Origin of the sequence: Paenibacillus pini JCM 16418 (assembly GCF_000576305.1) — a bacterium.
Lineage (GTDB): Bacteria > Bacillota > Bacilli > Paenibacillales > Paenibacillaceae > Paenibacillus_AQ > Paenibacillus_AQ pini.
On record NZ_BAVZ01000024.1, the window covers coordinates 1 to 44,167 of the forward strand.

Below are 44,167 nucleotides of genomic sequence, written 5' to 3' on the forward strand. Positions count from 1 at the left end.
AAAGAACCACTGTTGATGCACATCGACGGTGGTTTTTTTGTGTTGATAGGATATTTTCTAATGAAATGTGGTACTTTTATGTAAATAAATATGCTATATTCTGTAGGATTTATTGTTCTCGATTAAGGTAGATATCGTTCTCGATTATTTACATGGGGTTATATTCAAATATTAAAGCGTGACAATGTACAGATATGTAAGGTTAGCTTTATGGTGCTAATAAAGTAAAGAAAATTTGGAAACAGTAACAGATAATACGTATAATTCTAAACTTAAATCAAATGGCATCCTTATAGGATAGCCTTTTTTTTATCTGCTGTCCTCTCAGGGTGGACATAGTTATGTAAGAGTGAGACATGAAGGGTGGTTAGTTGTTTTACCAATCTGATTTTCTTGACAGTGGGAAGTCGCCTTTGCTAAGATGGCAATAATATATTTTCAGAAAATGATTTTCAGCCCTTATTCTATAAGGGTTTCGATGATAAGTAAGATAAAAATAAGGGGGAATTTTTCAGGTGTGGGAAGATAAGTTTACTAAAGAAGGATTTACTTTTGACGACGTATTGCTGGTACCGCGCAAATCTGAAGTACTACCGAAGGAAGTGGACGTGTCCACAAGATTAAGCAAACATGTTAAGCTCAACATTCCATTGATTAGTGCCGGGATGGATACGGTAACGGAAGCCGCGCTCGCAATTGCTATTGCAAGAGAAGGTGGCATTGGTATTATTCATAAGAATATGTCCGTAGAACAGCAAGCAGAGGAAGTGGATCGTGTTAAACGCTCTGAGAGTGGAGTTATCACCAATCCTTTCTCCCTTACCCCTGATCATTTAGTATCTGATGCTGAAGCAGTCATGGCAAAATACCGCATTTCTGGTGTTCCCATTGTAGATGGACAGAATAAACTAGTAGGTATTTTGACTAATCGTGACTTGCGTTTTGTTCATGATTATAACATTTTAATTAGCAGTGTGATGACTCGTGAAAATTTGGTGACGGCACCGGTCGGCACAACACTGCAAGAAGCTGAAGTATTGCTTCAGCAACATAAAATTGAGAAACTTCCATTGGTGGATAACAATAACGTTCTCAAAGGATTAATTACAATTAAAGATATTGAGAAGGCAATTCAGTTCCCTAATGCAGCTAAGGATGCCCAAGGTCGTCTACTTGTAGGTGCTGCAATTGGTATATCTAAAGATGGATTTGATCGTGCAGAAGCTTTAGTAAAAGCTGGTGTTGATGTTATTACTGTCGATTCTGCGCACGGACATCATATCAACATTATTGAAGCAGTTCGTAATCTTCGTAACTTGTATCCAGAACTTACAATTATCGCAGGTAATGTTGCTACAGGCGAAGCTACCCGCGAATTGATTGAAGCTGGAGCTTCTGTTGTGAAGGTAGGTATTGGACCAGGCTCCATTTGTACTACCCGCGTTATTGCTGGTATTGGTGTACCACAAGTTACAGCTATTTATGACTGCGCTGCAGTCGCTCGCGAATATGGTGTGCCGATTATTGCTGACGGCGGAATTAAATATTCAGGCGAAATTACAAAGGCCATTGCTGCAGGTGCTCATGCCGTAATGCTTGGCAGTCTTTTTGCAGGAACAGAAGAAAGTCCAGGAGAATCCGAGATTTATCAAGGACGCCGTTATAAGGTATACCGCGGTATGGGATCCATTAGTGCTATGAAACAGGGCAGTAAGGACCGTTACTTCCAAGATGATGATAAGAAGTTAGTACCTGAGGGTATTGAAGGCCGCGTTGCTTATAAAGGAGCTTTGTCGGATACACTGCTACAACTCATTGGTGGACTTCGTTCGGGTATGGGATATTGCGGAACAGAAACGCTGGATGAACTTCGTAATGATACACAATTTGTACGTATTACTGGGGCTGGCTTGCGTGAGAGTCACCCACATGATGTACAAATTACTAAAGAAGCGCCAAATTATTCCGTTTAAAAGGAATTAGGTTTGCATAAAACCAACATCTTCTTGCACAGACAGGTCGAAATTCGTCCTGTCTGTCTTTTTTTGCTTATAACCCTGTGTTAGAATAGAACAAGTGAGATTTAGATAGGCAAGAGGGGAGTTTATAATTCATTGAGTAAGAAATGGAACGGACGTTATGAGAAGTCCAAAATTAAACGTAAACGTCACTTTGTAAAGAAAAGCGTAGCTTCGGTTATGCTATTGAATATGCTTTGTATAACAGCTCTGCCAACTCTGGCATTTGCTGATCAAACGGCTCCCAAAACAGCTACAGAAACAGCTAAGCCGTCCACATCCGTTTCGGCTAAATCTAGCATTCCTAGTGTAGAGTCATTAGGACTGAATGTTAAGTCAGCAGTTCTCATTGAACCGACCACGGGTGAAGTACTGCTATCATACAATGCGGATAATCCATTGCCACCTGCAAGTATGACCAAGATGATGACGGAATACTTAGTCGCTGATCTTGTGAAAAAGGGAAAAATGAAGTGGACGGATACGGTTACCGTTCATGAAAATCCATCTAAAACGATTGGCTCCCGTATTTTTCTAGCGGATGGCGATCAACATACAGTAGAAGAGTTATACATAGCGATGGCAGTTGGTTCGGCTAATGATGCCACCGTTGCACTAGCGGAACATGTATCAGGCTCTGAACAAGAATTTGTGAAACTGATGAATGAAACTGCTAAAAAAATGGGGATGAAAACGGCTTACTTCATTAATGCTACGGGACTCAGTCGTTCGGACATGCCTTCCAAATTTAGACCAACTGAAGATCGTGAAGATGTAATGTCAGCTATGGATGCTGCAATTTTGGCTAAGTATATTGTTACAGACCATCCTGACTTTGCAAAATATACATCGAAACAGTCCTATAAATTCCGTCCTAGAGATAAAAACCCAATCATTAACTATAACTGGATGTTAGAAGCTAATAAGAACATCCCTAACTTCAAGGCGTATGCTTATCCAGGATTGGACGGTCTCAAAACTGGACATACCAGCAATGCGGGTAATTGCTTCACAGGTACGGCGGTAAGAAATGGGATGCGACTTATTAGCGTAGTTATGGGTGCAGATTCCGAGGCTCATCGTTTCACCGAAACGAAGAAGGTCCTCGATTTCGGTTTTAATAATTTTGAATTGAAGCAATCCATACCTGCGAAGACAGAGATTAAAGATTTGGCGACTGTACCGATTAAAAAAGGTGTAGAGACAAGTGTTGCTGTTGTTACGGATCAGGATGTTAGTTTTATGGTTCCTAAGGGAACTGATGCAAAAGGCGCTACTGTCAAAACACAAGTTATTCCGGAGGATAAGCTAGTTGCTCCTATTAAAAAGGGATCGAAAGTAGGCACGGCTACGTATACGTACAAAGCTGAAGGAATGGACAAGGCCCAAGTCAAAACCGTTAATTTGGTTGCCGTTGACGATGTAGAAAAGGGTGGTTGGTTCCGCTTATTCTTCCGAGCAATTAAGGAAATGTTTGTTGATTTGTTTGACGGAATTAAAAATCTTTTCTAATATCAAGTAAGTTGATATGATTTTCAGAAAATGGACCCGTTCTTCTATATATAGAAAAACGGATTACATGATATACAATTCGGGAGGCGTAAACAAATGGAAACTGGAACTTCGAGAGTAAAAAGAGGTATGGCAGAAATGCAAAAAGGCGGCGTCATTATGGACGTCATGAATGCAGAGCAAGCTAAAATTGCTGAGGCAGCAGGTGCAACAGCTGTTATGGCTCTAGAACGTGTTCCTTCTGATATTCGTGCAGCAGGTGGAGTAGCTCGTATGGCTGATCCTACCATTGTAGAAGAGGTTATGAAAGTTGTATCCATTCCAGTTATGGCTAAATCACGTATTGGCCACTTTGTGGAAGCTAAAGTACTTGAATCTCTTGGGGTAGATTACCTTGATGAGAGTGAAGTATTAACTCCAGCTGATGAAGTATTCCATATCAACAAGTGGGACTTTACCGTGCCATTCGTTTGTGGTGCAAAAGATTTGGGAGAAGCTCTTCGTCGTATTGGTGAAGGTGCATCCATGATTCGTACTAAGGGTGAGCCAGGAACGGGAAACATTGTTGAAGCCGTTCGCCACATGCGTATGATTAACAGCCAAATTCGTAAAGTACAAGGCATGTCTCAGGACGAGCTCTATGCAGAAGCGAAGAATCTTGGTGTATCTTATGATCTGTTAATTGAAGTTCGTGAGAATGGTAAACTTCCAGTAGTTAACTTTGCAGCAGGTGGCGTAGCTACTCCAGCAGATGCAGCTCTTATGATGCATTTGGGAGCAGACGGCGTATTCGTAGGATCCGGTATTTTCAAATCAGAATTCCCTGAGCGTTTTGCTCGTGCTATTGTTGAAGCTACAACTCACTATCAAGATTACAAGCTGATCGCTGAAGTATCGAAGAATCTCGGTGCTCCAATGAAAGGTATTGAGATTTCTAAGCTAAGTCCTTCGGAACGTATGCAGGATCGCGGCTGGTAGGAAAGAAGGATTATCATATGAAAATCGGTGTATTAGCCTTCAGGGCGCAGTTGCGGAACATATCCGTAGCATCGAGCTTGCAGGTGCTGAGGGTGTTGCCATTAAAAAGGTCGAGGAACTGGATGAGATCCAGGGTCTCATTATTCCAGGTGGCGAAAGTACGACGATTGGTAAACTTATGCGTAAGTATGGTTTTATCGATGCGATTCGTGCTTTTTCAGCGGCAGGTAAACCAATCTTTGGGACCTGTGCTGGATTAATTGTATTGGCTAAGTCCATTGAGGGTTTAGATGAACCTCATTTGGGTCTAATGGATATTACCGTTGCAAGGAACGCTTTTGGTCGCCAACGTGAGAGCTTTGAGACGGATTTGCCGGTAAAAGGGATTGAAGAGCCGATTAGAGCTGTGTTCATTCGTGCACCCCTGATTCGTAGTGTCGCAAGTGACGTAGATGTACTTTCAACTTATCATGATGAAATCGTGACAGCGAGACAAGGACATCTTCTAGCAGCTTCGTACCACCCGGAACTAACGGATGATTATCAGCTACATCAATATTTTGTAGACATGGTTACTTCCTCATTAAAGTAAAATGGGCGTAAATACGCTGTAATGAATAGCAAATGATCACACCTTGACTCTTTTTGGATATCTTTAAGGAGCCCGTGAGGGAGACTTGAGATATATGAGAACTCCTTTCGTATTCACTCTGGTAACAGGCGGGATACTAAAGGAGTCTCTCTAACAAGGGTTAAGGTTATTTTTTTAGGAGGAATTGTCCATGTTGGATGTTAAAATACTGCGGGGCGATTATGCCAAAGTAGAACAGGCACTTAAGAACCGCAACAAATCGCTGGATCTGATAGCTGGGTTTCCAGAACTTGATACACGTCGTAGAGAACTTTTGCAGGAGAGTGAAGCGCTGAAGAATCAGCGCAATGTAGTATCAGGTGAAGTGGCTAAACGTAAGAAGAACAAAGAAGATGCTGATGAACTGATTCTAGAGATGCGCGAAGTATCTGACCGAATTAAAGCAATGGACGAGGAAGTTCGTGAATTAGAGGTAGCTATTGCTGATCTAACCATGGCCATCCCTAATATTCCGCATGAATCAGTGCCTGTTGGTAAATCGGAAGAGGATAACGTTGAAGTACGACGTTGGTCTGAACCAACCGCTTTTGATTTCGAACCTAAAGCACACTGGGATATTGCTCAGGATCTCGGTATTATTGATTTTGAAGCAGCAGCTAAAGTAACAGGTTCACGCTTCACTTTCTATAAAGGGCTTGGAGCACGCCTAGAACGGGCGCTAATCAACTTTATGATGGATTTGCATAGTAGCGAGCATGGATACGAGGAAATGCTTCCTCCGTACATTGTAAACGGTGACAGCTTGCGTGGTACAGGCCAACTTCCGAAGTTTGAAGAGGATCTGTTTAAAATACGTGATACGGATTACTATTTGATCCCGACCGCTGAGGTTCCTGTTACGAACTATTACCGTGATGAAATTCTAAGCGCGGAAGAGCTACCGAAACATTTCGTGGCATACAGCTCCTGCTTCCGTTCTGAGGCGGGTTCTGCAGGACGGGATACTCGTGGCTTGATTCGACAGCATCAGTTCAACAAGGTGGAATTGGTTAAGCTTGTGCACCCTGAGACTTCTTATGAAGAACTAGAGAAAATGACAGCTAATGCAGAGCGTGTTCTGGAGTTGTTGAAGCTTCCTTACCGTGTTATGGGTCTCTGCTCAGGGGACATGGGATTCTCCGCAGCAAAAACGTATGATCTGGAAGTTTGGTTACCAGAGAGTAATATGTACCGCGAAATTTCTTCATGTTCAAACACTGAAGATTTTCAGGCCCGTCGTGCTAATATTCGCTTCCGCCGCGAACCAAAGGCTAAACCAGAGTTCGTGCATACACTGAATGGCTCTGCGCTTGCTGTGGGACGAACGGTGGCTGCAATCCTTGAGAATTATCAGCAAGAGGATGGAAGTGTTGTTGTTCCAGATGTGTTACAACCCTATATGGGTAATGTAAAAAAAATAATTAAAAAATAAGCTTGCATTATTTTTGATTACATGGTAAGATATTTTTTGTTGCGGTACAAGTAACTTAAAGATTTACCAACTGGAGAGGTACCGAAGCGGTCATAACGGGGCGGTCTTGAAAACCGTTAGAGTGCAAGCTCACGTGGGTTCGAATCCCACCCTCTCCGCCATTATATTAAATGTTCAGGAAGTCATTCTCCAAATGGAGAGCGGCTTCCTTTTTGTTTACCCAGCGATGTTTTTTAGAATAAAATAATTCATCTCTCCACACATTAATGTCAGGGGAGGTGTTCATAATGAATGACAATCTAGAGCTGAGTCAGGATAAGCTGGTTAGAGCATGGCAGTCACAGTTACCCACCAACTTAGATCCTTCCGACAATGCACAAGTACAACCCGATGGAGCCAATCCACAGTCCCTCAGAATTCATATTGATGCTGCGGGTCGCCAGATGTACTCCTTTGACTTTCAATGCTCTTATGTGGACTCACGTGAAGTCAAAATTGATTTGATTGATGTGGAGCGGGACGGAAGAACGGTGGACGAACGAACGGAGATCATTCAGGATATGGCAGAAGGTTATGTTCGTAACATTCATGAATGTGCTCAGGCACTGAAAGATGTGACACATCGTAACTAGGAGAGGTGAGGGTCATCATGTCAAAGCCAAAAGCAATTCCTGTACCTGAGGCTCAGGAACAAAATCAGCATCATTCTCGTCAAGATCATCCAGCTATGCAGGAGCCGCTTTCAGGGTCCAAGAAAGTAAAAAATCGCAATCATGTAGACCATTTGAATAAACAAGGATAATAAAGAAATATAATTTTTTCTATGAAATGGAAGTTGAGTAAGCATCCTGTATCTACTACAGGATGCTTTTTTATGCGGATATAGTCGGCTGGGTAGGCAAATAAGGGAATATCAGCATTTTTATTCTATGAATTACCAAAAGGTGTTTCGGTCAAGGCTTAAATCGTTTATGATTAAAGAGTATGTTATATGGTTTTTAGAGACGAGAGGAGAGAATAACTGAATGAACAAGAAGTTTGCCGTCCTGATTCTTACATTGATGATGGTCATGTCAGTGGTGCTTGCGGGATGTGGAAGTAAGCAGGAGCCTAAAGAGGCTATGAAGAGTGCAGCAACGAATGCAATGAAGATGACTTCTTACGAAATGAAGAGTAAGGTTGTAATTAATGACTTGAAGGTTACAACTAAAGACACAGCAAATGATCCTTCTATGGATCAAGTAATCAACATGGTGAAAAATGCTGACATTACCGTTGATGGGGTATATCAACAAGAACCAATGCAATCAGAGCTTACAATGGGGATCAATCTAAAAGGTGACATGTCGATGAGTTTTAACATTCCGATGGTCATGACGAAAGAAAAATTATATGTAAAAGTTCCTAGCATTCCGATGTTACCATTACCAGAAAGCGTAGTTGGTAAATATCTAGTGCTTGATTTGAAGGAACTTGCTGAACAACAAGGCACCAATGTAAATTCATTAGACACTGCAAAAACACAAAAATTGTCTAATGAAGTTATGAATACGTTATTCAATGAATATGACGGCACGAAGTATTTTAAAGATATTGATACAAAAGATGCTCACTTGCCAGAAGGCGTAGATGCCAAGCAAGTTGTTCAATTCTTCGTTACGAATGACAATGTGAAGGAAGCTGCTGATATTTTCATTAATAAAGCACTCCCTAAAATTCTAGACATCATTAGCAAAGATGAATATAAGGATGTCGTTGGTCTGAGCAAAGAAGAAATTGATAATGCAAAGAACGAACTGAATTCAACTTCAAAAAATGATTTGAATAAAGGCTTAAATGACCTGAAGAATTATGTGAAGATTAATCAGTTCAATGTGAATACTGCAATTAACAAAAAAGGATTTCCAACATATCAGGACATGATTATGAATGCAGAATTTAATGACCCTGATACGAAGGACAATGTATTGCTGTCCATGCAAGGAAGTAACATATACAGCAAGATTAACGAGAAGCAAACATTTAAAATCGGTATTCCTAAAGATACTGAAGTCGTTACTATGGAAGAATTCCAAAAACAAATGAATGGCGTGAACTAATAACGTATGTTAAATAAGAGAATAAGAGAAACAGCCCTTCGGTGTATGAAGGGCTGTTTCTTTATGACTTACTACGTAGCTTCCGAAAGAATGTGGTTAGCATTCCCGCGCATTCTTGTTGGAGAATGTTGTCTACCACCTCTGTACGATGGTTAAACCGTGGTTCTTGTAATAGATTCATTAACGTACCTGCACAGCCCGCCTTAGGATCACCGGTACCGTAGACGACTTGTGGTATTCGAGACTGTACGATAGCCCCTGCGCACATAGGACAGGGCTCCAGTGTGACATATAGACTACAGTCCAGCAGACGCCAGGATTTAAGATGACGACTGGCTTCACGAATGGCTACAATCTCTGCATGGGCTGTGGCATCACTTGTCGTTTCACGAAGGTTATAACCTCTACCTACGATTTCTCCTCCGCGTACGATAACAGCTCCAATAGGTACCTCTCCTAACTCTTCAGCTAATCTGGCCTGAGCCATAGCTTCACGCATCCAAAATTCATGATTTGAATTATCCACAATACTATCCACAGAAAGAGGACGCTGCTGTAATTCATCCAATGAAAACGCTCCTCTCAGCTTAAAATTCAATTATTCAGCGAACAAATATTCGTTTGTTAACATGTTGTGCACAGATCTGTGTATAACTATATTAATTATTCACAAGTTTATACACAAAATAGAGATAAAAATTGTGTATATGTGCATAAAATGTGTATACCTTCTTCTTATTGTAGAGAAGCATAAGAATAAATTCAATATGTTCTTCCATTCGCATCTCATTCTTTAATATGATTGAAGATTTCGACAGTCTTTTCAAAAATCAGGGTTAAAGGTATGATGGGGGTACTATGCATCTAATATCGTCAAGGCGTTCCTTGTCATGCATCAGGTGATTTCGAAAGTTGTCTATTAGAAAGAATTAACCCTGGTCATGTCTGGCTCCGTACTTATTATTTTACTTTTGAATATTGCTCTAAGGTATTGGATCCCGATATACGCAACATCAATGCGATGGAATCTATGCCGCTAGGTGGTATTGTTACATTGCATCTTCAGCGTCCAGAATATGAGCGTGTGATGCTAGGCATTGAGGATCAGGGTATTGGTATTCCCGTAAGTATGATGCCTAAACTAGGTGAGCCCTTTTTTACTAATAAGAAGAATGGCACTGGACTTGGACTCATGGTTAGTCAGCGAATTGTTGAGGGCCATAAGGGAAACATGGAGATTGAGAGCGTTCAAGGTAAGGCTACTAAAGTAGCGATAACCTTACCGACTGCGGTACAATAGAGAAACTGCATCAACAAATGAGGTGATTACCAATGCGAATTAATAAGTTCATTAGCGAAACGGGCTTCTGCTCGCGCCGTGAGGCCGATAAATGGGTAGAGAATGGTAAAGTTACGATTAACGGAGTTAAAGCCGTTCTAGGTAGTCAGGCGGAGCCAGGCGACGATGTCCGTGTAAATGGGCAGCCTTTGAATTCGAAAAGCGCCGAAGCCGTGTATATTGCACTTAATAAACCGGTAGGCATAACATGCACAACTGAGCAGCATATCAGAGGGAATATTGTAGACTATGTGGGACATCATGAGCGGATTTTTCCTATTGGACGATTGGACAAGGATTCAGAAGGATTGATTCTGCTGACCAGTGATGGAGACATCGTGAATAAGATATTACGGGCCGAAGGAAAGCATGAGAAGGAGTATATTGTCACAGTGGATCATCCAATAACACCTTCCTTTCTCAAGGGAATGGAAAGTGGTGTGAAGATTTTAGGTGAGATGACTCTTCCATGTAAGCTTACACGGATATCGGAGCGGGTGTTCCGTATCATTCTAACTGAGGGGAAGAATCGCCAAATTCGCCGGATGTGCAGTGCTTTTGGCTACGAGGTTCGAGCGCTTCAACGCATTCGAATTATGAATATCCATTTGGGTTCACTTCCTGTAGGCGAGTGGCGAGATTTGACCTCGAAGGAGAAGACCGAACTCGGCGATTTGCTTGCATATGAATTGCAGTAGAATGTAGCGCTATCGAATTTAAAAGGCTGTATTAACCGAGAGTGGTTAATACAGCCTTTTATTGTTAAGGATAGGATCAAGTTCATTCGTTATTGTTTTGAGCTACCGATATAGGTAGTTTGGTATCTTGATATTTACGTAATATGGACACCTCAACGCGTCGGTTCTTAGCTCGTCCAGCTTCAGTGTTGTTAGAAGCAATTGGACGATATTCTCCGTAGGCAGTCGGGATAAATTTACGAGGATTGAGATTCTCATTGAGCAAAACAACTTTCATAAATTGAATAGCTCTATCGGAACTTAGATCCCAGTTCGAAGCGTATTGATTATTGGAGATTGGCATGTTATCGGTATGTCCTGATACGATAATATCGTAGTCAGGGAAACGTTGTAGCATGTTCCCAATTGCTATAGCAAGCTGGCGCGATTCAGGTTTCACATTTGCTCTACCGGAAGCGAATAGTGCAGTATCACTTATGGTGATGGTCAACTGGGACTGGTTAAGTTTTGTGTTCAGTTGATTCGTTAAACCATTTGTTTTAATATATTGATCCAGTTGTTTTTTTAGTTTCTCCAGATCTTCTTGTTCTTGTTTGGCAAGCATAGATTTGTTCTTTTTCTTATCTGCTTGAGAAACGGTTTGTTGCTGACTATCGTCCTTACCCTGATCCATCGATTTATTAGTAGGCACAGCCGACTTGTAGTCAAGGACACCATTACCGGTACTAAGTGCTGTATTGAAAGCCTTACTCATTTCTTCAAACTTCTTTGCATCTGTTGCGCTCATGGCATAGAGAACAATAAATAGTGCAAGTAGAAGGGTCAAAAGGTCAGCATAAGGAAGTAGCCAGGATTCATCAGCATGTTCCTCATGTGGTTCATGTCTAGTCTTTTTGCTCACCCGAACCAGCCTCCTTGTCATTCATTAGAGCACGTTCGGAAGGGGTTAGGAAGACGGAAAGCTTCTGACTGATTGCAATAGTAGATACACCAGATTGAATGGATAGTAATCCTTCAACCATCATCAGTCGTAGTTCCACTTCTTTTTTGGACAGACGCTTGAGTTTGTTGGCTATAGGATGCCAAAGAACATACCCGGTAAATATACCTAACAATGTTGCGATAAAAGCTGCGCCAATGGCGTGTGCCAGCTCACCCATATTGTCCATTTTAGATAATGCCGCAATCAAACCAACTACGGCCCCTAGAACCCCGAGTGAAGGAGCGTACATACCTGCCTGTGAGAAAATAAGGGCACCACCGCGGTGACGTTCCTCCGTAGCAGTAATGTCCTCCATTAGGACATCTCGTACAAAATCCTGATCGTTACCATCGATGATCATACGCATCCCATTACGAAGAAATGCATCATCAATTTCGTCAACCTTACTTTCTAATGCGAGCAATCCTTCACGCCTAGTAATGGATGCCCATTCCATAAAGTATTTAATGAGGTCTTCGCGCTCCATTAACTTCTGTTTAATAAAAATCATTTTGAACAGCTTGGGGAGTTTCTTAAGATCCGCCATCGGAAAGCCAATGAATAACGTTGCAGCCGTACCGCCCAAAATAATGACATAAGCGGCTGGAGTCAGCAAGCTTACGATTGGGGCTCCCTTAAGCACCATTCCGAACAAAACCGCGACGACACCGAGAATTAGGCCAATAATTGTTGAAATTTCCATTGCACACCTCATCCATGAGAAATAAAATTGAATCCTTTCGTATCCACTTTTGCATCCTTGTAAAAGTGGTCTAAAGCACCAACAGACGTATTATATTATTTATCGTCAGAATTCTCTTTTTTTTTAAGTGAATTTTTCCGTTATAATGAAATGAAGCGTTATATTAACCTATTTATGTTACAGGTGGACACAAATAAGATGCATAGAGCGAAAATGGAGGGTATCATCCGTGGGTGTAAAACATGGTCGGGATTACGATGTTATTTTGTCAGAATTAACAGCTGCTGTAGGTGAAATCCCAGATAGTTATTTATTTTTCGAGATGGAACCCAATGAATGGAAAGAGTTACCGGGTGAGGATCAGCATGAAGTGCATGAAGCACTTGCAGAGGATCTTTTTTACGCTCTTGGAACAGAGCCGGTGATTGAAGTGGGTAGTGGTGTCGTCATGCATGATAAGGAAAACCATCGGATTAACATATTAATTGGTGAAGAACAAATTCAAGTCGTTACGCTTATATAATTTTGGGAGCCGAATGGTGTTTGGTCCGAGTCCATGGTAAAATAGAACACATGTGCTGTATACAGGCAGATGAATGTTTGTACGTGCAACCGAATAGAATGGGCATAGGATCTGTTAAAGCGAGAAGCTTCGCATTTAAGAAACATCCCTGACCTTGAGGCCGGGGATGTTTGGTTTCAGGGAGGAACAGGACAATGGTATACACGGAAGAAGAAGTAAAAGCACATGTGAAGAAGCTGGAAGGCTGGGAGTTTATAGAGGGGCAGTGGATTATACGCAAATACATTTTCTCTAACTTTATGAAGGGAATTGCATTTGTGGATGAGGTTGCTGCGATATCGGAAGCTTTTGACCATCATCCATTCATAACGATCGACTATAAAACCGTAACGTTACGACTGACATCCTTGGATGAAGGCGGGATTACCGCGCTTGATATCAGAGAAGCCCATCAATATAATGAGTTATTTATAAAAATGCGCTGCGGAGATAAATAATAGTATAGGTGCGCAACAAAAAACACGCTCTGTTCAGGCCATTGTACCTGTAGGAGCGTGTTTTTAAATTGTATACTACTAGGGAATGTTCTACTTCTTAGCCGCCAACCATTGGGCAACATTTGCAATTTCTTCAGACTTCAACTTGTCTTTAAAAGAAGGCATTCCGCCTTTACCTTTAGTAATAATAGTATAAATTTCTTCTGCTGATAATTGGGAACCAATCTTCTGTAGATTTGGTCCAACTGAACCTTGAAGCTGATCACCGTGACAGCTTAAGCAACCTTGTGCTTTAACAGTAGCTTCAGCTGCTGCTGCATCTAGCTTGACTTCAGGCATGGACGGTTTTTCTTCTTGAGCTACATCTTCTTTACCCGGGAGTGTTACCATGAGCACGATAGCTACAACGCATGCGGCAAAAAATAGGCCGCTCATAATCCATTTTTGCATTCCTTTTCGTCCTTTCTATGTAAACTGCACTTATTATTTCTTCATTATAACGGAACATGCTCTTACATCAAAGAGTTTGTGTCAAAAAAGCAAACAGTTCCGCTCAAATTGCCTCAAAAAATACACAAATTTGTACTTATTATCATTGACGTCACAATTCATCCTGATAAACCATACAATAAAAAGGTTGCTCTCCTTCAGGAGTACGAAGCATGTAAGTATCGCTTATCTCAAACCCAGCTTTTTGGTATGCGCGAATTGCTCGCTCATTCCAGACTAACACTTCTAGATCAAGTGGTTGTATGGGGTCACGCTGCCGAGCAACACTGACGATAGCCTGTATAAATTCTTTACCCCATCCATGACCGCATAAATCGGGCCGCATGCCAAATCCAAGTCTCATTGCACCTGTCATAGGAAAAAGCTGTGCAAACCCTGCCAGCCCCTCCTTGGTGTGTAATACAGATACATATTGTTCCTGTCGAAGCTTAGAATCTCCAAATTCGATTTCGAGCGCTAGCATCTGTTCCCAGGGCATCCAGTCGTATATATGGTACGGTTCTTCATATTGCCAGCCACAAATCATCTGCGCCTGTTCTATAGTCATAGGGGTTACATAAAAATCATTGGAATCATCGCTCAACGTAGAGCTCTCCTTTCATGCGAGAGTTCCTTATATAGGATTTGATAATTAACTTAAAACTATTCCATAAGCTGGCGTGTGAAGTGTTTATTCATCAGCAAGAAGGGTAATTATATATTGAAAACAATTTTTGGTAAATTTAAAGATAGACAAATAAAAATACCCGGCGAGAGATTTCGGCAAAAATCTCAGCACACGGGTATACGTACAACTAATATTGAAGCTTATTGTACGTCATCGTTATCATTAGAATCTTGAGCCACATTCTGATACTTATCTGTACTCATAACTCGTTTTGCGCCAACGTAGCGATTGACGTAATAGCTATCACTAAGCGAACTGACCATAACACCACGTGATGTTGAAGCGTGAGCAAACTTGCCTTCGCCGACATAAATACCTACATGGGATACACCGACACCGTTCGTATTAAAGAAGACCAAATCTCCAGCTCTTAAATCACTGCGTGATACTGCGGATCCCATACTGTACTGAGAGCCGGATTGATGAGGCAGGCTAACGCCGAGGTGGTTAAATACATACATCGTGAACCCGGAACAATCGAAACCACTTGTTGAAATTCCGCCGGTTCTGTATTTCGTACCAATAACGCCGTCGATCACTTTGTCCATCTTGGAATCCGCGAAAGCGCTTCCTGTTCCAATGGTAAGAACGAGGGCAAAGCTCATGACTGCTGCTGTTAATTTCTTTTTCAAAAATAGTTGCCCCTTCCGGTGCCTGCGAGGTTAGCTTAAGGATTCGGTTGAAGGTCCCCTATGATCCCTCTGAAGCAAGATCAATTCACCCATAACTGGTTCCCCCGTTTTCCTAGTGTGAGGAAATTCGGCCTGAACTTTACACTAATGATCAAACATATAAAAATGGCAATGTTATAAACGAGTACGATATTTGTTTCATGTATGACAAAGATTACAAACTTGTCACTAACTTACTGCGACTATTGTAACAAAGGATTCTTACTTTGGCAATTGTTTCTATCACGATTATCTATAAAATCCGCTTTTTCTTATAATATGTAGCTATTTTATAGAGATTTTTATATGAAAAGTTGTTTATTTGTTGTGAGGGTGGGTAAAAAATTAGTATAGAAAAAAATAAAAATTAAATTTTAAAAAAAAAAAGTAAACCTTTTTGCACTTTAAACCGTCTTATAAGTAATTAAGAATTAAATGAGTTCTTCAATAACAAAAAACCCACGAGCTGACTTCGGCAAAAGTCTGCAGGTGGGCAATGATGAATATTAAGATATATAGTTTATAGCGGATTTAATTGTAAGTAGCAGCTTTAAATTTAGACGTGCTCATAACTCGTTTGGCGCCAACGTAGCGTTTGGCAAAATAGTTCTGACTAAGCGGACTGACCATAACTCCATGGGAAGAGGAGGCATGTGCGAATTTCCCGTTACCAACGTAGACACCTACATGGGAAACTCCTTTTCCTGTCGTGTTAAAGAAGACAAGATCTCCCGATCTTAAGTTACTTTTAGATACAGATGTTCCGGTTTTGTATTGTGCAGCGGCTTGACGCGGTAAATTTAGACCAAGTTTAACGAATACATATTTAGTAAAACCAGAACAGTCGAACCCTTTTGTTGTGGTTCCGCCAGTTTTATATGAAACTCCAATGGTGTTTTTAACGACTTTATTCAATGATGAGTCCGCGAATACGCTTCCTGTTCCCATAGAGAACATAAGTGTAAGTCCTAGCGCTGCGGCTATAAATTGCTTTTTCAAAAAGATATACCCCTTCCAACGCCTGCGAGGTTAGCTTAAGGATTCGGTTGAAGGTTCCCTATGATCTCTTATACATAAATGAGATCAATTCACCCGTAGTGGATCCCCCGCTTCCTGGTGCCAAGGAATTTGGCCCTGATCTAGCACCTGAAGTACGACAGTGTGACGGTAGACATTTTCATATGTGTTCATATACATCGATTTCATAAGTAAGGTTCTTAACAGTAAAATGTTGAATGGTTACAGTACAGTATTAAATATTACAAAGTTGTCATTAAGATTACGCTTGAATTAGTTTAACAGAGGTAGTAACCTTTTGGCAAATTGTAATGTCATGGTAAACGCGAAGAACCCCGCCACTTTTCATTTCGAAAAGGTCGGGGTCTTCTTCTATCAAGCAGTTAAAGTGATGACAAATTCGTAACCTATTGAATTTACTTCCTTATTTTATCAATTATTTTTCTGATTTGTGGTGCCACAGGCTGAATTGTGAAGTGGTATTCCATAGCTTAAAGATGCAGGTTACGAAATGATACGCTTGTTGTAGGATGAGTCCGATTATTCCAGCCCATACCAAAGATATTCCTGTCGATAACCCGAACACGAGCAAATTTATCATTCCAAGCAGATCGAAATGCCAATGATGGGTAAGGAATTGCATATGCCAATCCATAAAGAGGAGACCATACCCGAGCCACTGATCTTGCCAAACTGCATATATAGAAGCAATTGATGAACAATATAGCCATATAATAGCCATGCCACTACATAAGGGACACCGTTTAGAAACAGCAATTGAGACTGGAGTCCGCTGATTAATACATGATATAGACGAGGCAGTAGCCAATAAGCTGGTGCCGCGAGTAGAATCCACTCGACGATATGAAAGATGAAGATGGATTTACCGTACCGTCGCATACCTTGGAAGAAGAAGAGGCCTCTTAGACCCTTATACTCTTGCTGAAGTCCATATAGAATACCCGCTTGAATAAATGGAGTTAGTAACATGCGGAATACGCCAATGCCAAGCAGAATCCATAAGTAGGCATGAACGGTGCTATTTTCACTCAAACCCATTTGCGCTTCAATATAGTATAGAGCCTGACTAAGCTGATTTGGAGGTGGGTCTGGATACCGCATTAATAAAGGCACTACAGCAGATTCAACCAGGCGGTACAGAAAATAACCCCATAAAAGCTGATATAAAAATAAAATAATGATGACGTAAAATTGATCCTTTACACTTTTCCAGCCATTGGCGATATAGGTCCTCACCAGCTCTCACCTCACCAGGACAGACTTCCAAGCAGAGTCTCAATCAGCTTGGTGATGCTTTCATTCCAGCGAAATAGTACGTCCTTGTCCATATCCGCTTTTAAATAGTTGTTCATATGCTTATTATCTAGCACGATGTTGTAGGATGGATCGACCATGGCCCATGCGAGAGGCGAGGTATATTGAAGCTTAAATACGGCACTCTTACCACTGCCATCCCATATTTTCTTGAGTTTGTGTCCGTCTTTAAAAGTAAAAAGAATCGGTATTTTGTCATAATTCCCACCGTTTTTGGATATGGTGATAGCTGATTCGAATAAGGGATTTGAGCCACTCTTTTTCTTCTGAACCGTAATTTGATCTACTGCAAAATCAGCCATTTGTTCGCCGTACACATATTGATCAAAGTAGCTTTTCCACGACTTACCTGTAGCCTGTTCTACGATTTTCTGAAAATCACTTGTGGTCGGATGACCAAAGCGGTACTTGCCGGTATAACGAGCCATAATTTTGTTCATTGTTGATTTCCCAACCGATTGTTCAATCGTTTTGAGGACCATTTTTCCGCGATAGTAGACATTGAGGGCATATTGATTCGGTAAAGTGTATTTCCAAGCATCTTGGGTGAGTGGTGCTGGTGTTGAGATGAGGGTTGATTGTACAGGTAGGCTCGGAATGACTCCATATTCTTGTTCCATCAGTTTATCTTCCGCATAGGAGGTGAAACCTTCATCCAACCAAGCCTCTTCAAATTCATTGCTTGCAAGCATTCCGTAGAAATATTGATGACCAATTTCGTGAATGACGGTGCGTTCCAGATCATAGCCTGGTGACTCGTCTTTAGCGCCAAAGGCGGTAACTAGGGTTGGATACTCCATGCCACCAGCACCATTCCCGGCCTCAGGAGGCACAACAATGGATAGGGTTGAGTAAGGGTAAGTGCCGTACCATCTACTAAAATATTTCAGAGCGGCTTTTGCAGCATAGAAGTACCGCTCCTTTAAATCTTTATGTGCTGGATCTAGGTAGAGCTTGATCCGAACGCCTGGCACCTCCGCCGATGAGAAGGGCTCTTCGGCTACGATAAAGTCGGGTGAGGCCGACCAAGCAAAATCATGAACATCATCTGCATAGAACTGATAAACTTTCTCCCCATTCTTGTTCTGTGCGGGCTGAACGGGGAATCCTGTTGCCGCAACTGTGTAATTTTTGGGGACATGAATGCGTACGCTATAGATACCGAAGTCGGCATAGAATTCTGAGTTACCATGATATTGATGGAGATTCCAGCCTTCGGTGCTGCGTCCACGGGTATTAGCAGGTTCATAGACACTGATTTTAGGAAACCATTGGCCTGCCATAACGAAATTGCCAGCGGTCCCCATGCGAGCGAATATTTTAGGAAGCTGAACTTCATACTGCATGCTGAGGGTAATGCTCTCGCCTCCTTTGACGGGCCTAGGCAAGCGCACCTTCATTAAGGTCTTGTCCTTGATATTGCCATCATCGGGTTGAACATATTCAAGCCGGTTCATTAGCGAAAGACCATTTTCTGTTTTCATTCCTTTTAGGGTCATGGATCCATAGCCGTTACTCGGCATGCTGTCATTACGTAGTTTGCCGCCGGATTCTTTCATAAATGTTGTTTCCATAGATGCAAAGGCATTCGGATACAGATGAAAGTAGAGCTCGTTCACTGTTTTTTACCGGGATGGGTCCAGGTCAGAGTCTGAGTTGCTTGGATAACGCGTTTGGTCGGATCGAGCTTCGCATCAATGTGGTATTCTACGATCCGTTTGCTAAGGATTTCTGCTGTCGGCTCTTGGACGCTTTCTTGTTGCTCGGGAACTGAAGCGGATGCGGGAAGCTTGGCCTTTTCCGGCGCAAAGGTAGAATGGAAATCTGCTGAAGGGTTGAAGAAGAGCCACCATGCTCCTGCAATAAGGAGACATAGAGCCAGTACAAAAGAAAAAATGATTTTGGCACGAGCTGGAGCCATATACGAAAACCTCCCGTTGACAAGCATCTAAAGCATGTATATGTTGGCTTTCCTGCGATTATTAGTTAAAATAAAATTTATATAGACTAGCTTATGAGAAACGCCTAATGTCCCCAAGAAAAGGTTGTTAGTGTGTAAGGTATAAGCGTATGTTATGTGTAGGATGAAGTCGTATTACCAGCAGATGAAATGCCAGGGTTGGCATTTTGTTTCCAAATAGGAGGGCTACGAGATGGAGAACAATGAAAAACCGGTGGGCAAGAAACAGATTGCCCTTAATATTGTCAGTGGTAAGAGCAAGCACAAGATGGGATTTGGAGCAGGTTCCATTGAACTGAATAATGTTTCACCTGTGATTATTGACCGGGGAGAGGCGATCCTTGATATTGGTGCTATGCACGGGAAGAGTAAGGCAGAGCGCCGTATGCGCTTCTCAGCAAATCGCGAAGACGTGCCGAATGGTCGTCAGGTTTGGATCGTCTGGATCGCTGTAGAACGTACAGAAGAAGGACAATGTTATGCTGGAGCTACAGCTTGTGAAATGTGGATTGATGAAGAAGAGCGCCGCGGATGGAAAATCCTTGCGGACCATGTGAATAAACTGGATGCAGCGCTGAAACGCAAAGTCATCCTCGATGAGCTTGGTTTAGAAGAGAAGCGTCTGTTGAAGGAATTATTGATTTCACATAATGAAGAATGGTGGAATAATTCACCTGACGAACTCAAGAACGCGCTCAATGTAACGGAGTAGATGAGTAGAAGCGAAGAAGGTGGAGCGGGAATTCGATCCACAAAGATAAAAAGACGGATAGCCAACAGGGCCATCCGTCTTTTTTATTTATCTAGCAGCTATTGCCTGCCAATCATCGAACTGGCTGAGCATTTTTATCGCGAATCGAAACGTAAGGATGATCTGCAATATAGAATCGCCAAGGTTTGTTGGCATATTCAGCTGCGTAATCAATATTGACACGAGGAGCTTGTAATAACGAATCGGAGAATACCTCGCCTTCCTCGAGCCGTAGCGGGCTACCCGCGTGATTTAGAGGACAGCCATTCAGGCTTTTATCAATCCGTAAAGCGCGGCATAGCTTGCCCGGTCCATTGCTCAGGTTTGCTGCCTTACCGGACACCTTGCCTCGATATTTCCACATTAGCTGCTCGTCCCGCTTACTTAATGGCTCCACGGCTCGGATGAGTACTGCTTGTGGATCGTCTGCATCACCGACGACTACATTTACACAATGATACATTCCATAGATGAGATACACATAAGCAATGCCACCGGGGGCGAACATATTCTCTGTCCGTGCCGTTCGCCGATTGTTATAAGCATGACTACCCTTATCCTCTGCTCCACCATAGCTTTCAGTTTCAACAATACGGCAGTGAATATCACCATCTTCTGTAGAACGTACCAGTGTCTGGCCAAGCAGTAGGGGCGCAGCTCAAGCGCTGTTAAGCGAAACAGATCAGGATGGAGAAGGGGCTTGCCATGATGTTGATCGGGGTAGTCCATTCAATCACCTCTTATTGTTCATTAGCGATTAGGGGTACTTTTCTTTTTCTTCTTCTATATATAGATACCCTTTCTTTCCATAGATGGAGACTACAATCGATTTTTTATTTGCTCGGACTTTACCTTATTTAAAATGTAGCACATATATCTCACGCAAAAAAAGAAGGGCGAATATATCACCCCTCTTGATTGATTATCCATTTAATCTGTAATCCATCGTTTGAAATCTGACCACCATCCGCGCTTATCCTCTGTATTTCCACTTGGTGTAGCAGGATCTTTCAAATCAGCACCATGGATTGTGCAATATTCTGTCGGTTCAGTGCCTTGAATAAATACTTCTAACTTCTTTTCCGGACAGTTTGCGGTAGCAAGCTTTCCAGTTTGTTGATCAATATAGACACTCACAACGCCACTAGGAATCGTAAAAATTTTCGGTGGGACGTTCGAGAGGGCATTCTCAGTATATTGTGCAAAAATAGGTGCGGCTCTATGTCCATCCGTTGTGGTGATTTCACGTCCCTTGTCATAGCCCACCCAAACGGCAGTAGCGAGCTCTGGCGTGAAGCCCACGAGCCAAGCGTCGGTATTGGTCGTACCTGTTTTGCCAGCGACAGGACGCTTCATCAGTGAGGAGACACGGTTTCCTGTACCGCCCGTTTCGAATACGCTCTCCATCAGATGAGTCAACACATAGGCAGCCGCTGGATCTACCACCTGTTCCTCTGACTCCTGCTCCGCCTGAAAGATGTTCCCTCCGGCTGCATCTGTAATTTTCAGTACAGCTAGAGGCTGCATTCGCTTGCCTCCGTTTCCGATAACGGAGAATGCAGAAGCCATCTCAAATGGGCTGATCGGTGAGGTGCCTAGTGCAAGGGACGGAACAGACTGTAGCGGGCTGACAATTCCCAACTTCCTAGCCATATCAATGACCTTATCGGCTCCCACTTTCATAAGCGTATTGACCGCATAAATGTTATCTGAGGCAGCAATGGCCTCTTGCATATTGATTTCACCGAGGTATTTCTCACCAAAGTTACTGGGCTGATAAGTCTTACGGTTATTGTCATAGTGAAATAATGTCGGTTCACTGTTAAACGTGCTAAGCCCCGTCATAGCTTTGGTAGAGAGAGCGGTCAGATACATAATGGGCTTGAAGGACGAGCCAGGCTGACGTGTTTTGGCAAGTGTATGATTGTATTGATTTACTTGATAATTCTTGCCGCCAACCATCGCCTTAATGTAACCCGTGCGCGGATCCATAGATATGAGTGCAGTGTCTAGATCACTCGTAGGGTCCATGCCTTTGGCAACAGCGTCCTCAGCAGCTTGCTGGGCATGAGAATCCAGCGTGGTATAAATGTTTAAGCCACCATGATCGAGCTGATCCTCGCTGATACCAAGCTGGTTCGTTACTAAATTTCTTATATAGTCACGGAAATAGGGAGCATTCACCGTCACTTTTGACTCACTCTGTAATTTGAAGTTTAATGCCTTATCGGCAGCCTCCCGAGCTTCAGTCTGAGTGATGTCTCCAACTTCGGCCATGGAGGACAATACAATTTGCTGTCTACTCTTGGCATTATCCATATGATTAAAGGGTGAATAATAAGTTGGCCCCTTAGGGATACCGGCGAGCAAAGCGCTCTCTGCTAAATCCAGTTGTTTCGCTGATTTACCAAAATACATTTGCGAAGCAGCTTCAATGCCATAGGCACCGTGACCATAATAAATCTCGTTTAGATACATTTGCAAAATATCATGTTTACTGTACTTCATCTCTAGCTGAGCAGTATACATGGCTTCTTTTAATTTACGGGACCATGTTTTCTCATGGGATAGATACAAGTTACGGGCAAGCTGCTGTGTCAATGTACTAGCCCCCTGTGAACGGTCCATGTGCTCCAAGTTCACTAGAAGTGCTCGTCCCATCCCCCATATATCAAAACCGATATGGTCATAAAATTTACGGTCTTCAACGGCGAGGGTAGCCTCGATGAGCTGGGGTGAGATTTGATCTAGAGGCACAGGCTCATAGCTGCGGCCGCTGGCTGAGAAGGAAGCAATAATATTTCCTTGGCTATCTAGGAGCCGTGAATTGCGGTCTGTGTCTGCGACAGGAAGGTTAGTTTGATATAAATATCCGAGCAGAGCGGCGATTGCGAGCAGGGAGAAGACGAACATGCCGAGCATGAACTTAAATATAGCGAGAAAATGTCTTTTTCGCTTGGGCTGTCTATCGGGTGTGTTTGGCATGGCGCCAGCCCCTTTCAGGTGGGTTTACCTACCATTATAGGAAAGCTGGCGGTTAGATATTCACGAGCGTCAAATTCAATGTCGATAAAGCGCATATAAAGTGATTTTTGCAGAACAAAAAAGGCCATAAATGCTGTTAAAAGTGATGCTTTACAGTCATTTCTCCTATCGCGTATAATGCATAAGATGTGTTTATATATCCATAGTTTGGTACAATAAAGAGCATGTGGGACTTGGACTAATTCTAGGCCATTACCTTCAAGTTCATGCAATATCTTAAAGTCGGATATGACATCATGATGGGAACGAACAGGCACACATATTCTAGCGGAAAGAAGGTTATACAAATGGAATTGTGGTTTACGGAGAAACAGACACCCGCTTTCGGGATTACTGCTAAAATTAAACAGACGTATGTCAGTGAAAAAACTGACTTTCAGGATTTGGCGATGGTCGAAACTGAAGAGTTCGGTAATATGCTTTTGCTTGATGGGATGGTAATGACAACCGTGAAGGACGAATTTGTCTATCATGAAATGGTTGCACACCCTGCTCTAAACACGCATCCAAATCCGAAGCACGTGCTAGTCGTTGGTGGCGGCGACGGTGGCGTTATTCGCGAAATTATTAAACATCCGGAAGTTGAAAAGGCAGTTCTTGTCGATATTGATGGTAAAGTTATCGAATATTCTAAGAAATACCTGCCTTCCATTGCGGGTAAACTGGATGATCCTAAAGTAGAAGTTATCGTGAACGACGGATTCATGCACATTCACGAGCATAAAAATGAGTATGATGTCATCATGGTTGATTCCACAGAGCCAGTGGGTCCAGCAGCTCCATTATTTGAACGTGGTTTCTATCAAGGAATCTACGAAGCACTTAAAGAAGATGGTATTTTCGTCGCACAAACGGACAACCCATGGTTCAAGCTGATCTCATCCAAAAGGTTAACGCAGATGTGAAGGAAATCTTCCCAATCGTACGTGTATACGCAGCGAATATTCCTACGTATCCGAGTGGTCTATGGACATTCACAATGGGCAGTAAGAAATACGATCCGCTTGAAGTCGATGAGACGAAGATTCCAGAAATGGAAACGAAGTATTACACGCCTCGCCTGCACAAGGCTGCATTCGTATTGCCTAAATTTGTAGAAGATTTGACTAAATAGGGGGACTGGAACGTGAAACTCGATCAAGCTTATTCCGGTAACGTCTTTATTTGCAGCTCTGAAAATTACGAAAGTTCCAAAGCCGTTATTTATGGTATGCCGATGGATTACACTGTCAGCTTCCGCCCTGGATCACGCTTTGGCCCATCCCATATCCGTCAAGCCTCAGTAGGTTTAGAAGAATATAGCCCATATCTCGATAAGAGCATTGTAGATCTGGAGTATTTCGATGCAGGCGATTTGCTGCTACCGTTTGGTAACGCAGCACGCAGCTTGAAGTCATTAGCGAATATGTTGGTAAAATTCTTGCAGACGACAAGTTCCCTGTGGGTCTTGGTGGTGAACATCTGGTTACATGGCCTGTAATTGAGCAGGTTTATGCTAAATATCCTGATCTGATTCTGATTCATATTGATGCACATGCTGATTTGCGTGAGCACTATGAAGGGGAGCCATTGTCTCACTCAACGCCTGTGCGTAAAGCAGCTGCGCTGATGGGTGGCAAAAATATTTATCAATTTGGTATCCGCTCGGGTTCCAAAGAAGAATTCCAGTTTGGACGCGAGAACATTAATTTCTATCCATTTGAAGTTGCGGCTCCTTTGAAAGAAGCTTTGCCTCAGATGGGTAATCGACCTGTTTATGTTACGATTGATATTGATGTACTCGACCCTTCTGCAGCGCCTGGTACAGGTACAGCAGAAGCGGGTGGAATTACTTCGAAAGAACTGATTGAAGCGGTACACTTAATCGCCAATTCCAGCGTGAATGTGGTGGGTTGTGATTTGGTAGAAGTTGCACCTGTTTACGACCACTCGGAACAAACGCAAATTGTGGCAGCCAAGCTAATTCGCGAAATGTTACTTGGTTTTGTAAAATAAATTAATGAATAAGCACCCCGGCATATCTACGAAAAGCGTAAAGCCTTTCGTAGCGGCCAGTGGTGCTTTTTTAAATTCTTTATCAATCATGGACTTATCTTGTCAGATAACGAGTGAAATTAGGGAAAAAAGGGTAAAGAATCATACATGGAGGTGTTGTTATGATCATACACAAAGCACTAAAGCGTTCTGCACTTACGTTAGCAGCCCTCGCTTTACTAGTACCTGTTAGCTGGGGCACATCTGAAGGTAAAGTTGCGGCACAAGCATCGAAAGCACCAGTGACATGCGGTACTGGAGATCACGGACTATTACAAAATATTCAGAAACAACATACGGGTTCAGATAAGGAACCTTTTCAATTTACAGACATTCAGTTCTTAACTGCTCAGAAGGGACGAGCTGCAGGTACTGGGTTTATGATCGGAACCTCAGACGCCGGCTGCCAATGGCAGGAAATCTATACGGGACAATGGCAATTTAAGCAAATCGATTTTCCAGATAATACGAATGGCTGGGCACTTGCCACCCTTCCCGGGCAGACAACCAAATATCTAATTCAAACGTCAGATGGTGGGTCACACTGGAAAAAGGTAACGAATGGTGGGATTGCTTTTGATCGTATCGATCTTATAAACAAGCAAACGGCAGTTGGATACGCTCTAAATACGGCATATCGGACGACAAATGGCGGGTTGAATTGGGTGAAAATTAAAACTCCTGCCAACACTCGCTATACTTCTTTTGAAGACCTCAAGAAAGGCTATGTACTTACAGTTGTGCCAAGTGGTGGTTATACCGTGAAGAAGACAATAGATGGTGGACTTACTTGGAGAACTCAGCTTGATGTAAAAACACAGCCAGACATGACCATTGGTGGGCAAGTGTATAGTAAGGGAAATCAAGTATGGGCTCTAATGTTTGGCGGGTCTGGGATGTCGCAGGTATCGTATTCCCTATACGGTAGTTCCGACCAAGGAGGACATTGGAAGAAAGTAATCTCACAGGCTACAGCTGGAGGAGGCCCTGCCCCAGGTGGTGGATCGGGTGTGGTAAATCAGGGACCTGCGATGCCAGGTGGACATCCTTCTAATATGCAATTAGCAGGGAGTAGCACAGCCTTTTTAGTAGGGGGTTCACCTGCTGGAGGTATGGTAGGAATCGGACGCACGTATGATGGAGGAAAGACGTGGAAAAATGTAAAACCAGACATTAACGGGTATGATGCTCGCATTTCATTCATTGATGGTAATATTGGCTGGCTGGCAGTGACTAGTCCAACTAAATCTTCCATTTATGAGACAATGAATGGTGGGGCAACATGGAATCGTAAGTTTGCTACCAAAGAAGCATTGAAACCCTAAATATAGCTTCTAATATGTGAAATGATAAGCCTGACCCTTTTGGTCGGGCTTATTTATTTACATTCAGGACAATGATATGAATAGAGGTTAATTGAAGCCTAAAGGAGACGGACAAGGGACATTTCCATTGAATTGAGTCAGTGAACTGGATATAGTAGTAGAATAGGAACGAATAGAATGGAGTATTTTTGCGTATGCCAGATATGAAAATTGCTGGAATCCGTCTTCTTAGCCGCCAAGATGGAGAAGAAGTGTTGCAGGAAATGCCCGGTGAAGTCATGGCCATGGGTCAGGCCCTATATGTAAAGTATAAGGAGCCAGCAAACGAACAGGGTCAGGAAACAAGAACGACTCTGAAGATCACGACAGATACCGTGAAAATGATTCGCCACGGCGCAGTTGAGTCGGAGCAATCTTTTCAGCAAGAGCGCAAGCATCCGGGTTTTTACCGGGCTGCGTATACGTCTTTTAATCTTTCAACGCATACTCACACGCTGGTGATGGACATGCAGGGCATGTATGGTCAGATCCGCTGGACATATGATTTATATGTGTACGATGAATGTGTAGGACATTTTGACATTAGTGTTGATATACAGGAGGAAACCCAATCATGACAGTCAATCCGTTAGAACAAATCAACCTGCTGGTTTCGGAGGCCGTTGCCGATGCGATTGTTGCTGCAGGTATTGTTAGCCGCGAGGAAGTACCAGCCATAACGCTTGAAGTACCGAAAGAGAAAAGCCACGGGGACTTGGCAACAAACGCTGCTATGCAGCTTACTCGGATTGCTAAGAAGAATCCACGTCAAATTGCTGAGGCTATTATAGAGCATTTGGATTTGAAGAAGGCTTCCATAGAGAAAGCTGAAATTGCGGGTCCAGGATTTATTAACTTCTCACTTAATAAGAGTTATCTTTATCCTGTTGTACAGCAAATTGTTGAACAAGGGGAACAATACGGACGTATTCAACTGGGTAAGGGAGAAAAAATTCAAGTCGAATTCGTTAGTGCTAATCCAACGGGAAGTCTACATTTAGGACATGCGCGCGGAGCAGCTGTAGGTGACGCGCTATGTAATGTGCTTGATTTTGCCGGATACGAAGTAACCCGTGAATATTATATTAACGACGCTGGGAAACAGGTTGAGAATTTGTGTAAATCAATTGAGGCTCGTTACATTCAGGAACTGGGACAAAGTGCGAGATGCCTGAAGATGGATACCATGGCGAAGATATTAAAGGATTTGCTAAAGAATTGGTCGCTGAAAAAGGCGATTCATTGATGTCTATGGATGCTACGCAGCGTGCTGCTTTTTTCCGTACTTATGGATTGGAGAAGGAGCTGGGCAAGATCAAACGTGATCTTGGTCGTTTTAGAGTTCATTTTGACGAATGGTTTAGCGAAACTTCACTATATGAGAACAAATTAGTTGAAGCTTCCCTTCAAGAGTTGAGAGACAAGGGACAGGCCTATGATCAAGACGGAGCGACTTGGCTGCGTACCACAGATTACGGTGACGACAAAGACCGCGTACTCGTTAAAAATGATGGTACCTACACGTACCTAACCCCGGATATTGCTTATCACCGTGATAAGTATGCTCGTGGCTATGACCGCATGATCAACATCTGGGGCGCAGATCATCACGGATATATTCCTCGTATGAAGGCAGCCATGGAAGCAATCGGTAACGATCCAGCTAAACTGATCGTACTTATCGCCCAAATGGTTAGCTTGTTCCAGAACGGTGAGAAGGTCAAAATGTCCAAACGTACAGGTAAAGCTGTAACGATGGAAGACCTGATGGAGGAAGTTGGCATTGACGCAATTCGCTATTTCTTCACGATGCGTAGCATGGATTCACATTTGGACTTTGACATGGACCTCGCAATTTCGACATCGAATGAGAATCCTGTATTTTATGTTCAGTATGCCCATGCACGGATTTGCAGTATCTACCGTCAAGCTGAAGAGCAAGGGGTTAAATTGCTAACGTTATCGGAAATTGATCTCAGCTTGTTAACAACTGAGCATGAATATGATTTGTTACGCAAAATTGGTCAACTTCCTGAAGAAATTGCTTTGGCAGCGACAAACTATGCACCACATCGTATGATTCGTTATGTATATGAAGTTGCTTCCCTGTTCCACAGCTACTATAAGGCGGAGCGGGTAATTACAGAAGATGCTGCTCAAACTCAAGCTCGTTTTGCCTTGCTTGGTGCTGTGCGTACCGTAATTGCGAACGTACTGAAGATCGTTGGTGTTACATCTCCTGAGAAAATGTAAATCATAAACATAACATAGACCATTCCCTCTTCTAGGTTGAGAGGGAGTGGTCTTTTTGATTAGTAGCATGTTTATTTCGCATACCCTCTTTGAGTAAACGCCAAGCGTTGACTTCAATGGAGCCTGAGATACGACGTTGGCCTTTTCTAAACCGTACAGGTGTAGCTGTCAGACGAAGGAGCTCTTTAATTTCAGCGGGTTTTAAGTCTGGATTCTGAGCGAGCAACAGTGCAATAGAACCGCTGACATGGGAGGTTGCCATGGAGGTACCACTCATTTCGTGATATTTCCCTCGAGTCCAGGATGAAATGATTTTATCACCCGGAGCATAAATATCGACAAATTCTCCTCGATTGCTAAAAGCTGCAATACGTCGATTTCGATCCGTTGCCCCTACAGAGATGGTTTGCTCATATCTGGCGGGGTAGTCGATGCTACGCCGCTTTCCATCATTACCAGAAGATGCCACAATGGATATACCTGAGGCGTATGCTTTGCATACAATATCGAGTAGAGCCTTACTCCGGGTCTTCATACCGAAGCTCATATTGATAATCTGCATTCGGTTCCGTACGCACCAATCAATGCCAAGAATAATATCGGAGACATAGGCGGAGCCATTAATATCGAATGCTTTTACTGGATAAACCGTTGCACGAGGTGCGACACCAATCATTCCCTCGGTACTGTTTGCGGCGGCAATGGTACCTGCAATATGGGTTCCATGTCCATTGTCATCTAAGGGCAGCATGCTGCGGTTGAGTAAATTGATACCACGACCCAAGGAGTGACGCAGGTCGGGATGGTAGTAATCTACACCAGTATCAATTACACCAATTTTAATTTGATGGCCAGTAGAGGTAGACCATGCCTTTGGCGCTTGGATTTGTTTAACTCCATAGGGTATCCCAGGACTGTTAATGGCTTTGTTGGCAAGAGTGTGAACCTTCACGGGAACATCCTGTTCTTCTGCGAGTTCGTCCTGATAGCGCGTGATAAGCTTGCTGTCGCGAGGTAAAGGGATCATAAAAGCATGAAGCAAATGGGATGTTGGTACATAGGGTGTTTCAGGCTGAGTCATTTGAATATGCTCTAACTGCTGCTGACATTCATGGTAATGCCGGGGATTGCGGAAGGTTAATATTCGTCGTTCTCCGGATTGTGTTGGATTTTCCATGTCTTCAAGCAATCTCTGTAAAAATCCGGTATAGTCCATGTTGGGCAGTCCCCCTCATAAATGAACCCTGCATAAGCATTGTATGAACGGGGAGTCGGGTACGAGTGGGAACTTGCCCTTTTTTACATAAATAGGCCCCGCCTGATTACCAAAACCGGGCGACGGACATAGTATATAGGGAAGAGACCTATCAGGCTCTTTCCCTAATCCTCGAAGGGACTCCATAGAGGATGGATACAGTCATAAGGCGGGAGAACCCGCCTTTTTTATCATGTATAAACATTTCATATCCAAGGGTTTAGAGGGTTGATCGAGACATGTACATAGGCTAGTCCGCTTTGCGACATTAAAACTTGCAATTTATTTCTAAATAGGTTTTACTTAGGTTTGTTAATGGATATGTTGTAATAAAGTGTGCAGTTATAGAGTCTAAATCTATGTAGATAGAATAATCTTACGCTGAGTAATTCCGTTCACGGTTTGGCCGATGGAGCGAGCAGCAACAAGAATTATTCATTTAAAAAATTCTGTCTGTATGGATGAACAATGCGTGAGAGGAAGTGTCCTAAGTGAGCAACCCAATTTCAAAGATGGATCCTGAGAAAATTCGTGAAATGCCAATGGTGGATTTGGCCTTTATCGTGCTTAAGGCTGCCAATACCCCATATTATTACCTTGACTTGATGAAAGAAGTTGCCAAGCTGCGTGGCTTGAGTCATGAGGAAATGCAAGACACGATCGCTCAGCTATATACGGAAATCAACATCGACGGTCGTTTTGCCTGTGTAGGCACCAATTTATGGGGACTTAAACGTTGGTACCCGGTAGATCGTTCAGAAGATCCGATTGCTAATGCTAAGCGTCCACGTATCATCAACGATGAAGATGATGATGATGACGATGACTTCAGCGACGAGGAAGAAGCAATGGATGAGAGCGAAGAGGACTTCGATCGTATTGATGAAGACCACGATGATGTATACTCCGATGACGATTCTGAAGAAGAAGAAGTCGAAGATGAGTCTATTCTAGAAGATGAAGATTTAGACGATGACGATTCGGATGATGAAGATGCTGATGATAATGATGAAGATAAAGAGTCCGCAGACCTGTAAGAACTTTGTTTAAATTGAAGTTTCGTCATTACTCACTTGACACAGAACAAGGCACAGAGTAAACTATTGCATGGGCTTATGATTGTATTTAAATATGATGACTTATAATAAAAAGTGCCCCGTACTACGGGTGTCACTTTTTTGTTTTTTATTGCTAAATGAGCTGTAACGTTAAGGCGTTTTGCTTCTCTGCCCCGTGGTAGAGGTGAGCTATATGTGACACTTTACGGGCATCTCTTTTGTGCAAATAGATTCAACTAAAGCTGCACACCCGGCACTTTGCGGCCCTATTCGTATAGTCCGAACGGCTGTGTCATCTTTAGTTTGTTCTACTTTGAAGATGCGAATGACCTACCGTGCCATTGAATTTGAGCGGCGCGTTCACAAGAGACACAAGCCAAGAAACACGTTGTCACCCGTTGCCCGATGAAATCATGGCAAACGGGTTACGCTAACATCATATGTCGCCTGAATTTCTGGACTTTAATAGGAGGGTTTTTACAGTGACAAAGTATATTTTTGTGACGGGCGGGGTTGTGTCTTCCCTAGGAAAAGGGATTACCGCTGCTTCACTAGGCAGGCTACTCAAGAATAGAGGACTTAAGGTAACAATCCAAAAGTTCGACCCGTATTTGAACGTGGATCCTGGTACCATGAGTCCGTATCAGCACGGTGAAGTATTTGTAACGGACGATGGCGCTGAGACTGACCTCGACTTGGGACATTACGAACGATTTATTGACATCAACCTGTCCAAGAACAGCAATGTCACCACTGGTAAAATATACTCCTCCGTTATTAGTAAAGAGCGTCGCGGAGAGTATTTGGGGGGGACGGTTCAGGTTATTCCTCATATTACCAACGAGATTAAAGAACGGGTGTATCGTGCGGGTCGTGAAGCGGGTTCGGATGTAGTTATTACGGAAATTGGTGGTACGGTTGGTGACATTGAAAGCTTGCCTTTCCTTGAAGCAATTCGTCAAATCAAGAGCGAAATCGGTCGCGAGAACGTAATGTACATCCATGTTACTCTCATTCCTTACATCAAGGCTGCTGGTGAAGTGAAGACGAAGCCAACACAGCATAGTGTAAAAGAACTGCGTAGCATTGGAATTCAGCCAAACGTTATCGTTTGCCGGACAGAGCATGAGTTATCCGTTGATATGAAGGCTAAAATTGCTTTGTTCTGCGATATCGATGAGAACGCAGTGGTTGAATGCCGTGATGCGGCAACTTTGTATGAAGTACCTTTGAACCTTCGTGATGAGGGATTGGATGAAATTGTAGTTAATTATTTGAAGCTAACTACTCCAAAACCGGATATGACAGAATGGGAAGCTATGGTTAAGCGCATCCAGAAGTTGGACAAGACTGTGGAAATTGCGATTGTTGGTAAATATGTCGCATTACATGATGCTTATTTAAGTGTTGTTGAATCCCTATCTCATGCAGGGTTTGCCTCAAACGCTGAGGTTAAAGTTCGTTGGGTTAATGCTGAAGAAATTACAGATATGAACGTAAGTGATCTACTTAAAGGAATCGGTGGTATTCTTGTACCAGGTGGTTTCGGAGATCGCGGTATTGAAGGTAAAATTTCAGCGATTCGATATGCGCGTGAGCAGAACATTCCGTTCTTCGGTATTTGCTTGGGTATGCAAGTCTCTGTTATTGAATATGCACGCTCTGTTGTTGGACTTGAAGGAGCGAACAGCTCTGAAATTAATCCTGCTACAGATTATCCTGTTATTGACCTGCTGCCAGAGCAAAAAGATATTGAGAATCTGGGCGGTACAATGCGACTAGGACTATACCCTTGTAAGCTACAAGAGGGCTCTCTGGCTATGTCTTGTTATGATGATGAACTTGTCTATGAAAGACACCGTCATCGGTATGAATTCAACAACCAATACCGCGAAGCTATTGAGAAGGCTGGACTGATTATATCCGGTACATCTCCAGATGGTCGTCTAGTTGAAATTGTTGAACTTCCTGGACATCCTTGGTTCCTTGCAGTGCAATTCCACCCAGAATTCACATCGCGTCCTAACCGTCCGCAGCCGTTATTCCGTGAATTTGTAAAAGCGTCACTTCTATCTCAATCTAAATAAATGATTATATAGGGCCTCTTCGGAGGTCCTTTTTTCATTTTTGCGAAGTAGCAGGATTTCGAGTTTAGAGGGCGAATAACATTAATTGGATAAGATAGATAAATGTATTTATTAAGGACATTTTCGGGGGCAGGTTGATTGTAGGGAGGTTTATGGATTGGATAAGAAGAAAGTGTTGATCGTCGATGATCAGAACGGTATCCGCATTTTATTAATGGAAGTGTTTAGTACTGAAGGTTATACGATGTATCAGGCGGCCAACGGGAAGATTGCTTTAGAAATTGTAGAGAACGATGTGCCCGATTTAGTTCTGCTCGATATGAAGATTCCTGGGATGGACGGACTAGAGATATTGAAGCATATCAAAGAAATGAATCCTTCCATTAAAGTCATCATGATGACGGCATATGGCGAACTGGATATGATTAAAGAAGCAACTGAACTTGGTGCACTCATGCACTTTACGAAACCGTTTGATATTGATGAGATGCGTGTTGCTGTAAACATGCAATTGAAGGGCAGTTCGGTTAAATATGTATAATAGACAGAATTCTGCTCTGAGCAGAATTCTTTTTTTGGTTAAATAACCTCAATTTTATAAAGGTTTGAACCATATTTCTTACATAAACGGTTCCCTAAATTAGAAGTGGGTAGCGGCCTTTCAAGTGATTTAGACGTTATTCTGCGTGTGAAATGTAAATGCTTGTTTAGTATTTTTGAAATGATGTGGTATAATGAGTCCGAAGTGAGATGTCGGCTTAAAATTACAGATAAAACCAACATTCTTAGGAGGTTTGAAACCATGCCATTAGTATCCATGAAAGACATGTTAAACAAAGCACTTGAAGGTAAATATGCTGTTGGTCAATTCAACATCAATAACCTGGAGTGGACTCAAGCAATTCTTGGTGCCGCAGAAGAAGAGAAGTCACCTGTAATCCTTGGTGTTTCTGAGGGTGCAGCACGTCACATGAGCGGTTTCTATACAGTTGTTAAAATGGTAGAAGGACTCATCCATGACATGAAGATTACTGTTCCTGTCGCAATCCATCTTGACCACGGTTCAAGTTTTGACAAGTGTAAAGAGGCAATTGATGCAGGATTCACATCTGTCATGATTGATGACTCTCATAGCCCAATCGACAAGAACATCGAGACAACTAAAAAAGTTGTTGAGTATGCACATGCTAAAGGTGTTTCCGTTGAAGCTGAAGTTGGAACAGTTGGCGGTCAAGAAGATGATGTTATCGGTGGCGTTATGTATGCGAAGCTAGAAGATTGCGTACGTATTGTTAAAGAAACAGGCATCGATACACTTGCTCCAGCACTTGGATCGGTTCATGGACCATACAAAGGCGAACCAAACCTTGGATTTGCTGAAATGGAAGAAATCCGTAATGCAATCAGCCTTCCGCTTGTTCTTCATGGTGGTACGGGTATTCCGACACATGACATCAAGAAATCGATTTCACTCGGAACTTCTAAAATTAATGTAAATACAGAGAATCAAATTGAATTCTCTAAAGCAGTTCGTGAAGTACTTGCTGCTAAACCAGATGCTTATGACCCACGTGCTTACATCGTGCCAGGTCGTGATGCGATCAAACAAACCGTAATTGGTAAAATTCGTGAGTTTGGATCCAACAACCAAGCATAATACGTTTGTGGAATGCTTGCGATAGGTTCAAAATCGATTGATATGTAATTGGATTTGGACAGGCCATTCATGGTCAGTCTAACTAAATAGTATGGAATGGAGAGCACACCGCTTAGCCGGTGTTTTTCCATTTCATACACACTAAAAAACACGGAACTATTTTGCGGCTGCGAAGTATGTGGGGGGAACCTTAAGCTTATGGAAAAATTAATGATTAGCGGTGGACGCCCACTGCAAGGCACCGTTTCAATTAGTGGTGCAAAAAACAGCGCAATTGCGTTAATTCCTGCTGCAATTTTAGCAGATTCAGAAGTGATTCTGGATAACTTGCCTCTCCTGAGTGATGTGGCTGTTTACGCAGAAATTTTAGAAGAACTAGGTGCTAAGGTTTCGTGGGATGGTAGTCAGATGAACATTGACCCTTCTCGAATTGTATCGATGCCTATGCCAAATGGCCCTGTTAAGAAGCTTCGCGCCTCCTACTATATGATGGGAGCGATGCTTGGAAGATTTAAAGAAGCCGTTATTGGACTTCCGGGTGGATGTAACTTTGAACCTCGCCCAATCGATCAACATATTAAGGGATTTGAAGCATTGGGAGCTACGGTTACCAATGAACATGGTGCCATCCATTTGCATGCTAAAGAGCTGCGCGGCGCCAAGATTTATCTGGACGTATCAAGTGTAGGTGCAACCATTAACATTATGCTGGCGGCTGCAAGAGCTACCGGATCAACTATTATTGAAAATGCGGCTAAAGAGCCTGAGATTATAGATGTAGCAACACTTCTTAATTCTATGGGAGCCGTGATTAAAGGTGCAGGTACGGAAACGATTCGTATCGAGGGCGTTACCGAACTTCACGGCTGCCGTCACTCCATTATCCCTGACCGTATTCAGGCGGGCACATACATGATCGCGGCCGCTGCTACACGTGGCGATGTCCTAATCGACAATATTATCCCTAAGCATTTGGAGCTTTGACCGCCAAATTGATCGAAATGGGCGTAAAAATTGAAGAGCTGGACGAAAGTATTCGTGTTATCGGTCATTCCAACTATGAACATGTCGATGTGAAAGCACTGGTCTATCCAGGGGTTCCTACGGATTTGCAGTCCCCTATGACAAGCCTTTTAACCCAGGCTAAGGGAGTCAGCGTACTAAGTGATTTTGTGTATGGTAGTCGATTCAAACACGTTCCCGAACTCGTGCGCATGGGTGCAAAAATCCGCGTGGAGGGCCGCTCGGCATCATAGAACAAAGTCGTCTTAATGCTGCGAAGGTCAAAGCAACGGATTTACGTGCAGGTGCTGCGCTTGTTATCGCTGGACTTACTGTGGAAGAAGGTATTACGGAAGTTACTGGCGTAGAATTTATTGATCGGGGTTATGATCATTTAGTCACGAATCTTCGTTTACTTGGTGCTGACGTCTGGCGTGAGAACGATTAATACTCCATTAGTAAAGTAGGTAAAATCTCAAGAGGTGTGCAGAGCAGAAAACGTCTGATTTGAATGGACTAATTTGGGTATACACTGCATATCTCTTTCTCATTTGGGTAATGCTATTCTAATGAGGATTTTCATAGACTGATAGTTTATTGTAACAAAAGAATAACGCAATTTTGGTCTCATAAAATTGAATAGGTGGTTATTACATGGATTTGCAAATTGCCGATTTGGAAGAAATGAAGCTAACCGATTTGTATAAACTGGCGAAAAAATACCAGATTTCGTACTATGGACAGCTGAAGAAAAAAGAATTAATTTTCGCTATTATGAGAGCTCAAGCAGAGCAAAGCGGACTTATGTTTATGGAAGGCGTATTAGAAATCCTCTCCGAAGGCTATGGCTTCCTTAGACCGATAAATTACTTGCCGAGTACCGAAGATATTTATATTTCAGCTTCACAGATTCGTAAGTTTGATTTGAGAACGGGAGATCTCGTCTCAGGGAAATGCAGGACACCGAAGGAGAATGAACGTTATTTCGGACTTCTGCAGGTCAATGCAGTCAACGGAGAGAATCCAGAAACAGCGTCAGAACGGCTTCACTTTCCAGCATTGACTCCTCTATATCCACAAAAGAAACTTGTACTTGAAACATCCCCTACCCATTTATCTACTCGTATCATGGATTTGCTCGCCCCAGTGGGTCTGGGACAGCGTGGTCTGATTGTAGCACCTCCAAAAGCAGGTAAAACGCTCCTCCTTAAAGAAATTGCCAACAGTATTTCAACCAACAATCCCGAAATCTCACTGTTTGTATTACTCATTGATGAACGCCCGGAAGAAGTTACGGATATGCAGCGTTCTGTTAAAGGAGAAGTTGTGGCCTCGACGTTCGATGAATTACCAGAGAATCATATTAAGGTAGCCGAACTTGTCTTGGAACGTGCTTTGCGGTTAGTGGAACATAAGAAGGATGTCGTTATCCTCATGGATAGTATTACCCGCTTGGCTCGTGCTTACAACCTAGTTATTCCTCCTTCTGGTCGTACACTTAGTGGTGGTATCGATCCAGCTGCATTCCATCGTCCGAAGCGTTTCTTTGGATCGGCTCGTAACGTGGAAGAAGGCGGTAGTCTTACGATTCTGGCTACAGCTCTAATTGATACTGGCTCACGTATGGATGATGTTATATATGAGGAATTTAAAGGAACAGGTAACATGGAACTGCACCTAGATCGTAAATTGCTGAACGTCGTATTTTTCCAGCTATTGACATTCGCCGTTCCGGTACACGCCGTGAAGAGGATCTGTTAACTAAAGAAGAACTGGATACCATTTGGGCTATCCGTAAAAATATGAATGAATCGGTCGACTTCGTTGATGGTTTCTTGAAGAAATTGCGTGATTGCAAAACGAATCCAGAATTCATAGCATCATTTGATGTTAATGGTGGTAAACCAAGTAAGCCAAGTACTTCATCTAGCAGTCATAGTAGTGGCGGTGGTAACCGTCGTACTACACGACCTACCGCTGCATCAATGCCAATAACCTAACGGTTGGATAATATATCAATCAACACATCATGAAGATTTAAAGACTTTGTTATAAAAGAGGGGAACAACATGTATCTGGTATATGCAGATGAAAAAGGCAATGTATTTGACCATCCTACACTCTACGGAATGGCCCGCAGTGGGGATATGATCGTGGAAATCATGGAGGATGAGCTAATCCCGCTGCCTGAGGGGGCCACGCTGGTCGGTTTGCCCAGCACCCGCGCCGTCGGCATGGATCCGGAAACCGGAGAAATGATGCCGCTACCCGGGGATGCTCAGGCTGTAGGCGCACTTTTACCGCAGGGATTTACTCGGCTATGTCTTCCTGGTTATGTCAAAACGGATAAAGATTATAAACTTCCGCTATTCGGTTATTCAGCAGTTGTCTGGAAAGACGGAGGCTTTTATGTGGCGGCACGCTTGTCGGATGATCCAATGAAATGGAATCCGATTAATTGCGATGTTACCAAGTTGAAATTGGGTGTTAAGCACTTAACGGCTAAGTATCCAGACAATCGGTTGTATCAACATATGTCCAATTGTGCACTTGGATACGAGTGTTTGACGGCATCGAACACTTTCTTGAACCGTTGGGAAGGGGCAGTGCCTGTATCGTATTCTTGTAATGCTGGATGTTTTGGTTGTATATCGGAGCAGCCGGATGATAGCGGTTTTGTGGCTCCTCAGACACGTATGAATTTCAAGCCTAGAGTGGAAGAACTAGTCGAAATCATGCTTGAGCATCTGAAGACTCCGGAATCCATTATTAGTTTCGGGCAGGGATGTGAGGGTGAGCCCTCTACTCAAGCGAAGATTATTATTGAAGCGATGCGTGAGGTACGCTCCATAACGGATATGGGATATATTAATATTAATACCAATGCTGGATTGACTGATTTTATCCGTGGTATTGTTGATGCTGGGCTAGACTTAATGCGTGTCAGTACCATTAGCGCATTGGATGGCCACTATAATGCATACTATAAGCCGCGTAAGTATACACTAGCCAACGTGGAGAAGTCGCTCAAATATGCTACAGATCAAGGGGTCTATACTTCTATTAACTATTTGATCTTCCCTGGGGTTACTGACCGAGAAGAAGAGATCGAAGCCATGGTAGAATTTGCTCGGCGTACAGGTCTTAAGTTAATTCAGCTACGGAACCTGAATATTGATCCTGAGAGTTATTTAGGACTTATTCCTCCAGCTCAGGGTGAAATTTTGGGAATGAAGCAGGCAATTGAGATATTTGAAGCGGAACTACCGGATGTAGTGATCGGTTCCTATACTCATGTACACCTGTGGGGATGAGAAGACCGAAAAAGGCTATTTTGACCTAGGGTGAAGTCTTTTAAGAAAGAACAAATTCAATAATGATTGATTATTATATTTGTCCCTGTTATAATTAGAAGTGTATCGATATAACTCTGGGCACGCATGAGGTTCAGGGCAAAAAGAGGTGAAAGTCATGAATGAAGCAATTCAACCAAAATTTAACGTAACAACTGTAACTTGCGCTTGTGGTAACAAGTTCGAAACAGGTTCAGTTAAAGAAGACCTTCGCGTCGAAATTTGTTCCAACTGTCATCCATTCTTCACAGGTAAACAGAAGTTCTTGGATGCAGGCGGTCGCGTAGATAAATTTAAGAAGAAATACGGAATCTAATTCCATTTATGAGATTAATGATAACTCCTCTGCCTTTAGGCGGGGGAGTTTATTTTTATCTAATTGATTTTACAAAATAATGCATCAGTTGCACTTTACGCAGAAATGAACTATACTAATTCTTGCCGTGCTAGACGGGGAGGTAGCGGTGCCCTGTAACTCGCAATCCGCTGTAGCGAGGTTGAATTCCTGTTAGAGGTTTTGCCGATGTGAGGTCTTGGTCCCTGCGTGCTATGTTGACGGTTGGGTCCTCCGCAATGAGTACTTGTGAACCTGGTCAGGTCCGGAAGGAAGCAGCCATAAGCAAGTTCACTCTTGTGCCGGAGGATTGCCTAGCCCGAGTAGCGTCGCAGGGCTGCCGCTTGGATCGCAATTATCAATAACAGGTGTGCGGCTTAACTTAATGAAAATTAGCATCTTTGTCGTGATGGCGGAGGTGCTTTTTGTTTATATATTTGTATGGAACTAAGGGATATCATTTGAAAAGCGTCCAGTATACGTTTTGCTGAACGAAGGATTATAGTATAATAATGAAGCACCAAATGCCACGCAAGGTGGAAGTTGAAAGAGGGTATAGCTTGTGGAACATATAGCGCTGTACCGTGCCTGGAGACCACAATCGTTTCAGGACATGGTTGGGCAACAGCATATTATTCAAACGCTGCAGAACGCAATTCGCGAACAGCGGGTGTCCCACGCGTACCTGTTCAGTGGACCGCGCGGAACCGGTAAGACGAGTGCTGCTAAAATATTGGCGAAAGCCGTTAACTGTGAGCACGGACCTGCACCGGAACCTTGCAATGAATGCGAGACTTGTCGCAGAATTACAGCCGGAGCTTTAATGGATGTGCAGGAAATTGATGCCGCATCGAATCGTGGGGTAGAGGAAATCCGCGATTTACGGGAGAAAGTGAAATATGCACCTACGGAAGCTCGGCAAAAGGTTTATATTATTGACGAAGTGCATATGCTGACGACAGAAGCCTTTAACGCTTTACTAAAGACTCTGGAGGAGCCTCCACTACATGTGATGTTTATACTCGCGACCACAGAGCCGCACAAGCTGCCAGCGACGATTATATCGCGATGTCAGCGATTTGATTTCCGCCGTGTTTCTCTAGATGAACAAACTAAACATCTAGAAGACGTTTCGAAGCAGGAAGGTATTGAGGCAGAGCAAGCAGCGCTACAATATATTGCCCGTTTGTCGGATGGCGGAATGAGAGATGCTTTAAGCATACTGGATCAGATCTCCTCTTTTACCGGGGGAAAGGTGACCTATGAGCAAGTTCTTGGTATGACAGGTGGTATTGCCTCGGAACAGTTTGCTAAACTAGCAGGAGCGATGCTGAAGGACGATGTCGGTGAAGTACTTCAGATTGTTGAAGACTTTATGCAAGAAGGCAAGAGCGCCGATAAGTGTATGGAGAACCTGCTTTATTATTTCCGTGATCTGCTCCTCATCAAAATGGTTCCGCAGGCAGACAAGCTCACGGACCGGGTTCTTCATCCTGAGGAGTATAAGGAAATGGCTTCGGCCTTTACTCGAGAACAATTATTTCAGATGATTGATACACTGAATCACTATCAAAGTGAAATGAAATATGCTTCACAGCCACAGACATTGTTTGAGGTAGCATTGCTTAAGTTATGTGGTACGCCGAAGCTTACGAATGAGAGCGTAATTCAACAGAGCGCTGGACAGCAGCAAGCCGCATCTGCCGGCTCTGCTGAAGTGAATCAACTGAAGCAGCAATTAGCGACACTGGAGAAAAAACTGGAGAAATTCATGCAATCGGGAGCGCCCGCAAGTTCAAATAAACAAGCGGCTAGTACTCCTGCACCACGAATGTCTTCGAAGGCTAAAATTCCACCGCATATGGATCAATACCTTGCTCATAAAGATAGTCCGGAATTTACTGATATTCAGCGGCAGTGGGGACAGATTTTACAGGGCGTGAAGGATGAGAAGGTCACAGTCCATGCTTGGTTTGTGGATGGAGAACCGGCTTCAGTAACAGAAGATGCGGTACTCGTTGCTTTTAAAAATAATATTCACCGAGAGACGACAGAGAAGCCAGCTAATAAGCAGGTTATCGAGAATGTCCTCTTGTCCAAGACAGGAAAACCATATCATCTTGTGACCATGATGCAAAAGGACTGGTTGTCCGCCTTGGAAGGTGACACTCATCAAACATCAGAAGAATTGAAGCTTGAACATGAGCATGAGGGTAAAGACCCGAACGCTAAACCCTGGATTGATGAGGCGCTTCATATCTTTGGCGAAGACCTCGTGATCATAAAAGATTAGCACGACTTGTGCACCCAAAACGCAAAGGAGAGGTTACCCGTGAACAATATGAACCAAATGATGAAACAAGTGAAGAAAATGCAGGAGCAAATGCTGAAGGCTCAGGAGGAACTTGCTGATAAAAAGGTTGAGGGAAGTTCAGGTGGCGGCGTTGTTACTGTTGAAGTGAATGGTCACAAGAAATTATTGTCTATCACAATTAAACCAGAAGCCGTAGATCCAGAAGACGTTGAAATGCTACAGGATCTTGTCATTACTGCTGTGAATGATGCTTTGACTAAAGCGGATGACATTGCAAATGCAGATATGGGCAAGTTTACAGGTGGAATGAAAATCCCCGGCTTGTTCTAGAATTATAATTTAAGTCAGAAGGAGTTCCTGCGTCTTGTATTATCCCGAACCGATCGCGAAGCTGATCGATGCGTTTACTCGTTTGCCAGGTATTGGGCCGAAGACTGCGGCTCGCCTAGCTTTTCACGTGCTGAATATGAAGGAAGATGATGTGATTGATTTCGCTAAAGCACTAGTTAGTGTTAAACGAAACCTACATTATTGCTCTGTTTGCTGCAATATTACGGATACGGACCCATGCCGAATATGTCAGGATAAAACACGTGATCCATCTGTCATTTGCGTCGTCCAAGACCCTAAAGATTTGGTCGCTATGGAGCGAACGAAGGAATTTAACGGGTACTATCATGTTCTTCAGGGTGCGATTTCTCCAATGGAGGGTATTGGTCCGGATAATATTCGGCTTAAAGAATTACTGACACGTCTCAGTGATGAACGCATTAAAGAAATGATTCTTGCGACCAATCCCAACATTGAGGGAGAGGCAACTGCGATGTATATTTCTCGTCTAGTTCGTCCCTTTGATATCATGGTAACTCGTATAGCACATGGTTTACCGGTCGGAGGAGACCTTGAATACGCGGATGAAGTAACGTTGTCCAAAGCGTTAGAGGGTCGTCGTCAATTGCGCTAGCCATTGTATTCTTATATATTTTTATGTCTTTGTTTTCGCGCTTGTTGAGATAATCGGCACGTGAAGGTTGAGAGAACTAAGGGGAGCCCAAGAGGCTCCCTTTTTTTGGTTCTAAGTTTGTCCTTTTTTCGATATGAATGAAAGTGGAACTGTAGTCTGGTGAAACATTTCGTATCATATTTAGGAAAATGGGGGAGAGGTCATGGGTTGGTTTATTAAAAGTAATCAAGGGTTATCTAGGTGGCAAAGAAAGAACGAGCAGATAAAGGAGCAAGAAGAACGATGGAATACTTATGAGGATGTGAGAAATGCACGCGTGGAATGGGAACAAGCGCGAATGCATTTTGAGCAGGCGATGGGTGAAGATCAAATCGATTACGCGATTTATATGCTGGAGGCAGCAGAGCGTAAGTATCAAATTGCTTTGAAGAAAGCTAAGTATATTGGACTTAATCGTACAGAAGTAAGGCAACCACATAAGAGTAATGTCAAGAGAGATGCCAATCATAAGGCGCTGAGCTAAGAGAAATAGAACAAACAAATCTCGGTTAACAAAGGAGAGTTCACTGTGAAGACAATAGTAATGGGTGTATTAGTTATATCGCTAATTCTTCTTTTCTTTATTGGTATACGGAAAAAACTTGGTTTTGGATGGATTACAATCTTTGGTGCTCATTTAGTGTTCGCTGCTTTAGGTCTTTATCTAGTAAATTTCTCTGGAATCATGACAAATGTCTACATACCGTTGAATCCCACTACTATAGGAACCGTAACGGTTTTAGGGCTTCCGGGCGTAGCTTTGTTATATGCATTAAAAATAACTTTGATTGGGTAGTTGACGGCAGCTGAGTTTATATGTTACATTATATCTCGCCCCTTAAAAACGGTGTCCAAGCTTAGCCGAAAGGCAAAGGAGAAATCAAAAAGATTTCAAAAAAAACACTTGACGAAATAACGGGCAGCATGATATATTATAAAGGTCGCCACTGAGACAAACTGGTAGCGACGAAAGAGAAATTGATCTTTGAAAACTGAACAACGAGTGAGTAAAGATTTCGCTTGCGAAATCTAACGCGAGACCATTTAGTACATGCCGTAAGGCTGGATAAATGGTGGAGCAAAAA

Annotated in this window: 35 protein-coding genes, 1 tRNA gene, 1 other RNA gene, 8 pseudogenes and 2 riboswitches; of the genes and pseudogenes, 33 read left to right on the forward strand and 12 right to left on the reverse strand. The window is 42.9% G+C overall.

Annotation, left to right across the window (positions count from 1 at the left end):
• Positions 1 to 515 precede the first annotated feature (515 nt).
• The 9 genes and pseudogenes from guaB (at position 516) to JCM16418_RS20860 (ending at position 8,670) form a co-directional block, all read left to right on the forward strand.
• Positions 516 to 1,973: an IMP dehydrogenase gene (guaB, locus tag JCM16418_RS20820; protein WP_036652842.1), complete on the forward strand. Its 1,458-nt coding sequence runs from the start codon at positions 516 to 518 to the stop codon at positions 1,971 to 1,973.
• Positions 1,974 to 2,198: 225 nt separating this feature from the next.
• On the forward strand, positions 2,199 to 3,530 hold the full coding sequence (locus JCM16418_RS20825; protein ID WP_081765532.1) for a D-alanyl-D-alanine carboxypeptidase family protein: 1,332 nt from the start codon (positions 2,199 to 2,201) through the stop codon (positions 3,528 to 3,530).
• Positions 3,531 to 3,626: 96 nt separating this feature from the next.
• Entirely contained in the window at positions 3,627 to 4,508 is an 882-nt protein-coding gene (gene pdxS, locus JCM16418_RS20830) for a pyridoxal 5'-phosphate synthase lyase subunit PdxS (RefSeq protein ID WP_036652844.1), read from the forward strand.
• Between the two features lie 17 nt (positions 4,509 to 4,525).
• A pseudogene (pdxT, locus tag JCM16418_RS20835) lies at positions 4,526 to 5,100 on the forward strand (pyridoxal 5'-phosphate synthase glutaminase subunit PdxT).
• Between the two features lie 190 nt (positions 5,101 to 5,290).
• A complete protein-coding gene (serS, locus tag JCM16418_RS20840) occupies positions 5,291 to 6,571 on the forward strand; it encodes a serine--tRNA ligase (protein WP_036652847.1) in 1,281 nt (426 codons plus the stop codon).
• Between the two features lie 72 nt (positions 6,572 to 6,643).
• Positions 6,644 to 6,732, forward strand: a tRNA-Ser gene (locus JCM16418_RS20845).
• A gap of 126 nt (positions 6,733 to 6,858) precedes the next feature.
• Positions 6,859 to 7,203 (forward strand): hypothetical protein, encoded by a 345-nt coding sequence (locus tag JCM16418_RS20850; RefSeq protein WP_036652849.1) that lies wholly within the window; start codon positions 6,859 to 6,861, stop codon positions 7,201 to 7,203.
• Positions 7,204 to 7,220: 17 nt separating this feature from the next.
• Entirely contained in the window at positions 7,221 to 7,373 is a 153-nt protein-coding gene (locus JCM16418_RS20855; RefSeq protein ID WP_036652852.1) for a small acid-soluble spore protein P, read from the forward strand.
• 223 nt (positions 7,374 to 7,596) lie between these two features.
• Positions 7,597 to 8,670 carry a hypothetical protein gene (locus tag JCM16418_RS20860; RefSeq protein WP_036652854.1) on the forward strand — a complete coding sequence of 358 codons (1,074 nt, stop codon included), beginning with the start codon at positions 7,597 to 7,599 and terminating at the stop codon, positions 8,668 to 8,670.
• Between the two features lie 61 nt (positions 8,671 to 8,731).
• On the opposite strand, the gene tadA is transcribed toward JCM16418_RS20860, so the two are convergent.
• Positions 8,732 to 9,238 (reverse strand): tRNA adenosine(34) deaminase TadA, encoded by a 507-nt coding sequence (gene tadA, locus JCM16418_RS20865; RefSeq protein WP_036652855.1) that lies wholly within the window; start codon positions 9,236 to 9,238, stop codon positions 8,732 to 8,734.
• A 453-nt stretch (positions 9,239 to 9,691) separates the two neighbouring features.
• Between tadA and JCM16418_RS20870 the strand changes: the two genes are divergently transcribed.
• Positions 9,692 to 9,970, forward strand: a complete 279-nt coding sequence (locus JCM16418_RS20870; protein WP_081765530.1) for an ATP-binding protein — start codon at positions 9,692 to 9,694, stop codon at positions 9,968 to 9,970.
• Between the two features lie 32 nt (positions 9,971 to 10,002).
• Positions 10,003 to 10,707, forward strand: coding sequence for a 23S rRNA pseudouridine(2604) synthase RluF (gene rluF, locus JCM16418_RS20875; protein WP_036652858.1), 705 nt, complete (start codon positions 10,003 to 10,005; stop codon positions 10,705 to 10,707).
• Between the two features lie 82 nt (positions 10,708 to 10,789).
• On the opposite strand, the gene motB is transcribed toward rluF, so the two are convergent.
• Both motB and motA read right to left on the reverse strand, forming a co-directional pair.
• Entirely contained in the window at positions 10,790 to 11,608 is an 819-nt protein-coding gene (gene motB / locus JCM16418_RS20880; RefSeq protein ID WP_036652860.1) for a flagellar motor protein MotB, read from the reverse strand.
• Complete coding sequence (gene motA / locus JCM16418_RS20885; RefSeq protein WP_036652861.1) at positions 11,592 to 12,392, reverse strand: flagellar motor stator protein MotA; 801 nt, start codon at positions 12,390 to 12,392, stop codon at positions 11,592 to 11,594. Before motA ends, motB begins: the two co-directional genes overlap by 17 nt.
• Before the next feature lie 229 nt (positions 12,393 to 12,621).
• On the opposite strand from motA, the gene JCM16418_RS20890 reads away from it, so the two are divergent.
• Together JCM16418_RS20890 and JCM16418_RS20895 are read left to right on the forward strand one after the other, a co-directional pair.
• The gene (locus JCM16418_RS20890) at positions 12,622 to 12,915 is read left to right on the forward strand and encodes a hypothetical protein (RefSeq protein WP_036652864.1); all 294 of its coding nucleotides are present in this window, start codon (positions 12,622 to 12,624) and stop codon (positions 12,913 to 12,915) included.
• 194 nt (positions 12,916 to 13,109) lie between these two features.
• Complete coding sequence (locus JCM16418_RS20895; protein ID WP_036652866.1) at positions 13,110 to 13,412, forward strand: 4a-hydroxytetrahydrobiopterin dehydratase; 303 nt, start codon at positions 13,110 to 13,112, stop codon at positions 13,410 to 13,412.
• 90 nt (positions 13,413 to 13,502) lie between these two features.
• Here the strand turns inward: JCM16418_RS20895 and JCM16418_RS20900 are convergent, their stop codons facing one another.
• The 6 genes and pseudogenes from JCM16418_RS20900 to JCM16418_RS20925 form a co-directional block, all read right to left on the reverse strand.
• Positions 13,503 to 13,862 carry a c-type cytochrome gene (locus JCM16418_RS20900; RefSeq protein WP_036652868.1) on the reverse strand — a complete coding sequence of 120 codons (360 nt, stop codon included), beginning with the start codon at positions 13,860 to 13,862 and terminating at the stop codon, positions 13,503 to 13,505.
• Between the two features lie 151 nt (positions 13,863 to 14,013).
• Positions 14,014 to 14,469 carry a GNAT family N-acetyltransferase gene (locus JCM16418_RS20905; protein WP_052020641.1) on the reverse strand — a complete coding sequence of 152 codons (456 nt, stop codon included), beginning with the start codon at positions 14,467 to 14,469 and terminating at the stop codon, positions 14,014 to 14,016.
• A gap of 260 nt (positions 14,470 to 14,729) precedes the next feature.
• A complete protein-coding gene (locus tag JCM16418_RS20910) occupies positions 14,730 to 15,221 on the reverse strand; it encodes a C40 family peptidase (RefSeq protein WP_036652873.1) in 492 nt (163 codons plus the stop codon).
• Between the two features lie 4 nt (positions 15,222 to 15,225).
• Positions 15,226 to 15,364: riboswitch (cyclic di-AMP (ydaO/yuaA leader) on the reverse strand.
• A 427-nt stretch (positions 15,365 to 15,791) separates the two neighbouring features.
• Entirely contained in the window at positions 15,792 to 16,259 is a 468-nt protein-coding gene (locus tag JCM16418_RS20915; protein WP_036652874.1) for a C40 family peptidase, read from the reverse strand.
• Between the two features lie 4 nt (positions 16,260 to 16,263).
• A riboswitch (cyclic di-AMP (ydaO/yuaA leader) is annotated at positions 16,264 to 16,404 on the reverse strand.
• 470 nt (positions 16,405 to 16,874) lie between these two features.
• On the reverse strand, positions 16,875 to 17,534 hold the full coding sequence (locus JCM16418_RS20920; protein WP_052020637.1) for a hypothetical protein: 660 nt from the start codon (positions 17,532 to 17,534) through the stop codon (positions 16,875 to 16,877).
• Positions 17,535 to 17,545: 11 nt separating this feature from the next.
• Positions 17,546 to 19,533: pseudogene (locus tag JCM16418_RS20925) on the reverse strand (M1 family metallopeptidase).
• A gap of 232 nt (positions 19,534 to 19,765) precedes the next feature.
• On the opposite strand from JCM16418_RS20925, the gene JCM16418_RS20930 reads away from it, so the two are divergent.
• A complete protein-coding gene (locus JCM16418_RS20930) occupies positions 19,766 to 20,284 on the forward strand; it encodes a YwhD family protein (protein WP_036652876.1) in 519 nt (172 codons plus the stop codon).
• A gap of 112 nt (positions 20,285 to 20,396) precedes the next feature.
• Here JCM16418_RS20930 and JCM16418_RS20935 read toward each other — a convergent pair whose 3' ends face one another.
• Together JCM16418_RS20935 and JCM16418_RS20940 are read right to left on the reverse strand one after the other, a co-directional pair.
• Positions 20,397 to 20,969 (reverse strand): DNA-3-methyladenine glycosylase, encoded by a 573-nt coding sequence (locus JCM16418_RS20935; protein WP_036652879.1) that lies wholly within the window; start codon positions 20,967 to 20,969, stop codon positions 20,397 to 20,399.
• 284 nt (positions 20,970 to 21,253) lie between these two features.
• On the reverse strand, positions 21,254 to 23,308 hold the full coding sequence (locus tag JCM16418_RS20940) for a transglycosylase domain-containing protein (protein ID WP_036652880.1): 2,055 nt from the start codon (positions 23,306 to 23,308) through the stop codon (positions 21,254 to 21,256).
• Between the two features lie 347 nt (positions 23,309 to 23,655).
• Between JCM16418_RS20940 and speE the strand changes: the two are divergent.
• The 5 genes and pseudogenes from speE to argS all read left to right on the forward strand — a co-directional run bounded on the left by speE (position 23,656) and on the right by argS (position 29,019).
• Positions 23,656 to 24,482 (forward strand): annotated as a pseudogene (gene speE, locus JCM16418_RS20945) (polyamine aminopropyltransferase).
• Positions 24,483 to 24,494: 12 nt separating this feature from the next.
• Positions 24,495 to 25,363, forward strand: a pseudogene (gene speB, locus JCM16418_RS20950) (agmatinase).
• Between the two features lie 161 nt (positions 25,364 to 25,524).
• The gene (locus tag JCM16418_RS20955) at positions 25,525 to 26,727 is read left to right on the forward strand and encodes a WD40/YVTN/BNR-like repeat-containing protein (protein ID WP_036652883.1); all 1,203 of its coding nucleotides are present in this window, start codon (positions 25,525 to 25,527) and stop codon (positions 26,725 to 26,727) included.
• Between the two features lie 194 nt (positions 26,728 to 26,921).
• A complete protein-coding gene (locus tag JCM16418_RS20960) occupies positions 26,922 to 27,344 on the forward strand; it encodes a YwiB family protein (RefSeq protein WP_036652885.1) in 423 nt (140 codons plus the stop codon).
• A pseudogene (gene argS, locus JCM16418_RS20965) lies at positions 27,341 to 29,019 on the forward strand (arginine--tRNA ligase). Before JCM16418_RS20960 ends, argS begins: the two are co-directional and overlap by 4 nt.
• A gap of 31 nt (positions 29,020 to 29,050) precedes the next feature.
• On the opposite strand, the gene JCM16418_RS20970 reads toward argS, so the two are convergent.
• Positions 29,051 to 30,235, reverse strand: coding sequence for a S8 family peptidase (locus JCM16418_RS20970; RefSeq protein WP_036652887.1), 1,185 nt, complete (start codon positions 30,233 to 30,235; stop codon positions 29,051 to 29,053).
• Positions 30,236 to 30,765: 530 nt separating this feature from the next.
• Between JCM16418_RS20970 and rpoE the strand changes: the two genes are divergently transcribed.
• From rpoE to JCM16418_RS21035, 14 genes and pseudogenes are all read left to right on the forward strand, one after another.
• The gene (rpoE, locus tag JCM16418_RS20975; protein ID WP_036652890.1) at positions 30,766 to 31,311 is read left to right on the forward strand and encodes a DNA-directed RNA polymerase subunit delta; all 546 of its coding nucleotides are present in this window, start codon (positions 30,766 to 30,768) and stop codon (positions 31,309 to 31,311) included.
• Positions 31,312 to 31,814: 503 nt separating this feature from the next.
• Entirely contained in the window at positions 31,815 to 33,419 is a 1,605-nt protein-coding gene (gene pyrG / locus JCM16418_RS20980; protein ID WP_036652892.1) for a CTP synthase, read from the forward strand.
• Positions 33,420 to 33,576: 157 nt separating this feature from the next.
• Positions 33,577 to 33,960: a response regulator gene (locus JCM16418_RS20985; RefSeq protein ID WP_036652894.1), complete on the forward strand. Its 384-nt coding sequence runs from the start codon at positions 33,577 to 33,579 to the stop codon at positions 33,958 to 33,960.
• Positions 33,961 to 34,221: 261 nt separating this feature from the next.
• Entirely contained in the window at positions 34,222 to 35,076 is an 855-nt protein-coding gene (fba, locus tag JCM16418_RS20990) for a class II fructose-1,6-bisphosphate aldolase (RefSeq protein WP_036652895.1), read from the forward strand.
• 198 nt (positions 35,077 to 35,274) lie between these two features.
• Positions 35,275 to 36,526, forward strand: a pseudogene (gene murA, locus JCM16418_RS20995) (UDP-N-acetylglucosamine 1-carboxyvinyltransferase).
• Between the two features lie 206 nt (positions 36,527 to 36,732).
• Positions 36,733 to 38,078 (forward strand): annotated as a pseudogene (rho, locus tag JCM16418_RS21000) (transcription termination factor Rho).
• Positions 38,079 to 38,147: 69 nt separating this feature from the next.
• Positions 38,148 to 39,421, forward strand: a pseudogene (locus JCM16418_RS21005) (radical SAM protein).
• A gap of 128 nt (positions 39,422 to 39,549) precedes the next feature.
• Positions 39,550 to 39,747, forward strand: coding sequence for a 50S ribosomal protein L31 (gene rpmE, locus JCM16418_RS21010; RefSeq protein WP_036652899.1), 198 nt, complete (start codon positions 39,550 to 39,552; stop codon positions 39,745 to 39,747).
• A 125-nt stretch (positions 39,748 to 39,872) separates the two neighbouring features.
• Positions 39,873 to 40,141, forward strand: an RNA gene (gene ffs / locus JCM16418_RS24440) — signal recognition particle sRNA large type.
• A gap of 186 nt (positions 40,142 to 40,327) precedes the next feature.
• A complete protein-coding gene (gene dnaX / locus JCM16418_RS21015) occupies positions 40,328 to 42,058 on the forward strand; it encodes a DNA polymerase III subunit gamma/tau (RefSeq protein WP_036652902.1) in 1,731 nt (576 codons plus the stop codon).
• Between the two features lie 39 nt (positions 42,059 to 42,097).
• Positions 42,098 to 42,409 carry a YbaB/EbfC family nucleoid-associated protein gene (locus tag JCM16418_RS21020; RefSeq protein ID WP_036652904.1) on the forward strand — a complete coding sequence of 104 codons (312 nt, stop codon included), beginning with the start codon at positions 42,098 to 42,100 and terminating at the stop codon, positions 42,407 to 42,409.
• Between the two features lie 34 nt (positions 42,410 to 42,443).
• Entirely contained in the window at positions 42,444 to 43,043 is a 600-nt protein-coding gene (recR, locus tag JCM16418_RS21025) for a recombination mediator RecR (protein WP_036652906.1), read from the forward strand.
• A 202-nt stretch (positions 43,044 to 43,245) separates the two neighbouring features.
• Positions 43,246 to 43,566 (forward strand): DUF2508 family protein, encoded by a 321-nt coding sequence (locus tag JCM16418_RS21030; RefSeq protein WP_081765531.1) that lies wholly within the window; start codon positions 43,246 to 43,248, stop codon positions 43,564 to 43,566.
• 45 nt (positions 43,567 to 43,611) lie between these two features.
• Positions 43,612 to 43,878 (forward strand): pro-sigmaK processing inhibitor BofA family protein, encoded by a 267-nt coding sequence (locus tag JCM16418_RS21035; RefSeq protein WP_036652909.1) that lies wholly within the window; start codon positions 43,612 to 43,614, stop codon positions 43,876 to 43,878.
• The last annotated feature ends 289 nt before the right edge of the window (positions 43,879 to 44,167 follow it).

What these genes read in the sequence shown, in the direction of transcription:
- JCM16418_RS20825 (WP_081765532.1), top strand. Translation starts at nt 2,199, where the DNA reads ATGCTATTGAATATGCTTTGTATAACAGCTCTGCCAACTCTGGCATTT.
- pdxS (WP_036652844.1), top strand. Translation starts at nt 3,627, where the DNA reads ATGGAAACTGGAACTTCGAGAGTAAAAAGAGGTATGGCAGAAATGCAA.
- serS (WP_036652847.1), top strand. Translation starts at nt 5,291, where the DNA reads ATGTTGGATGTTAAAATACTGCGGGGCGATTATGCCAAAGTAGAACAG.
- JCM16418_RS20850 (WP_036652849.1), top strand. Translation starts at nt 6,859, where the DNA reads ATGAATGACAATCTAGAGCTGAGTCAGGATAAGCTGGTTAGAGCATGG.
- JCM16418_RS20855 (WP_036652852.1), top strand. Translation starts at nt 7,221, where the DNA reads ATGTCAAAGCCAAAAGCAATTCCTGTACCTGAGGCTCAGGAACAAAAT.
- JCM16418_RS20860 (WP_036652854.1), top strand. Translation starts at nt 7,597, where the DNA reads ATGAACAAGAAGTTTGCCGTCCTGATTCTTACATTGATGATGGTCATG.
- JCM16418_RS20870 (WP_081765530.1), top strand. Translation starts at nt 9,692, where the DNA reads ATGGAATCTATGCCGCTAGGTGGTATTGTTACATTGCATCTTCAGCGT.
- rluF (WP_036652858.1), top strand. Translation starts at nt 10,003, where the DNA reads ATGCGAATTAATAAGTTCATTAGCGAAACGGGCTTCTGCTCGCGCCGT.
- motA (WP_036652861.1), bottom strand. Translation starts at nt 12,392, where the DNA reads ATGGAAATTTCAACAATTATTGGCCTAATTCTCGGTGTCGTCGCGGTT.
- JCM16418_RS20895 (WP_036652866.1), top strand. Translation starts at nt 13,110, where the DNA reads ATGGTATACACGGAAGAAGAAGTAAAAGCACATGTGAAGAAGCTGGAA.
- JCM16418_RS20900 (WP_036652868.1), bottom strand. Translation starts at nt 13,862, where the DNA reads ATGCAAAAATGGATTATGAGCGGCCTATTTTTTGCCGCATGCGTTGTA.
- JCM16418_RS20905 (WP_052020641.1), bottom strand. Translation starts at nt 14,469, where the DNA reads ATGACTATAGAACAGGCGCAGATGATTTGTGGCTGGCAATATGAAGAA.
- JCM16418_RS20930 (WP_036652876.1), top strand. Translation starts at nt 19,766, where the DNA reads ATGGAGAACAATGAAAAACCGGTGGGCAAGAAACAGATTGCCCTTAAT.
- JCM16418_RS20940 (WP_036652880.1), bottom strand. Translation starts at nt 23,308, where the DNA reads ATGCCAAACACACCCGATAGACAGCCCAAGCGAAAAAGACATTTTCTC.
- JCM16418_RS20955 (WP_036652883.1), top strand. Translation starts at nt 25,525, where the DNA reads ATGATCATACACAAAGCACTAAAGCGTTCTGCACTTACGTTAGCAGCC.
- JCM16418_RS20960 (WP_036652885.1), top strand. Translation starts at nt 26,922, where the DNA reads ATGCCAGATATGAAAATTGCTGGAATCCGTCTTCTTAGCCGCCAAGAT.
- JCM16418_RS20970 (WP_036652887.1), bottom strand. Translation starts at nt 30,235, where the DNA reads ATGGACTATACCGGATTTTTACAGAGATTGCTTGAAGACATGGAAAAT.
- fba (WP_036652895.1), top strand. Translation starts at nt 34,222, where the DNA reads ATGCCATTAGTATCCATGAAAGACATGTTAAACAAAGCACTTGAAGGT.
- rpmE (WP_036652899.1), top strand. Translation starts at nt 39,550, where the DNA reads ATGAATGAAGCAATTCAACCAAAATTTAACGTAACAACTGTAACTTGC.
- JCM16418_RS21030 (WP_081765531.1), top strand. Translation starts at nt 43,246, where the DNA reads ATGGGTTGGTTTATTAAAAGTAATCAAGGGTTATCTAGGTGGCAAAGA.